The 57,671-nt window shown below is 29.9% G+C and carries 57 protein-coding genes and 4 pseudogenes (2 of these 61 cut by a window edge); 27 read left to right on the top strand and 34 right to left on the bottom strand.

Annotated features, from left to right (window positions below):
• The 10 genes from pglX to CLJU_RS16065 form a co-directional block, all read left to right on the top strand.
• Positions 1–2,538: the 3' portion of a BREX-1 system adenine-specific DNA-methyltransferase PglX gene (gene pglX, locus CLJU_RS16110; RefSeq protein WP_013239899.1), read on the top strand. Its footprint begins 1,005 nt before the window's first position; only the last 2,538 of its 3,543 coding nucleotides appear in the window; its start codon lies off the left edge, out of view; its stop codon occupies positions 2,536–2,538.
• Between the two features lie 64 nt (positions 2,539–2,602).
• On the top strand, positions 2,603–5,164 hold the full coding sequence (gene pglZ / locus CLJU_RS16105) for a BREX-1 system phosphatase PglZ type A (protein WP_013239898.1): 2,562 nt from the start codon (positions 2,603–2,605) through the stop codon (positions 5,162–5,164).
• Positions 5,165–5,186: 22 nt separating this feature from the next.
• Positions 5,187–5,687, top strand: a complete 501-nt coding sequence (locus CLJU_RS16100; protein WP_013239897.1) for a hypothetical protein — start codon at positions 5,187–5,189, stop codon at positions 5,685–5,687.
• 19 nt (positions 5,688–5,706) lie between these two features.
• A complete protein-coding gene (brxL, locus tag CLJU_RS16095; RefSeq protein WP_013239896.1) occupies positions 5,707–7,737 on the top strand; it encodes a protease Lon-related BREX system protein BrxL in 2,031 nt (676 codons plus the stop codon).
• 176 nt (positions 7,738–7,913) lie between these two features.
• Complete coding sequence (locus tag CLJU_RS16090) at positions 7,914–8,159, top strand: type II toxin-antitoxin system Phd/YefM family antitoxin (RefSeq protein ID WP_013239895.1); 246 nt, start codon at positions 7,914–7,916, stop codon at positions 8,157–8,159.
• On the top strand, positions 8,156–8,533 hold the full coding sequence (locus CLJU_RS16085) for a type II toxin-antitoxin system death-on-curing family toxin (protein ID WP_013239894.1): 378 nt from the start codon (positions 8,156–8,158) through the stop codon (positions 8,531–8,533). The genes CLJU_RS16090 and CLJU_RS16085 overlap by 4 nt, the downstream gene beginning before the upstream one ends.
• Before the next feature lie 1,243 nt (positions 8,534–9,776).
• Entirely contained in the window at positions 9,777–11,015 is a 1,239-nt protein-coding gene (locus CLJU_RS16080; protein ID WP_013239893.1) for a transposase, read from the top strand.
• Positions 11,016–11,129: 114 nt separating this feature from the next.
• A complete protein-coding gene (locus CLJU_RS16075; protein WP_013239892.1) occupies positions 11,130–12,671 on the top strand; it encodes a potassium channel family protein in 1,542 nt (513 codons plus the stop codon).
• 100 nt (positions 12,672–12,771) lie between these two features.
• Positions 12,772–13,746 carry a hypothetical protein gene (locus tag CLJU_RS16070; RefSeq protein WP_013239891.1) on the top strand — a complete coding sequence of 325 codons (975 nt, stop codon included), beginning with the start codon at positions 12,772–12,774 and terminating at the stop codon, positions 13,744–13,746.
• 634 nt (positions 13,747–14,380) lie between these two features.
• Positions 14,381–14,773, top strand: coding sequence for a hypothetical protein (locus CLJU_RS16065; RefSeq protein WP_013239890.1), 393 nt, complete (start codon positions 14,381–14,383; stop codon positions 14,771–14,773).
• 1,401 nt (positions 14,774–16,174) lie between these two features.
• Here the strand turns inward: CLJU_RS16065 and CLJU_RS16060 are convergent.
• The 11 genes from CLJU_RS16060 to CLJU_RS16010 all read right to left on the bottom strand — a co-directional run bounded on the left by CLJU_RS16060 (position 16,175) and on the right by CLJU_RS16010 (position 23,406).
• Positions 16,175–17,395: a hypothetical protein gene (locus CLJU_RS16060; RefSeq protein ID WP_013239889.1), complete on the bottom strand. Its 1,221-nt coding sequence runs from the start codon at positions 17,393–17,395 to the stop codon at positions 16,175–16,177.
• 394 nt (positions 17,396–17,789) lie between these two features.
• Positions 17,790–18,470 carry a peptidoglycan recognition protein family protein gene (locus tag CLJU_RS16055; protein ID WP_013239888.1) on the bottom strand — a complete coding sequence of 227 codons (681 nt, stop codon included), beginning with the start codon at positions 18,468–18,470 and terminating at the stop codon, positions 17,790–17,792.
• A gap of 52 nt (positions 18,471–18,522) precedes the next feature.
• Positions 18,523–18,762, bottom strand: a complete 240-nt coding sequence (locus CLJU_RS16050; protein ID WP_013239887.1) for a DUF2922 domain-containing protein — start codon at positions 18,760–18,762, stop codon at positions 18,523–18,525.
• A 34-nt stretch (positions 18,763–18,796) separates the two neighbouring features.
• Positions 18,797–19,021, bottom strand: coding sequence for a DUF1659 domain-containing protein (locus tag CLJU_RS16045; protein WP_013239886.1), 225 nt, complete (start codon positions 19,019–19,021; stop codon positions 18,797–18,799).
• A gap of 83 nt (positions 19,022–19,104) precedes the next feature.
• A complete protein-coding gene (locus CLJU_RS21830) occupies positions 19,105–19,269 on the bottom strand; it encodes a YvrJ family protein (RefSeq protein ID WP_023162382.1) in 165 nt (54 codons plus the stop codon).
• A gap of 40 nt (positions 19,270–19,309) precedes the next feature.
• A complete protein-coding gene (locus CLJU_RS16035; RefSeq protein ID WP_049781926.1) occupies positions 19,310–19,792 on the bottom strand; it encodes a sigma-70 family RNA polymerase sigma factor in 483 nt (160 codons plus the stop codon).
• A 147-nt stretch (positions 19,793–19,939) separates the two neighbouring features.
• On the bottom strand, positions 19,940–21,643 hold the full coding sequence (locus CLJU_RS16030) for a cell wall-binding repeat-containing protein (RefSeq protein ID WP_013239883.1): 1,704 nt from the start codon (positions 21,641–21,643) through the stop codon (positions 19,940–19,942).
• A gap of 132 nt (positions 21,644–21,775) precedes the next feature.
• Complete coding sequence (locus CLJU_RS16025) at positions 21,776–22,687, bottom strand: DnaD domain-containing protein (RefSeq protein WP_013239882.1); 912 nt, start codon at positions 22,685–22,687, stop codon at positions 21,776–21,778.
• 43 nt (positions 22,688–22,730) lie between these two features.
• Positions 22,731–22,943, bottom strand: coding sequence for a helix-turn-helix domain-containing protein (locus tag CLJU_RS16020; protein ID WP_013239881.1), 213 nt, complete (start codon positions 22,941–22,943; stop codon positions 22,731–22,733).
• Between the two features lie 30 nt (positions 22,944–22,973).
• Positions 22,974–23,168 (bottom strand): helix-turn-helix transcriptional regulator, encoded by a 195-nt coding sequence (locus CLJU_RS16015; protein WP_013239880.1) that lies wholly within the window; start codon positions 23,166–23,168, stop codon positions 22,974–22,976.
• 19 nt (positions 23,169–23,187) lie between these two features.
• The gene (locus tag CLJU_RS16010) at positions 23,188–23,406 is read right to left on the bottom strand and encodes a helix-turn-helix transcriptional regulator (protein ID WP_041705182.1); all 219 of its coding nucleotides are present in this window, start codon (positions 23,404–23,406) and stop codon (positions 23,188–23,190) included.
• Between the two features lie 375 nt (positions 23,407–23,781).
• On the opposite strand from CLJU_RS16010, the gene CLJU_RS16005 reads away from it, so the two are divergent.
• The 5 genes from CLJU_RS16005 to CLJU_RS21825 all read left to right on the top strand — a co-directional run bounded on the left by CLJU_RS16005 (position 23,782) and on the right by CLJU_RS21825 (position 28,521).
• Positions 23,782–24,342: a helix-turn-helix domain-containing protein gene (locus tag CLJU_RS16005; RefSeq protein ID WP_013239878.1), complete on the top strand. Its 561-nt coding sequence runs from the start codon at positions 23,782–23,784 to the stop codon at positions 24,340–24,342.
• 125 nt (positions 24,343–24,467) lie between these two features.
• Complete coding sequence (locus CLJU_RS16000; protein ID WP_013239877.1) at positions 24,468–25,586, top strand: site-specific integrase; 1,119 nt, start codon at positions 24,468–24,470, stop codon at positions 25,584–25,586.
• A gap of 230 nt (positions 25,587–25,816) precedes the next feature.
• Positions 25,817–26,728 (top strand): hypothetical protein, encoded by a 912-nt coding sequence (locus CLJU_RS21455; protein ID WP_013239876.1) that lies wholly within the window; start codon positions 25,817–25,819, stop codon positions 26,726–26,728.
• A complete protein-coding gene (locus tag CLJU_RS15990) occupies positions 26,725–28,356 on the top strand; it encodes a hypothetical protein (protein WP_013239875.1) in 1,632 nt (543 codons plus the stop codon). Before CLJU_RS21455 ends, CLJU_RS15990 begins: the two co-directional genes overlap by 4 nt.
• Positions 28,357–28,374: 18 nt before the next feature.
• On the top strand, positions 28,375–28,521 hold the full coding sequence (locus CLJU_RS21825) for an integrase (RefSeq protein WP_087943163.1): 147 nt from the start codon (positions 28,375–28,377) through the stop codon (positions 28,519–28,521).
• A gap of 61 nt (positions 28,522–28,582) precedes the next feature.
• Here the strand turns inward: CLJU_RS21825 and CLJU_RS15985 are convergent, their stop codons facing one another.
• Positions 28,583–29,332, bottom strand: coding sequence for an RloB family protein (locus tag CLJU_RS15985; protein WP_013239874.1), 750 nt, complete (start codon positions 29,330–29,332; stop codon positions 28,583–28,585).
• Positions 29,323–30,576 carry an AAA family ATPase gene (locus CLJU_RS15980; protein ID WP_013239873.1) on the bottom strand — a complete coding sequence of 418 codons (1,254 nt, stop codon included), beginning with the start codon at positions 30,574–30,576 and terminating at the stop codon, positions 29,323–29,325. Before CLJU_RS15980 ends, CLJU_RS15985 begins: the two co-directional genes overlap by 10 nt.
• Before the next feature lie 1,045 nt (positions 30,577–31,621).
• Here CLJU_RS15980 and CLJU_RS15975 point away from each other — a divergent pair.
• Both CLJU_RS15975 and CLJU_RS21450 read left to right on the top strand, forming a co-directional pair.
• Positions 31,622–32,380, top strand: a pseudogene (locus CLJU_RS15975) (Abi family protein); the annotation flags it as partial.
• 3 nt (positions 32,381–32,383) lie between these two features.
• A complete protein-coding gene (locus CLJU_RS21450; RefSeq protein WP_049781900.1) occupies positions 32,384–32,626 on the top strand; it encodes a hypothetical protein in 243 nt (80 codons plus the stop codon).
• A gap of 714 nt (positions 32,627–33,340) precedes the next feature.
• Here the strand turns inward: CLJU_RS21450 and CLJU_RS15970 are convergent.
• Positions 33,341–34,240, bottom strand: coding sequence for a DMT family transporter (locus CLJU_RS15970; RefSeq protein ID WP_013239870.1), 900 nt, complete (start codon positions 34,238–34,240; stop codon positions 33,341–33,343).
• 699 nt (positions 34,241–34,939) lie between these two features.
• On the opposite strand from CLJU_RS15970, the gene CLJU_RS15965 reads away from it, so the two are divergent.
• A complete protein-coding gene (locus tag CLJU_RS15965) occupies positions 34,940–35,239 on the top strand; it encodes a metalloprotease family protein (protein ID WP_023162162.1) in 300 nt (99 codons plus the stop codon).
• Between the two features lie 105 nt (positions 35,240–35,344).
• Here CLJU_RS15965 and CLJU_RS21820 read toward each other — a convergent pair whose 3' ends face one another.
• The 9 genes and pseudogenes from CLJU_RS21820 to CLJU_RS15925 form a co-directional block, all read right to left on the bottom strand.
• On the bottom strand, positions 35,345–35,512 hold the full coding sequence (locus CLJU_RS21820) for a DUF2922 domain-containing protein (RefSeq protein WP_013239868.1): 168 nt from the start codon (positions 35,510–35,512) through the stop codon (positions 35,345–35,347).
• A gap of 34 nt (positions 35,513–35,546) precedes the next feature.
• Entirely contained in the window at positions 35,547–35,771 is a 225-nt protein-coding gene (locus CLJU_RS15960; RefSeq protein WP_013239867.1) for a DUF1659 domain-containing protein, read from the bottom strand.
• A gap of 83 nt (positions 35,772–35,854) precedes the next feature.
• Positions 35,855–36,019 (bottom strand): YvrJ family protein, encoded by a 165-nt coding sequence (locus CLJU_RS21815; RefSeq protein WP_023162161.1) that lies wholly within the window; start codon positions 36,017–36,019, stop codon positions 35,855–35,857.
• Between the two features lie 217 nt (positions 36,020–36,236).
• Positions 36,237–36,458, bottom strand: a complete 222-nt coding sequence (locus CLJU_RS15950; RefSeq protein ID WP_144289727.1) for a sigma-70 family RNA polymerase sigma factor — start codon at positions 36,456–36,458, stop codon at positions 36,237–36,239.
• A gap of 602 nt (positions 36,459–37,060) precedes the next feature.
• Positions 37,061–37,831 carry a class I SAM-dependent methyltransferase gene (locus tag CLJU_RS15945; RefSeq protein WP_013239864.1) on the bottom strand — a complete coding sequence of 257 codons (771 nt, stop codon included), beginning with the start codon at positions 37,829–37,831 and terminating at the stop codon, positions 37,061–37,063.
• A 40-nt stretch (positions 37,832–37,871) separates the two neighbouring features.
• Positions 37,872–38,300, bottom strand: a complete 429-nt coding sequence (locus CLJU_RS15940) for an N-acetyltransferase (protein WP_013239863.1) — start codon at positions 38,298–38,300, stop codon at positions 37,872–37,874.
• Between the two features lie 84 nt (positions 38,301–38,384).
• Positions 38,385–38,825, bottom strand: a complete 441-nt coding sequence (locus CLJU_RS15935) for a hypothetical protein (protein ID WP_013239862.1) — start codon at positions 38,823–38,825, stop codon at positions 38,385–38,387.
• A 71-nt stretch (positions 38,826–38,896) separates the two neighbouring features.
• Positions 38,897–39,221 (bottom strand): annotated as a pseudogene (locus CLJU_RS15930) (TfoX/Sxy family protein).
• 122 nt (positions 39,222–39,343) lie between these two features.
• Entirely contained in the window at positions 39,344–39,646 is a 303-nt protein-coding gene (locus CLJU_RS15925; RefSeq protein ID WP_081442083.1) for a DnaD domain-containing protein, read from the bottom strand.
• 870 nt (positions 39,647–40,516) lie between these two features.
• On the opposite strand from CLJU_RS15925, the gene CLJU_RS15920 reads away from it, so the two are divergent.
• Entirely contained in the window at positions 40,517–40,813 is a 297-nt protein-coding gene (locus tag CLJU_RS15920; RefSeq protein ID WP_013239859.1) for a hypothetical protein, read from the top strand.
• Positions 40,782–40,913, top strand: a complete 132-nt coding sequence (locus CLJU_RS23185) for a hypothetical protein (protein WP_023162160.1) — start codon at positions 40,782–40,784, stop codon at positions 40,911–40,913. Before CLJU_RS15920 ends, CLJU_RS23185 begins: the two co-directional genes overlap by 32 nt.
• Positions 40,914–41,678: 765 nt before the next feature.
• On the opposite strand, the pseudogene CLJU_RS23315 reads toward CLJU_RS23185, so the two are convergent.
• From CLJU_RS23315 to CLJU_RS15895, 5 genes and pseudogenes are all read right to left on the bottom strand, one after another.
• Positions 41,679–41,945, bottom strand: a pseudogene (locus CLJU_RS23315) (transposase); the annotation flags it as partial.
• A gap of 120 nt (positions 41,946–42,065) precedes the next feature.
• On the bottom strand, positions 42,066–42,362 hold the full coding sequence (locus CLJU_RS15910; RefSeq protein WP_013239858.1) for a hypothetical protein: 297 nt from the start codon (positions 42,360–42,362) through the stop codon (positions 42,066–42,068).
• A gap of 133 nt (positions 42,363–42,495) precedes the next feature.
• Positions 42,496–42,736: pseudogene (locus CLJU_RS23310) on the bottom strand (CPBP family intramembrane glutamic endopeptidase).
• Positions 42,737–43,218: 482 nt separating this feature from the next.
• Complete coding sequence (locus tag CLJU_RS15900) at positions 43,219–43,635, bottom strand: pyridoxamine 5'-phosphate oxidase family protein (RefSeq protein WP_013239856.1); 417 nt, start codon at positions 43,633–43,635, stop codon at positions 43,219–43,221.
• An 88-nt stretch (positions 43,636–43,723) separates the two neighbouring features.
• Complete coding sequence (locus CLJU_RS15895) at positions 43,724–44,080, bottom strand: winged helix-turn-helix transcriptional regulator (protein ID WP_013239855.1); 357 nt, start codon at positions 44,078–44,080, stop codon at positions 43,724–43,726.
• A 382-nt stretch (positions 44,081–44,462) separates the two neighbouring features.
• Between CLJU_RS15895 and CLJU_RS15890 the strand changes: the two genes are divergently transcribed.
• Positions 44,463–45,023: a phosphatase PAP2 family protein gene (locus tag CLJU_RS15890; protein ID WP_013239854.1), complete on the top strand. Its 561-nt coding sequence runs from the start codon at positions 44,463–44,465 to the stop codon at positions 45,021–45,023.
• 45 nt (positions 45,024–45,068) lie between these two features.
• On the opposite strand, the gene CLJU_RS15885 is transcribed toward CLJU_RS15890, so the two are convergent.
• The gene (locus CLJU_RS15885; protein ID WP_023162158.1) at positions 45,069–46,289 is read right to left on the bottom strand and encodes a multidrug efflux MFS transporter; all 1,221 of its coding nucleotides are present in this window, start codon (positions 46,287–46,289) and stop codon (positions 45,069–45,071) included.
• 193 nt (positions 46,290–46,482) lie between these two features.
• Here CLJU_RS15885 and CLJU_RS15880 point away from each other — a divergent pair, with 193 nt between their 5' ends.
• Positions 46,483–47,094: a DUF975 family protein gene (locus CLJU_RS15880; RefSeq protein WP_013239852.1), complete on the top strand. Its 612-nt coding sequence runs from the start codon at positions 46,483–46,485 to the stop codon at positions 47,092–47,094.
• Positions 47,095–47,149: 55 nt separating this feature from the next.
• Here the strand turns inward: CLJU_RS15880 and CLJU_RS15875 are convergent, their stop codons facing one another.
• A complete protein-coding gene (locus tag CLJU_RS15875; RefSeq protein ID WP_013239851.1) occupies positions 47,150–47,905 on the bottom strand; it encodes a hypothetical protein in 756 nt (251 codons plus the stop codon).
• 392 nt (positions 47,906–48,297) lie between these two features.
• Between CLJU_RS15875 and CLJU_RS15870 the strand changes: the two genes are divergently transcribed.
• The gene (locus CLJU_RS15870; protein WP_013239850.1) at positions 48,298–48,525 is read left to right on the top strand and encodes a DUF3892 domain-containing protein; all 228 of its coding nucleotides are present in this window, start codon (positions 48,298–48,300) and stop codon (positions 48,523–48,525) included.
• Between the two features lie 120 nt (positions 48,526–48,645).
• On the opposite strand, the gene CLJU_RS15865 is transcribed toward CLJU_RS15870, so the two are convergent.
• Complete coding sequence (locus CLJU_RS15865; RefSeq protein WP_013239849.1) at positions 48,646–49,626, bottom strand: D-isomer specific 2-hydroxyacid dehydrogenase family protein; 981 nt, start codon at positions 49,624–49,626, stop codon at positions 48,646–48,648.
• A 170-nt stretch (positions 49,627–49,796) separates the two neighbouring features.
• On the opposite strand from CLJU_RS15865, the gene CLJU_RS15860 reads away from it, so the two are divergent.
• A complete protein-coding gene (locus tag CLJU_RS15860) occupies positions 49,797–50,369 on the top strand; it encodes a nitroreductase family protein (RefSeq protein ID WP_013239848.1) in 573 nt (190 codons plus the stop codon).
• 608 nt (positions 50,370–50,977) lie between these two features.
• Here the strand turns inward: CLJU_RS15860 and CLJU_RS15855 are convergent.
• Both CLJU_RS15855 and CLJU_RS15850 read right to left on the bottom strand, forming a co-directional pair.
• Positions 50,978–51,697: a DUF554 domain-containing protein gene (locus tag CLJU_RS15855; protein ID WP_013239847.1), complete on the bottom strand. Its 720-nt coding sequence runs from the start codon at positions 51,695–51,697 to the stop codon at positions 50,978–50,980.
• A 76-nt stretch (positions 51,698–51,773) separates the two neighbouring features.
• Positions 51,774–52,280 carry an amidase domain-containing protein gene (locus tag CLJU_RS15850; protein ID WP_013239846.1) on the bottom strand — a complete coding sequence of 169 codons (507 nt, stop codon included), beginning with the start codon at positions 52,278–52,280 and terminating at the stop codon, positions 51,774–51,776.
• Between the two features lie 150 nt (positions 52,281–52,430).
• Between CLJU_RS15850 and CLJU_RS15845 the strand changes: the two genes are divergently transcribed.
• The 3 genes from CLJU_RS15845 (at position 52,431) to CLJU_RS15835 (ending at position 56,370) form a co-directional block, all read left to right on the top strand.
• Entirely contained in the window at positions 52,431–54,908 is a 2,478-nt protein-coding gene (locus tag CLJU_RS15845) for an MBL fold metallo-hydrolase (protein ID WP_013239845.1), read from the top strand.
• 104 nt (positions 54,909–55,012) lie between these two features.
• Positions 55,013–55,285, top strand: coding sequence for a metal-sensing transcriptional repressor (locus tag CLJU_RS15840; RefSeq protein WP_013239844.1), 273 nt, complete (start codon positions 55,013–55,015; stop codon positions 55,283–55,285).
• 23 nt (positions 55,286–55,308) lie between these two features.
• Positions 55,309–56,370, top strand: coding sequence for a DMT family transporter (locus CLJU_RS15835; RefSeq protein ID WP_013239843.1), 1,062 nt, complete (start codon positions 55,309–55,311; stop codon positions 56,368–56,370).
• A 519-nt stretch (positions 56,371–56,889) separates the two neighbouring features.
• Here the strand turns inward: CLJU_RS15835 and alr are convergent.
• On the bottom strand, positions 56,890–57,671 hold the 3' portion of the coding sequence (gene alr / locus CLJU_RS15830) for an alanine racemase (RefSeq protein ID WP_013239842.1). The gene runs 385 nt beyond the window's last position; only the last 782 of its 1,167 coding nucleotides appear in the window; its start codon lies off the right edge, out of view — the gene reads right to left on this strand; the stop codon is at positions 56,890–56,892.

The following is a 57,671-nucleotide window of genomic DNA, read 5'->3' as shown; positions in this document are numbered from 1 at the left end:
GGATATTCAGAAAGAGAAATTCCTAAACTCATATTGGAGAAGAATATTTATGGTTTAGATATAGATGACAGGGCAGCGCAATTATCATATTTTGCTGTTATGATGAAGGCTAGAAGTTATAGTAGAAGAATATTTAGAAAAAAAATAGACTTAAATGTGTGCTCTATTCAAGAGAGTAATGGATTTTCTAAAGAAGCCATAGATTTTTTTGCAAGTGGTAATGAACTGTTAAAAGAAGATGTAGAGTATTTAATAAATGTATTTGATGACGCAAAAGAATATGGTTCTATATTAGAAGTTAAAGGGATTGATTTTGATGTAATTGAGAGAAGAGTTGAAGAGATAAGAAATAGCGGTACCAATGATTTATTTGAATTGCAGTATAAGAATATTATTTTGGAGAGGATACCTGATTTGATAAAACAGGGCAAAATATTAAGTCAAAAGTATGATGTTGTTTGTACTAATCCACCTTACATGGGCAAGAAAAGTATAAATGATAGATTGAGTGATTATTTAAATAAAAATTATCCAGATACAAAAAGTGATTTAGGTACAGTCTTTATGGAATTATGTATTAATCTTGCAGACAGACTAGGATATATATCAATGATAAATATACCATCTTGGATGTTTTTGACATCGTATGAGAAGTTGCGCAAGAAGATTATTAATAATCATACTATTATTAATATGTTACATAATGGTAGAGGTGTTTTTGGATCAGACTTTGGAACAACTGCATTTGTAATTAGAAATAATTTCATAGATAAGTATGTTTCTTATTATAAAAAGTTATTTCAGAAACAAGGGGAAGTTGATAGTATAACTGAAAAAGAAAAAATTTTTTTTAGTAATAAAGGTATTTACATTAATAATCAGCAAGATTTTAAAGTTGTAGATGGAAATCCTATAGCATACTGGCTAAGTAAAGATATGAAGGAAGCATTTAAAAGAGGAATAAAACTAGCCAATATTGCAGAAGTGAAGCAAGGATTGGCGACTTCAGATAATGATAGGTTTGTAAGAATGTGGATGGAAGTAAATTATAATAAAATTGGATTTAATATAAAAGATAGAAAAGAAAATAATTACAAAAGTAGTAAATGGTTTCCGTATAATAAAGGTGGACAGTTTAGAAAGTGGTATGGGAATAACATATATATTGTAAACTGGGAGAATGATGGATATGAAATTAAAAACTTTAAAAAATCAGTGGTTAGAAATGAGAATTATTATTTTAGAGAAGGCATAACTTGGACGTTAATTAGTAGCAGTCTTTTTGGTGTGAGGATAAGTCCTAATGGATATGTATTTGATGTGAATGGTATGACACTATTTATAGATAAAAGCAAAATATACTATGTGTTATCTTTTATGACTAGTAAAGTATGTTTTGAAGTGCTAAGAATTATTAATTCAACAATGGCATTTCAGGTAGGCGATATTAGTAGATTACCCATAATATTGAATGAATCATATGTTTCAATAGTTAATGTTTTATGTGAAGAAAACATTAATATATCTAAGAATGATTGGAATATGTTTGAAACATCATGGAATTTTCAATTACATCCAATCATTTCACATAGAAATGTTTCAAAGACACTAAAAGATGCATTCTACAATTGGAGTGTTTTTTCTAATGAACAATTTAATATAATAAAGTCAAATGAAGAAGAATTAAATAGAATTTTTATTGACATTTATGGACTTCAAGATGAATTAACTCCAGATGTAGAGGAGAAGAATGTAACTATTAGAAAGGCAGATAAGATTCGTGATATTAAATCCTTCATTTCATACTCGGTAGGTTGTATGTTTGGCAGGTACTCTTTAGATGAAGAAGGTTTAATCTATGCTGGTGGAGAGTTTAGTCAAGACAGATATAAAACATTTAAAGTAGATATAGATAATGTAATTCCAATTACTGATGATGAATACTTTGAAGATGATATAGTGAGTCGTTTTATAGAATTTGTTAAGATTACTTTTAGTGAGGAAACTTTAGAAGAAAACTTGGATTATATTGCTGATACTTTAGGTAAAAAAGGAAATGAAACGTCAAGGCAGACAATAAGAAGATATTTCTTAAAAGACTTTTATAAGGATCATCTTAAAACTTATCAAAAGAGACCAATTTATTGGCTTTTTGATTCAGGTAAAAATGATGGATTCAAAGCTTTAATTTACATGCATAGATATGATGTTGGCACTGTAGCAAGAGTTAGAACAGATTATTTGCATTTACTTCAAAGAAAGTATGAGGCTGAGGTAAATAGATTAGATATGATTATGGAAAACGCCAATGTTTCAACAAGGGAAAAGAATGAAGCAAGAAAGAAAAAGGAAAAGATACAAAAACAAATACTTGAATGCATTCAATATGATCAAGTTATTGCCCACGTAGCAAATCAGAAGATAAGTATAGATCTTGATGATGGTGTTAAAGTAAATTATGCTAAATTTCAGGGGGTAGAAGTACCACAAGGGGAAGGTAAGAAGCCGTTAAAGGCTAATTTATTGGCAAAAATATAGATTACTAGTTAATAGTTCAGCAGACATGGTCTGCTGAACTTGTTTAAAGGGAAGTTGATGAAATATGAATTTAAAAGAGATAAAAAATGTATTAACAGAAACGTTTAATAAGGAACTTGACTGCGGAAAAAAGAGGCATATAGTTTTCTGGTATGATGAGGAAGGCGAATTTGCTGAAGATATAGATGAATTAAGCCCTGATAATGTAAGGGTTTTAAAGCTTACTGAAAATAATAGTTATGCAATAAAATATGAAATTGAAAAAGTTGATAAGATATCACATTTTCTTATTTATGCTAATATGCAGAAACCATCACCAAGGGAAAATTATCTCTTAGATATTTTAAAATATAGTACTGAGTTTTCTACAGATAAAACTACTGCTATCATGAGAGAACTTGGGGTAAATGATGATAGCTTAAAGGGTGTTTTTAAGAGGTATCTAAAGTTCTTTAATAATAAAGAAAGATATGCAAGCTTTATGAAATATGAAATAGAAAATTATACAGAAGAAAAAATTGATATAGCAGTGCTTTCTGTATTGTGTAAATTAGATGTTTGTGACATTGAATCGGTGATAAAAGCATTGTTTGCAGAAGAATTAAAAGATAACAATAAATATTTAGAGGCTATAGAAAAGTTTGGTGATGTAAAAGCATTTTGGAGATTAGCTGAGAAATATTATGGATTTAATTTAGAGGACAAAAATTTAGAAAAATTAATATTATTTTTTATGGTTACAAATTTGAGCTATACACTAGATGAAGCTATACCAAGAACTTGGGGAAAATATGTATCTTCTAAAAAATCAGACTGTATAGTATTCATGAGCCACTTTATGAGTCATTCTGTAGATTCAAAAATATATGATGCACTTTCAAATAAATTTGAAGATAAATTAAATATACAGCTGTATATAAAAGAATGGGATATTGATAATTACATAAAATGTGATGTATTTAAGGCTTTTGATAAGGCAATTATAAGTAAACTAGTGGAACAACTGTTAGATGATATTGGTGAATATGATAAATATACTGAAATAATATCAGCGAGAAGAACAACGCACTTTTTCAATGATTTTGAACAGGAATATGAAGCTATAAATGCTGCTGTGGAATTGTTTAAAGTTAAAAAGAACATAGGTGAATTTATAAGACAATATAAAGTCCAAGAGTTTTTTGAAAAGTATACAAATGAGAATTATGTAATAGATAAGGCATATAGAAGATTTTATGCAGCCTTTGACAAATTGGAAGATAAGGAAGCATTGGTTGAATTAAGAGAGAAAGTAGAAAATACTTATGTAAATTGGTTTGTAGATGAATTATCAGTTAAATGGTCTAATGCAATTAGTGACGAATTACAAGATAATTGGAATATACCACTTATTACTGAGCAAAAGGATTTCTACAATACTTTTATAAGACAGCACGTGATTAAAGGTGAAAGAGTATTTGTAATTATATCAGATGCATTGAGATATGAGGCTGCAAAAGAGTTTAGTGATATATTAAATATTGAAAGAAAAGGCTTTACGGAAATATATGCTATGCAGGGGGTAATACCTTCTTATACCAAATTGGGTATGGCAAGTTTACTCCCTAACGATAAGATTGAAATAGATGATAAAGCAGAAATAATAGTAGACGGCATTAATTCTGCTGGAACAGATAATAGAGAAAAAGTTTTACTAAAATACTCTGAGAACAGTGTTGCTATTCAATATAAAGATTTAATAGAAATGTCAAGAAGTGAATTTAGAAAAACTTTTAATGGAAAGAAATTAATATATATATACCATAATTCTATAGACGCAGTAGGGGATCATGCAGCAACAGAAAGAGAAGTATTTAATGCTGTGGATGAAACTTTTAAGGAGTTAAAAACTTTAATAAATGACTTGATTAATAATGTTAGTGCTTCAAATATATATATTACTTCAGATCACGGATTTATATATAAGCGAGGCTTAATAACTGAAAGTGATAAGACATCTAAAAATGCAGAAGATGCAGCAGTTGAAAAGCGGAGATTTATAATCAGTGATAAAAAACAAAACATGGAAGGGACAATTTGTTTCTCTATGGATTATATACTAGGAAAAGACAGCGGTAAGTATGTTACTGTTCCTAGAGGATCAAATAGATTTAAGGTTCAAGGAGAAGGAGCAAACTTTGTTCATGGAGGAGCAACATTACAGGAAATTGTAGTTCCAGTTATAAAGTTTAAAAATGATCGAAGTAAGAATGGAAAATCAGATACAAGAAAAGTAGAAGTTAAACTTACCAATATCTCAAGAAAAATTACTAGTGTTATAACTTACTTAGAGTTTTTCCAAACTGAGAAGGTAGAGGATAAAAAGATACCAGTAAGATTAAAAATTTATTTTACTGATGAAGAAGGAAATAGAATTAGTAATGAAAATATAATTATTGCTGATAGTAAATCTACTAAACCTGAGGACAGAAGTTATAAAGAGAAGTTTATATTGAAAAGCATGACATATGATAAGAAAAAGAAATATTACTTAATAATGGAAGATGAGGAAGAAGCGGTAGAGAATATATATGAGAAGATACCATTTATTATTGATATTGCGATATCTAATGATTTTGAATTTTAAGATTTGAATAGGGGGAAGAGGTATGGAACATATTTTAATAACTTATAGTGCAGAGTGTGCAGAGGAAGGGCATGTGGATCCTAATTTTACTCAGCTTGTTTATGGCAATAGTAGAAAAAATGGAGATATAATTAAAGAACATATTATTCCAGGATCTTATATATTCTTTAATGCTAATATTGAACAAAAAAGATTTATTACAGCTTATTTTGAGGTAGAAAAGATACTTATTAAAGGACAACACGATAGTGAAATTAATGCTCTCAAATGCGATGCAAAAGTAGATGAAGTTGTGGTAATTGGTGATAGAAATCATTCAAAGATATTAACAGCACCGTTATTACTTGATAGAGCATTAATGGGTAAACTAACAACATATGGTGCAGATGATGCTTACTTCAATAGAAAACTTGCGGCAGGATGTTCTGAGTTAGAGGCAATCAAGGATAAGACTTTAAATCCAAGAGTAATTACTGAACAAGAAAAGGAATTATTAATCAACCTATGTATGAATAGAGGTTAGGCAAGTGGAGTGATAAGGGATGGATGAATTAAGTAAAAAACTTAATACCTACTTTCAAGGTAGAGTTGTTAGAAAAGATTTAACTAAAAAAATAAAAGAAGGAGCAAATGTCCCAGTTTATGTATTAGAATATTTGCTTGGAATGTACTGTGCTACATATGATGAAGATAGCATAAATGATGGTGTAGAGAGAGTTAAAAAAATACTTGCAGATAACTTTGTAAGGCCAGATGAAGCAGAAAAAATAAAGTCAAAAATAAAAGAGCTAGGTAGATATACTGTAATTGATAAAGTAAGCGTAAAGCTAAACGAAAAGAAGGATGTTTACGAAGCAGAATTTTCTAACCTTGGTTTAAAAGGTGTAGTAATATCATCACATTATGTTAGAGAATTTGAAAAACTATTATCAGGTGGAATTTGGAATATAGTTAAAATATCTTACTTTTATGATGAAACTGCTAGAGATGTAAGCCCATTCAATATTGATAGTCTAACGCCGATTCAAATGCCTAATTTGGATATTGATGAAATAATGGAAGGCAGAAAGAATTTTACTAAAGAAGAGTGGATAGACATTTTAATAAGAAGTATAGGTATGGAGCCTACACAATTAGACTATAGTGTAAAATGGCACATGCTAGAGCGAATAGTTCCACTTGTTGAAAATAATTATAATTTATGTGAACTTGGGCCGCGAGGAACAGGTAAATCTCATATTTACAAGGAAATATCTCCAAATTCAATATTGATTTCTGGAGGACAAACTACAGTTGCCAATCTTTTTTATAACATGGCTTCAAGAAAAATTGGACTTGTTGGAATGTGGGATGCTGTTGCTTTTGATGAAGTTGCAGGAATTACATTTAAAGATAATGATGGAATACAGATAATGAAAGATTATATGGCTTCAGGATCTTTTGCTAGAGGAAGAGAGGAAAAGAATGCATCTGCTTCAATGATTTTTGTAGGTAATATAAATCAAAGTGTAGAAGTGCTTTTAAAAACATCTCATCTATTTGAACCATTTCCAGAGGCTATGGCAAATGATTCTGCTTTCTTTGATAGAATGCATTATTATTTACCAGGCTGGGAAGTTCCCAAGATGCGTCCGGAATTTTTAACGGATGAGTATGGATATATAACTGATTATTTATCAGAATGGTGTAGAGAAATGAGAAAGCATTCATTTACTGATGCTTTTGATAAGTATTTTAAATTAGGAAATAATCTAAATCAAAGAGATGTAATAGCAGTAAGAAAAACAGTTTCTGGCTTGACTAAACTTATATATCCAAATGGAGAATATAATAAGGACGATATTGCTGAAATATTAAGATATGCTCTTGTAGGTAGACGCCGAGTAAAGGAACAGTTAAAAAAGATTGGTGGAATGGAGTTTTATGATGTTAATTTTTCTTATATAGATAATGAAACAATGGAAGAGGAATTTGTATCTGTTCCGGAACAGGGGGGCGGCAAGATTATTCCAGAAGGTATAGGTAAGGCAGGACATCTATATACAATTGGAAGAGGAAGATCTGGAATGATTGGAGCATATAAGATAGAAACGAAAGTTGTAAATGGTTCAGGAAAGTTTGAAAAAACTGGACTTGGCTCAGATAGAGAGGCAAAGGAAGCCATTGAAACAGCTTTTAGATTTTTTAAAGCAAATTCTAAGAATATTAGTGGCACAATAAGTACTGGAACAAAAGATTATTTGATGCATGTTCAGGATATTCATGGAGTTGGTCTTACAAGTGAACTGGCTTTAACAGCATTTATTGCCCTGTGTTCTGCTGCAATGAATAGACCGGCACAAAGTCAGATAGTTGTTTTAGGATCTATGAGTATAGGTGGAACTATAAGTAAGGTGGAAGAACTAGCAAATGTGCTGCAGGTATGCTTTGATTCTGGTGCAAAGAAAATATTGATTCCGATGTCATCAGCAGTGGATATTGGAATTGTGCCGCCAGAGTTATTTGCTAAATTTCAAATATCATTTTATCAGACTCCAGAGGATGCAGTGTTTAAGGCATTAGGAGTGGAATAATTTAAAACTTGACTGTTAAAGATGCAGTCAGGTTTATTTTATACCCATTGGTATTAAATATAAATGTTTTAAACTTTGAAAATAGCATAATATATTTATTAAAATAGGATAAATTAATCCTATTTTGTGATATAATAATAAATATAAAATAAATATATGAGGTAGGAGGAATATTAATGTTAGTAAATACCCAAAAAATAATTTCAATGTCAGAAGCTAATCAAAATTTTTCTAAAGTAGCTAAACTTGTTGATGAAAGTAAATCTGTAGTAATAATGAAAAATAATAAACCTAAATATGTTCTTTTAGATTTTGATGAATTTAGCAAAGAAGCATCTTCAGAAGAAGAAAATTTAGATAAAATTGCTGATAAAATTTTAAAAGAAAATATGTATGCATTTAAGGAGTTAGCAGATAGATGAAGTATATTTCAGTTGAATATATATTAAAATTGCATGAAAAAATGATAAATACTACAGGAGGATCACATGGGATTAGGGATATAAATCTTTTAAAATCTGCAATAGAAAACTCAAAGGCAACATTTGATGGCCAAGATTTATATCCTGAAATTCAAGATAAATGTGCTAATATATGTTTTAACATAATAAATAATCATCCTTTTGTAGATTGCAATAAAAGAACAGGATTATATGTAATGTTAATACTTCTTGAATATAACAAAATAAAAATAAAATTTACTCAAGGAGAACTCATTGATATGGGATTAGATATAGCAAAAGGAGAACTTAAACAAGAAGGCATTGTACTATGGATAAAATCCCATGTGGTGTAATGGTAAGTTTTATGAAGCTATGGCCAAGCTTTAAATCTTCCCACACTCAGAATTAAAGCATGTCCACAGCAATTAATTTTAATGGGATGCTCCACCCCAAAACCCAGGAAGTAATTCTTCGAAGTTCTATAATAGGCTTCTTTCAGTCGCATGGAAGCTTTGGACTAGCTATTATTTTTCACTATGTTCAAAAAAATAGCTAGCCCAAAGGCAAACATAATATTCTATTCAGTAAACCTCATCATAAAAAAATAGATTCCGCTCTTGTAATAACATATGTAATATCAATTTTATAAATCATAAGTATGATGGGTAAAAATAAGTTTCAATTTATTAAAATGACTTAAATTAGATATAATCCATAACTACATATAGTCATTAATTATAAAAGTAAAATAAATTAAACTGTAACATAAGTATAATTGGTATAGTATATAGTTCATATCCTATATATTCGAGCACTTTAACTGCCACCAAAAAAAGAACAGGTTCCTATCTAGTTCTTTGTTTGGGTACCCGGCAGAGTGCAGGGGACAGACGTGCTCCCTGCAGAAACCTTTCATGTACAAGCATTAAAAAGACATGTCCATATAAGGTTTCGCAGCAAGACAGGTCCACCCCTTTCTGGTATTCCTCTGGGGTCTTTCGCTTGTGCTACTTCGCTAAACAAAGGGAGATTTAACGAAAGTACAAGCTTGTAGCAGAGCCTTGGGTAAATTCTTTAGGTCACAAGCTTGATACAGTCGTCAAATCTATTGTTTAGCGAAATAAACAAGCGTTCAGGGGAGTATTCAGAGGTCTTTATATGCATTAAGCTTTAAATAGCTCTTTTTAGATATTCATGAATAACTTGTAGTATACAGGCGAAAGGATGGACATGCTTCTAACACCCGGCATAGATATGGTTATAGTAGATATTGCTTATATGGCCGGCGTTACAAGGCAAGTCCACCCTATATAAATCGTATTTTGTATCTATATATGATAATGATTATTTTGTAAGTATAGGGAATAATATGGATTTACGTGATATAATTAGGACATGCCATCTTGTTATATAGATGTGTAGTAGGTATAGTGGATTATGTCTATAACAGTACTTACGCAGGATGATTTAATCATAGGAAAATCAATGGTTTAAACATTAAACTATTATATAAAAGGTTGTTGCTATGGGAATTACCATAAATTAATCATATAGTTGAAGATCCTATTTGTAGTATATTTTAGACAGGGATGTATTTTGGAAAATAACAATAATTTCTTTAATAATATTTCTGTTAACAAATATGAAATTCATGATTTAATTATGGATTTAGTATACAAATTTAATTTTGATAAATCTTTATTTCCACAAAATAGCACTATTATATTTGTAACTTTTTGTATGGGAATAATTCTTTTCAATAATCCTGCTGCTACACATATTGCACAAAAACTTGTATGGGTATCTCATGATTCATTAACGATATTATTACCGTTAGTTTCTATAAATAATAACAATATCATTATTTTATTTATCCAGTGTATACAGTCACAAACGGCTAAACTGGGTTATTTAATCATTGACGATGTTATTATCAGGAAACCTTTCGGTAAAAATATTTTTCCAACTACTTCCGTTTATGATCATACAAATAATAGATATGTATGGGGAATGCATATAGTTGTTTTGTTGTGGTCAAATGGATGGTTTAAAGTACCTGTTTGCTTTCGAATATGGATTCCAAAGCAAAAATGCGAAGATTATCACACCAAGCTTGAATTGGCAATAAATATGATAACCTTCGCTCACAAATTTGGATTACAGGTCGAATATGTCACATTCGATACCTGGTATTCCTCAAAAGCATTATTAACTTTACTAAAAAAATGTAACTACCACTACGTGTGTATGCTTAAAAATAACCGTAAGGTAACTTACAAAAATAGCTTTAACCTTAATGTAAAAACTGTAAGTATGCTTTTCAATAAAAGGCAGTACAGATTTTATACAGCTGCAGGTTTTTATATCAAAGCTATAATAGTTGATTTATATGGTATTGGAACCGTTAGGTTAGCACTTGTCAAAAACGGCTATGGTGCTGCTGTTAAAAATACCAGATTTATCATAACTGATATGCTTGATGCGCCTGCACAGGATATTGTAAAGAAATACTTATGCCGTTGGGACATAGAAGTATTTTTTAGAGACATTAAGCAATTTCTAAATTTTGAAAAAGTTCAAGTAAGAAGTCTTAAAAAGTTAGAGGGATACTTTTCTTTAGTATTTATATCCTTCATTTTTGTGAAGATACTACAATTAAAAAATAATCTTAACACAATTGGTGAAACTATCTCCTTATTACAAGAATTTGTTCAAGTAAAAGTTAATAATGTTCTTTATATTATTAATTTAGCATCAAAAGATTGTAAAAGTAAACAGGTAAATGATGTTACAAATCCCATAGCAACAACCATTTGGGATAAGTTAAGTGCTTAAAGCTATTGATTTTTCAATGTTCTTTTTGTGTTGCGTAAGTACTGTCTATAATTAGAAGTTTTAGAATTTGTTAAAGAAGAAGATTGAATGCCAATATATGGATGGAGGGTGCTGATGATTACAATACCATTTAAAGATCCTAGCAGTTTGTGGCAAATGGATGATTTCACATTTAATCAATGGAGAAGAGAAAATGATTTACCAATTTTATTTCAGTATTTTTCTGATAATCTTCCATATTTTGATGAGTGGGTAGAAGTTAATAATTTTAATAACCAATTATTATTAGAAGTTGTACCAACTGGTAGTTTATTTAAAGGGGATTCTGAAAAAAATTTTGTAAGATATGTAAGATATAATGATGAGAACCATAGGTACTGTAGAATAATTGATGATAAAATGTTGAATATATTAAAAAATAATAGTAATAATGTTATACAAGAAGAACGAAAAATTATTCCTTACATATTATGGGGACAAAGAAAGCTTAAAAAGAGGAATTTTATTGATTTTCAATTACCCAACGAAGGTAAAACAGATACTTTTATATTTAATTGTAAAAGAACAGAGACATTATCTAATGGTGTAAATATTACAAGAGCAGTTCTTTATAACAAATTTCAAGTTTTGAAATTAGGTGGAGTAAGATTATCTCCTTTATTAGTTATCAGAAATAGAAATTTAGATTTTACTGATATGGACGGTATTAAATTAATTGATAATTTTGTTGCTGAAGGACCTAATATATCATATTCTAGTTGTAGTGATATGATTTTTATAAATTCTAAAGTTTATTTTTTGTATTTTTTTCAATGTGTTATGGATAATTTCTACTGTAATAATAGTTCTATACAAGATATACATTATCATAAATGCCAGTTCCATACACAAGATAGATATGGCTTTATGATTGAGAATTCTAATGTTTACAATTTAGAATTGGATAAGTGTGATATTTACAAAATTGGAATTAATAATTGTGAAATAAATGGTTTTAAGTATACAATAAGCACTAAATGTGATGTTTTTTTTGAATATGATAATTTACGAAGAATAAGAACAGCTTTTCAAAGCAATGGAAATAGGAGTGAAGCTTCTAAATACTACATTTTAGAAAGAAAATATGAAGCAAAGACGTTACTTTTTTCTCATATTCCTTGGGAGAAAAAATATCCTAGGCTATCAAATCGTTACCCAATTACAAGTTTAATAGTTCAGTTTTGGAATAAGGAAATTGAACTAAAAGGTTTACTTAAATATTTTTTTGAAAGAATTTTATACTATATAGAGCTATTCTTCTTTCCTAAATACGTTTTTTCTGTTGAGATATTTAAGAGAAAAATAAAATATATATCATCTTTTTTAGAAAATATTTTTTGGGGATATGGCGAAAAACCTAGTCGTACATTGCTAATATCATTTTTAGCTATATTATTCTATTCGTGTATTTACTTCTCTAATAAATGTAGCTTAAATACAGTTAAAAATTATAGTGATTCACTGTATTTTTCTGTTATTACATTTTCCACGTTAGGTTATGGCGATATTTTACCACAGACTAGTAGGTTAAGACTAATTTGTGGATCAGAAGCTTTATTAGGGATAATGTGTACGGGAATGTTTGTTGCTGGATTTGCAAATAAATCAAAGTATTAGTTAGTATGTGTACAATAATATAAAATTAATTTTTCATTATCCATATTACCCAGTCCAATATAGGTAAATATATCTTTGTTTACAAGAGAAAGGAGTACATATGAAAAGTAAATTAAGAGCTGAAATAGAAGTTAGAGATAATTATAGAATACCTGCTTGGGAAAACGTTGGACAGCCCAATTGGTTAGTTGAAGATCTAAATAATATGAATATTGAAATACCTTTTACAGATCAAACAGATTTAATTCCTTTTAAGATAAAAAGTACATTAGGGCATATTACAGTTGAAGGCGAAGTATTTTTAGGAGAAATTAAACATTCCGATGAAGATTTACAATCTTATAGATCTGAAAAAGATATTGCAGGGCAGAAAAAACAAATACTACTACAGGAGTTTGAGGTTAGGATTAATGATTTATTTTTAGCTTTACAGATATCTCAGCCAGCAAGAATTGATTTCTTAAAAATAATGTTGTTTTTAGATGATATAGAGTCAAAACCTCTTTATTATGAAAAACTATTATCGCCCTCTCTTGCCTATATATCATTAGACTACGGTAATTTTAATAGGGATATTATTGATATGATTGACTTTTTCAAAGTATGGAAATGGCTTTTAGAACAAAATGATTTTTGGAATGAGGTACCAGAAAGTACTATTGGGATATTCTTAAATTATTTTAGATATTTTCATTATGATTCTAGTCCATTATCTTTAATGTGGATTGCTATGGCATTAGAATCAATTTTAGTTTCAAACGATAGGTTCTCACAGTCACAAATAAAAGGAAAACTTAAATTACTTTTAAAAGAATGTTATGATGAATCAAAAATTAATAAATTTGTAGATGGTTTTTATCAGTTGAGGTCTAAAATTGCACATGGAAAACAAAAATTATTCAGGCCAACTCTTATACATGATGCATTAGATTCTGTTGAGAAACTAGATAAACTTTTTTGGAAAAATGGTGTCTTTGGCTACTCTGCTGTAATATATTGCATTCAATTAATGATAAAGACAAATCGAAGAAAACTAGAATTCCAAGAAGATATAATATACACTTTATTGGATTAATTTTAATTTTTAAGACTTTCAAATTTAAGATGTTTGTGAACGTAAGCATTGACTTTATATAACAAAATGTTGCTGTTTATTTTGGATGGCAAATCATTTTAAGAGAATTTTGAAACCATCACTAAGGTATATTTTAAAACCTAACGTAACAACTATCTAAGGTCTTTGAATGCCAGCAACACGGAACGCTAAGATTCAATTTTCTTAAATTATAAGATAACTCATATATAAGTAATGGCACTAAGAAAGCTTAATATAACTTCTTATTATTTATATTATATCTATAAGGTATTATTGAAGTTTGGGGAAAGTATAGATAATATGTATTGATAAATCATTGCTTAATAGAATATATGATCAGAAATTTGGAGGAACTACTATGAATCAATATATTATAGCTTTAATAGGAACTATTACTGCCATTATAACTGTATCATAATTTAGTTATCAATCATATAAAGGGTGATAAAGAACGCGATTATTCAAAGCAACATGATAGATTGTTATCTCGTTGTTTTAAAGAAATGAGGGCTGATTTATATGGTGATAAGAATAAAATCAATAAAAATTATCCGGCTAATAATTTACAGTTTATAGAACTACTATTAATTAACTATGTAGGGAGGAGATTATTGTGTGTTTAAATTTAGTAAAAAATAAAAATGAAATTTTAACTAATGGTACGTTATTGGATACTTATATAAGCAAGGGAAGTGAACAAGAAAAAGAGTTTGCTTTAGCATTAATAAAAAAAGGTACATGTTTTATTGCTATAAAGAAAGGTAGTTCTTACAAATTTTATCCAAGCAGGTTTATTGGATATGCAGATAACAATATGGATGCACATTTAAATAATAAGAATAAGGATGGAAGAGAAACAAATCCAGCTATTTCAGATATTTTAGATTGTAAGCCAGCTTTTAATTTAGAATTGGAGAAAGAATATGAGAGATATTGTAAACAATTGGGTTTTAGTGCAAATGAAAAAGGTTCATTTGGAGTAGAAAGGAAGTATTGGCTACTATAGAAATCAAATTAATCGTATATATAAGTTATTTCAACTTCCCATTATTCATATAATTAGTAATTAAAGTTAACATTTTGAATTGTTATATACCCAAGCCGTCCTTATGCCTGCCCTGCAAAGGGCATGTATAAGGTGGACTAGCCCTGGGCTTGTCAAAGGCGCCAACCGTGCGTGAAAAATCCAATTTAATTAAATACTTTATGCGTAGCAGGATGACCCCAGAGGAATACATCGGCAGTACAGTTAAAATAGGAACTTCTTACGATTTATTAAGGAAGCACTTTATCCGCAGGAAGCCTTCCTTTTATTTTTGTCTAGAGACTTAACTGTTATAAGGCTGACGAGGACTAAAAAAGTGCTGGTGCTCAAAGAAAATATACAGCGATTTATTATTTAAAAGTATATAGGTGAGAAGAAGATATATATTATATATAAAGTAGTATTTATATATAATAATTTATATAAATTTTTATCAGTGACAATAATAAAAGAGTAGAATAATATAGATTACCTGTGTAGTTTAAAAACTAATATAATGATATATAAATAAAACATATCAATGCAGTAAAATAGCAGAAATAATAATATGTTCATATTTGAATTACGCTGCTTAGCCCATAGATATAGGCTAATTTTATTTTGTAAAAAGTATAAAAGTTAGTTTTATAAAGTTGCAGAAAACATATTTATTTGAATCATTATGTGAGGGAATTTACATAATTTTTGCCTTTGGACAAGCTTTTGCTTTGAACGCTGCAGGGGAGAGACTGCAATTTAGAGAGTATATATTTTGATGATTATTGAGGTATAAAATAAGTGAAAAAGAAAGTGCTTGTCCAAAGCTTCCATGCGAGGGAATCCGAGTCTAGTATAAGACCGAGGAGCATTACTTCCTGGGTTTGGGGAGGAGCATCCCATTAAAATCAAAGCCACTGGCCAAGCTTTTTGTCTGAGTGCGGGAAGAGTTAAAGCTTGGCCAGTGCTACATAAAATATTTGTAATACGACTTAACCATTCAATAACTATATTGATTATGAAATATTTATGTGGTATAATTTTATAATTGTGTACTGTACTCAACTCCTGACTGAGAATGCCGGTGCACTCGATTTCTGTGATAAACTGATTACCTTTGACAAATTGATAATTTCACTTTCATTCTATACACTGCTCTTTATCATTGCTTGTTTTATGGGAGGAGTTGGTAACATGACAGCTTGTTTGTTAGTTAACTTAATAACTAATTTTATTGCAGGATTCAGAGGTCGGGTAGAGTACATATCGTTTTGTTATGATTTCCACTCACTTTCATCCCTCAATAGTTGGCATACGGCATAAAAGCACCGTAAAATTCTTTTGAATAATACGGTGTTTTAAAAATTTATAATTTTTATTTTAAGATTATTTCTTACTATAAAAAACTTGTTTTAATGATATTTCTTCTATTTGCTTTGCATAATCCTCATACTCTATTCTCATCTTTTTTAATCCAGTAAGTAATAAATCACTTGGATTGCATATTCTCTTTGATTCTTCATTAAAAATATATCTTGCTCCTGCAGAAACTGCTCCAGCTGCAACTGACAAACTCAAGGCATTAATATCAGGTTGTTGCACAATTGAAAGGAAACCACCTATTACTGTACTATCCAATAAAAAGCTAGCCAACAACTCCTTAATATCTTTTAAAGGTTTTTCAGTTAAACTACTTAAAGGTTGTAAAATACTTTTTTTTAGCATACTCCTTAATTTTTCTTGTTTTAAATAAGTATTGCTTGTATTCGTTAATAGTATTTCCATAGCAATTACTCTACACTGTTGCTTAAGCCTTTCTATTTCGTCTTGTTTCTTAATTACAATTTTTTTAATTAAAGAAGCTTTATCCCGTGTGTCGCATCTTCCAAAGATAGGCATGAGTATTCCTTCAAAAAGCTTGTAACACATATGATCTATCATAAAACTATCAGAGTCATCATTCCTATTTTTGCATACTTCCATACCACTTTCTCTAATTTCCATATATGTATCTATCAAAGGAACCCAACTATGATCATATAATAACAAATCTATTGAATCCCCCTCAAATAACTTTAGTCTATTGATTATAGTAGCTGCAATTAGTAGAATAAAATCATCTTCTGTTCTAAAATTTTCACGAATGTATTGAACTACACCTCTATATCCTTCTTCAATAAATATCTCAAATAATATATGTGATAGTACTTCTCTAGAAATGAAGCATAAGTCAATAGATGTTCTTTCAAAACATTCTAACAATCTAGGATTATCTTTAATAAACTTCTTAGTTTCATCTATTGTAGCACGATTCCTTGGGTATGATGTTTGTATTAAAGTAATAAAATCATTATGAAGTGGTTTTAAAATGTCACTTGCTTCTAATGCTTGTCGCGTATTTTCAAAATATAAGTCACACATTTTCCATACTAGACTAGGCAGGGCTATTGAATTAAGTTTGCAGTAATTAGGAAACTCCAGTACTGAATTTATTTCTGTTGGATGAAAACCTGTAGGAAGAAGATAACCTATCTTTTTATGATAAAATATATCTGAGGCAAATGGTAATGTCTTAGAATTTAAATAGTTAGGACCAACTAAAATCATATTCTTATACCCCCAAGGATAACTAAATTATTTCAGCTTCAATAATTAACAAAATATTTTTATCCAATTTTAAATAACATACCATAACCTATCGCTTTCGAATAAATTATAATTTATAGCTATTATAACATATATTACAAACTGCTTCGCCGTTAAATTTTTAGGAACTCCGTATTAATATCACTAACTTGTTTATGTCTTCCTGCATGGCTTGAAGAAATACTTTTTATAATAAACTTACTGGGAAGTGCAGGGGATATATACATGTCACTGTATCTCCTTAGATATGATAAAAATGCAAAAATTATAGATAAACCCTACGGTTTTGATGTGATAGTATAAAGAATGTTGGCATCATTTTTATGATACCAACATTCTTTATACTGGTATTTATTTATCCAAACAGCTTATTCCATGTATTAACTCCAACAATGCCATCAACTGCAAGCCCATTGTCTCTCTGAAAACTCTTCACAGCCTCCAGGGTACCCCATCCAAAGAATCCATCAGCACCGCATCTTCCAACGCTGTAACCTCTACTCATAAGCTTTTCTTGAACAGCTTTTACATTGCTGTCCTCCAAACCAGGATTCATTCTTATAGGATATCCTGGATAAACTAACCTACCGCTGCTTCCTGCAGCCTCATTTCTTATCCTGTCTAGTGGAAAATTCTCTCCAGGACAGTCAGTAGAATAAAGCTCCCTGTGTCCGTATACTTTACTTATTTCATACTTACTTAACATGGAGCGGGTTAATTCTAATAATGCACTGTACTGTGTTTGTCTCATAACTTCAATATTGAAGTCACCCTCAGAACATATCCCTATAGATCTGGAATTATATCCTGGACAGTGGGCGCCTACAGCCTTTTCATTTCTTCCCGTATATACAGTACCGTCTTTCCTCACAAGATAGTGATAACCACAGCCGCACCACCCATTTTCAAGATGCCACCTGTGGATATCCTCTATGCTGCACATCTTTGCCCCTGCATGGTGGAGCACGACTGCTTCTGGATTATTGCCCCAGCTCAAATTGCTCCTAAAGCTTAAATTAGAATTTATTATATTCAAAATACCACCCCCTAAATTTAAAGGCCCTGCACATCTGCAGGACCTTTATGATCTATTTCATTTCAAATTCTTTTGATTCTGTTGTTACAACCTTAGCATCTTTCTTGCCAACCAATGCACCATTTTTAGTAACAAATATTTTCTTTGCAATTATAAGATCCATGAGAGATGCGACCTGTTCCTGGGTAACTGAAGGCTGTCCATTTGCATCTTCTTTTACGTTGTCCACACTCAGGGAAAAATATTTGCCTTCTTCCTCGGTAGTAAACCTCATATTAAGTCTGTTTGCCATTTAAACTCCTCCTTTCCTGATTTTTGCCTACTAACTAGGCGTTAGTAATTACAGTGCTGTCCACTTTCTGAATCTCATTTACAGGATAAGTCAGTATGTCACCTACAGCTTTTACTACATCATATACATCCTGATCTGCTGCATCCATTGCAATCTTGCCAAGTGTAACTTTCTTAAGTATCTCTTTACCCTGTTTGTTAAGCCCTGTCTTTTCTACAATAGAAAGCGTACTTGAAAGCTTTGTTGACTTTGCTGCCATAGCAATTCGCCCCTTTCTTTAACTTTTACTTATATATATGCCTTTCTTAAAATTAGTGCAGAAAAAAAGAAATAGGCTTTTACCTATTTCTTCTCCTGGTTTTTTATAACGGCTGATATATCTTCTCTTAAGTCTTCAATAGATTTGACTAAAAGGTCAATCTTATTTTCAAATCTTATGAGCAGGTATATACTAACTGCTATTGGGAACCCTACGGTACTGATTAAACTAACCAGCTGGTCATACATAAATATCACCTTCCCTTTTGCCATTATAAAAATATATATGCTATTTGAGATATTTTTTCAGTTTATTTAGGGCAGATTTTTTTATTTCTATGGCATGTCTGTATTTTATGTTAAGCATTTCAGCAGTTTCCTTAAGTGTCCTGCCTTCCATGTACACAGATTTAATTACTTTTATCTCTATATCCTGAAGTTTGCAAAGTGCAAGTTTTATTTTTTCTGCCTGATCAAATGCAATAACTTCATCTTCAAGTGTAAAGTCATAGGGCTGAATTGACAGCACCCCTTCATCCTGTACTTCTCTAAAGTGTTTTATCTGGCCTTTTAAAAGGGCATTGAAGTTATTTACTATGGAATTTGTACAGTAGGTTGTAAAAGAGCCTTTTCCAATTTTGTAGAGTTTTACTGCTTTTATTACAGATAGGTACCCATGCTGCACTAGATCATCAAAGTCATAGGAAGGAATATTGTATTTGTATGCTTTTTTTATTATGAAGCAGGTGAATTTTGCAATGATAGAATCCATGGAGTTTTTGTCACCGGATTTGGCTTTTCTAACAAGCTCTTCTATGGTAACCACCGCCTTTTTATTTGATTATACAGGTAAAAGGGCAGTGATTGACCATTTTTTGACATAATGGAAAACATCAATTATACAGTAAAAAACCACTATTTAATTGACCTTATCTTGGTAATCAAAATAATTATCTTTATTCATAGATCTAGAGCTTAGATATATAAAATTTCCACTATCTAAATCAAACTTCCATGAATGTATATAAAACATCCATGTGCCGCTCATATCATAAGAAGATGTTTCAAATGTATTATCTTCTGTCTGATTAAAGAAGAGACTTTTAGAATTAAATGTTACAATATCATCATTATCAGAATCATAGTCATTTGAACCTATAAATTTTGCTAGATTAAGTTTCCCATCTTTTATATAATATACTCTTACAAAAGATCCATTACTTGATGCAGGTAACCCTATTAGAAGAAAATCTGGATTTCCAGTCTGGGAATTTTGGTGAACTCTTACTAATTTTCTACTTGAGTTCAGTACAATTTTATTATCTTCTGAATAAAAAGGATTATTTATATTATTACTAATAATATTATCATATATATCAGGTGTATCTTCACCTTGCTTTGCTACTGCTATTTTAAAATGGCCTTTAACTAATGTATCTCCGTCTGATGCACCAGCCCATACACTATTCCAATCAGCGTCTGGATCAAACGATGCAGTTTTTGTCTGTATATCATCACTATATATAAATACAGAATAATTTTCCTCGTTATTGTCTTTCATATTAAGTTCATAAACACTTTTGCTTTTTATTATATCTAACTCACTTATGGTGCCTTTTAATATGCCTTCACACATGGTATTTATTGCTCCAGTACCGCCAAGCAAAATTAAATTTTTATATCCAGTAGTATCTAAATACTTTTTCTGGCTTGATATATCTTGTCCATCTGTAAGTATTATAGGTGCATTTTTCTGTGCAGCTATAGCACTTCCGGATAACGCATCAGGAAAGTTTTTTCCACTCGTAATCACTGCTGTATCTGAATCCATATTAAAATATTTGCTTATATCTAACGACGTATCATATCTAGTAGATCCGCCTATTCTAATTATGCTGCTGGCTCCCAATTGTGGAGAGGTGTTTTCTATTTCAGATATTATGTTATTACTTAAAGATCCTTCTCCACCTATTAAATAAACCTGAGATGGTTGAATATCCTTGATTTTTTGTTTAATTTCATCAGGTAAATTTGAGGAATTACTCATTAAAATAGGATATCCTTTTGAGGCTGCAATACTTGAAACGCTGAGGGCATCTGCAAAACCATAGCCATTAGTTATTACTACAGGTGTTGCTTTTTGGACGTTTAATGTATCAACTATTTTTTTATTGGTATCAAATCTATCCGTTCCTCCCAATCTTATAATATTTTTACAACCCAGATTTTTAATGTAATTTACATATTCTTCACTTACAGAAGCACCTTGTCCTAATATATATACATTTCCATCATAATTAAAATGATTTTTTAAGTATTCTATAGAATCCATGCTGTTTGTAAGTTCTTTATCAACTAATAGTATAGGAGCGTTTAATTTCTTAGAAAGAACACTTCCTGCAAGTGCATCTGGAAAGTTATTACCACTAGCTATAATCACATTGTCAACCTTGTCGTTATTAAATTTGTCACATATATTTATACAAGTTTCATATCTAGTATTACCGTATATTCTAGTAACATCATATTTTGTTGATGAGTCTGCTGCAAGTACATTATGAAAAGAAGATAGACATAAAAAACCTACCGCAGCTGCAACCACTTTTTTTAATTTTTTATACACATTAAGTTCCCCCTATTATATTAAGATATTGTAAATATTCTATAAATATAAATTTTTTCCTGCATTATGGCATAGAGTATATTATTTATATCCTATTGGGTAGCTTAATCACATAGACATGAAAAGTATAAATTATCCATCACCCCATCCAAGCAGCTGCCTCTCAAGCTCCTTAAAATCATACTGCCTGCACTTTCCCCCCTGATTTCGTATATTCTTATATTCTTTAACATCATTAGCAGTCTTCAAGCCTTTCTTTCTCCAGCTCTGCAGTATTCTACCAACGTAGTTTATATTTCTGGCATTATATTTTAAAGCTTCCTCAACCGCAAGGATAATCACATCACAATCTATAACACCGCTCCACATGCGCAGTTTCTCCCTCTCGGCTTCCTCTGCAGGATGTATGTTCTTCTCAAAAAATGTCAGCACAGTACTGTAGGTGTCAAAAGGTATAGGTTCACCTGCACTCTTATTACTCCTTACTTCTTGCTTATTATTTATTATTTTTTGTTTATTACTTATTACTTCTTTACTTATAGGCTCCTTGTAAGCCCCTTCCAAGGGGCTTGTAAGTGGCTCTTTTAATTCTGCAGCAGATTCATTTTCAGAATCAGCAGAATTCTCTATTTCTATTCCATCAAAAATATTTTCAACATCCAGATCTTCATTAAGACACTGTTTATAAAATAGTGAGACAAATTCTTTGTTTTTAACACTTTTAAGCTCTCTATTGACACATTTTATAGCATTTAAATTGTTAGGCTTATTATATTTAATCCAGTTTAGAATCATTATTTCTTTTGTTCCATCCAGGTAAAATATCTTTTTATACTCCTGAAATCTAAGAAGTAGTTTGTCCACTGTTTCTCTATTGTAACCCGTTTGGGTTTCTATAATTCGTTTAGGAAGCTCATAAATACCGCACTGGGTAGTGTTTGAGTTAGTCATCAAGTATATGTAAAAAAATTTTTCTTCAGGAGTTAAATCTAAAACAAATCCATCATTCCAGAAGTCAGTATGAACCTGTCTGTATTTAGCCATATAATAACCTCCTCATACTTTGCAAAACGTTTTCTCAGACTGCCTAGCCGTTGAATTCAAAATCTTTAACGTTATTTTTGATCCACTGTATTAGCTCATATTTTGGTATTCTTATTTTCTTAGGTCCAAGTCTAAGTACGGGAATTTTCTTTTGATACACCATTTCGTAAGCGGAATTCCTTCCTATCCTAAGTACGCCGGCCATTTCTTTAACTGTCAATAATACTGGAAGTTCTTTTAATTTTTCTTCTACCATAAATTGATCCCCCTCATAAGTATAGAGTTATTACTCTAAAAAAATTTTTTCTATAGTAGTGTTAAAAAAACTAGCTATTTCTCCAGCTTCTTTAATAGTAAAATTTCTAAGTCCGAGCTCTTTGCGGCTGTAACATGAGATACTCATGTGAAGCATATTTGCAAGATATTTTTGAGTTATGTTATTGCTGGTTCTAAGCAATTTCAACTTATTATTCTGTTTCATAGGCTGCCCCCAAAATTATTTATACAGGAAATATATCGTGAATTTTAACTTTAAATGCTTTAGCTATAGATTCTTGACTTCTTTTCCTGGGATAATTTTTACCATTTTCCCAGCTCCAGTAGACTTTTTGATTTGTATTGCATTTTTGGGCTGCATATTCCTGAGTCCAGTTATTAACTATTCTCAGTACTTCTAACTTTTTATTCCATGGTAAACCAGTTAATGTATCAATAGACATATACACACTTCCTTTACATATGTTAAACGTTATTTACGTTAACCATAATATAACATTATTTTTATATATATTCAATACTGGAAATTAATTAATTGGAGTCTTTTTTCAAAATTATCTGAAAAATACTTTTTATAACGTTTATTTACGTTGGATTATTGACATATTAACGTTATAAACGTATAATGTTATACAGATAAAAATATAGTGTTCATGATTTTATACAGTGTGCTGGTTAAATTTCAGAACTATTGAAAAATCTGCGTTTAGTTTTTTGTAGAAGAAAATTCATCTCTTGTGAGCGTATATTTTTAATGTTATAAATCAACTAGCACATCAGTTTAAGAAATAGGTTATTCATAGGAGGTGGATATTTTAATGTTAAGTAAGAGGGATCTAGGAAAACTTATAAAAGAGGCAAGAAAATATAAATCTGAAAAAATAAATAAACTTTATACACAGCAGATGCTTGCCAATGATATAAAAAAATCTCAAAGTTATATTGGTGACCTGGAGTCGGGGAGGACTTATCCAAGTTTTGCTTTGTTAACTGAAATAGCAGATGCCTGTGGGGTTTCAATAGGTTTTTTTCAAGATAAGAACTCTATGAACAGTGATATAGATAAATTTATAAAAATGCAGCTTAGTAATACTAAAGATTCCGAAGTATTAAAAATAAGAGAGCACTTGAAAAAGGATCCTGAGGTTAAAATTAACTATATATATGACTATATTCACAATTCAAATAAAGAGTTGGACAGCGCTCAAAAGGATTTTCTTAAAACCACAGAAGAATGTGTATGTTTTATGCTTAAACAAAATCCTATGATAAAGTTTTTGGGAATTGACATAAAAAAATTAAAGAAGGAAGATATGTATAATCTAGTAGAGGATGTTATAAATCAATTAAAGCTTGTAAGTTATAAGTATAAAAAATAATGCAATGGACTTTATTAGATTTAATTCCTAATAGAAGTATTTTAGACAAATATAATGACTTTCATGAATAAAGTCCCTCGTTAAATCAAACACTAATACTAATAAAAGGTAAGGGGTGAGATATTATGCCTGGCGGTCATATAAGAAAGCGGGGTAAAAGATATAATGTAATTGTTGAGGTAGAAAGAAATCCAGTTACCGGAAAAAGATTGCAAAAAAGTATTGGTGGGTTTAAGACAAAGAAGGAAGCTGAAAAGGCTTTAATTGAAGCGGTATCAAATATAAATAAAAATGAGTTTATATTTCCTGAAAAAACACTTGTAAAAGATTTTCTAACACTGTGGCTTGATACTTATGCTATAAATTTATCACCTACAACATACAATGGATATAAAATGATAATAAACAATCATTTAATTCCATCTATCGGAAATAAAGAGCTCCAAAAGCTTCAGCCGCTCCATATACAGAGGTATTATAACGAAAAACAGAAAACACTTAAGGGGAAAACCCTTCTGCAGCATCATAGAGTTTTAAGAAAAGCTTTAAATTATGCCTGGAAGATGCAGCTCATAAGCAGAAACCCAGCAGATATGGTAGATGCTCCAAAAGTTCAGAAATATAGGGCTGTAGTTTTGGAACCTCCTCAAGTAAAAACACTTTTAAGTGCTGTAGAAAACACCAGGTTTGAAATCCCTGTTAATTTAGCTCTGGCACTAGGCCTTAGACTTGGAGAGGTGCTGGGACTCAGGTGGTCTGATATTGATTTTGAAAATGGTATTATAAATATAGAACAAACACTGGTAAGGGCAGGGACGAAGCTTATATTTAAAGAACCTAAAACGGAAGAAAGTGCAAGGAGTATATCCGCTCCTCAGGAACTTTTAAAACTTCTAAAGCAGCATAAGAAAAATCAATTGGAACTTAAGGTGCGTTCTTATGGTGAATATGAAAACAAGCATAATTTAGTGTGCACGAGGGATAATGGCCAGCCGCTTAATACATCTTCTTTTTCTCATGCTTTTGGTGATTTTATAAAAAAGGTTGATATACCTCATATCAGGTTCCATGATTTGAGACACACTAATGCAACATTGATGCTGCTTTCTGGTACCGCTCCTAAAGTTGCATCTTCAAGGCTTGGACACAGCACTATTGGTATAACCATGGATTTATATTCTCATGTACTTAAGGATATGAATAAAGAGGCAGCGGATAAATTGAATGATGTTATATATAAATAGTAATATATAAAAAGCTCAAATCTTTATTTTCTCAATAAAGAATGAGCTTTTTATATATTTTCCCTATATTAATTTTTTAATTTTTGATTCAAAACATGTAATATTTTGTACATATGAAAATAAAATTTGGCTTTTATGCAATAGTTTTGAAGTAGAATAATTAACAGAGTATAATATATATGTAAATATAATACTTAAATTAACTAATTTTTAGGGGGCATATCCATCAAATGAGTATTTTTGAAAGAAAAGAGTGGAATGAAATAAGCAATCTAATTATAAAATGTTGGAAACATTATAATAGTGTTAAAAGTAACAATTTTATTGTAAAACCAAGTATTCCAGTATTATGGTTTGGGGACTTAGATGCATATTTTAACTCAAGCATTAAAATTATAACAGTGGGATCAAATCCTTCTGACTTAGAATTTGCCTCAGAAGATAAAAGAAAGAAAGATTCCAATGAAAATGTATTGCCTAGTACCCCATCATTCAAAAGATTTAAAGGTGCAGAAAATATTTTTAATAAGTTAAATCTTTCTGAGGAGGAAGTTAAGAAATATTCTTTAATTTTAAATAACTATTTTAAAAATAAAAATAGATATAATTGGTTTAGTTGTTTTGAGCCTATACTTAACGGATTTTTAGCAAGTTATAATGAGAAAGGAGTATATAACAAAAATGAGGAATATAGGATTAGTAAGTATGGCAATATTGCTGTACATACAGACATTTATTCTCCATTAGCTACAAGTCCTACGTGGAGTGACTTGTATAATTCAGATAAATCAATTCTTAGCCAAGGTACGGATTTATGGGTTTCACTATTGGAAGTACTGAAACCCAACGTTATACTAATGGGATATAAGCCTAGTGATTTTAAAAAAATAGTCAATAGATTAGGGCTGAAAAAATTTAATGATAACAAGGAGTTTTTTAGAGAATATACGAAATGTAAGAATGGCTCACCAAAAAAAAATACTTATTGCAGCTTATACGTATACGATAAAAATTACGTAAAATCAGTTGTTGTTTATGGAACTAAAGCTAATAGGCCTTTTGATAAAATAACAAAAGAAGACAGATACATACTTGGAAGAGATGTTAAAAATATGTTATCAATAGGGGGAGAAGTAGTATGAAGAAAAATACACCGGGGAAAATAAAGAACAATTATGAATTATATATGGCATTGGGTAATGGAAGCATTGAGATAAACGATGCAATTATCTTATTAAATAGGATAAATAAAAAAGGTATAGTAATAGGAAATTGTTGTGAATGTAAAAAGTATATTGAAGATACAATTAATAAAATAAAGCGTGATAAGAATTACATAAATAATTCTATAGAAAAACCAAAGAATGAAGAAAATACTGTGAAATATTTCGAAAATATATTACAAGGTGAGTTGAAAATTAATGAGGAAGTATTAAAAATTTCATTTAAATTAAAGGACGGTAAGAAAGAAAAAGATAATGTTGAACTTGTAAGAAAAATAGAATTACCTGATAATATGTTAAATAACAATATAAAAATGTCGGATGAATTTAAATCAGCTATTATGAATTATTTAATTAATATGAAATCCTTAAGTATTTTCGATACAGGCTTAATACAATTTTTTCATCCTGGTGGAGAACATATAGTAGACAAGCCATGTAGTAAGAAAAATGGAAAAAAAGTATCATATTCAGATGCTTTAATTAAAGGAATCGACAACGGTATAATGTTATGGAATGATGCTCCAGAACATAGGCGAAAGTATATTTGCTGCAGCGGTAAATATATAAGTCATGATAAATATGATAATGAAGTATTAAGCGAGAAAACAAAAATTCTCTTTTGGGGTGAGTGGGAACCTCAATCAAAAATTATATGTAAGCCTCAATTAAAAATTAAACATAGTTCTGGAAGTCCCCAATATATACATGAACCTTATATTTCTAGAAATATAAGACTACAAAACCCTAAAGATCTTCAAAATACAGATCCATATGTATTTGGGGAAGATGAATCACATGCAAATTTTCATTATTGCTGTTGTAAGCAAAATAGTAAAAAAGGTCCAACTGATATGCAAAAGCTAAAAATTGGGAATATTATACTCTTTGGAAGTTATAAAAAAAATAAATTTCTACTTGATACTGTATTTGTTGTAGCAGATGAAGGACAGCCATATTCTAGATTTGGCAGTGAAAAACTTGATAAAATTTCTGATGTGTATAAGTTTGCTTCAATAGATAAAGTTAGGAGAGGAAATAAATGTAGTTTAATTAAAGATAACCCTACAATTGATGATACTGAAGGTGGATGTAATAGCTCAAAAAATGAAAAATTTAAATTATATACGTCTGCATCTTATGATTCGCAGGTAAATAAATGCTTTAGCTTTTTTCCATGTAAAGTATTTAATGAAAATGATAAAGAGGATAACTTGCATCCACGGGTAAGTTTAGATTTAAATAAATTTGGATTAAGTGATGCAAATGAAGGTATGCCTAAATACACAAATGCAGGACAAAAAAATGCAGAATTTGACAACCTTTTTATTTCTCAACATTTTGTAAAAAACTATTTAAGAGGAATGTATACTATATCTCCTGAGTTTTCTAGTGATCTAGAAAGTTGTATAAGGAAATTAAAGAAAGGTGAAGTTGTTGGAGATTTTAGCAATATTATGAATAGGTGTTATTGGAACGCTTTAGCAAATGAGGTTTTAGATCAGGGTTATTATTTAGGGGTATATGCTGAGGAACCTAAATTTTAGAATTTGAGGAGATATATTATGGAAAGATATTGTACTATGCCAAGGAGGGTAACTGCAAGGCTTGGACACAGTACTATTGGTATTACTATGGATTTGTATTCTCATGTACTTAAGGATATGGATAAAGAGGCAGCGGATAAGTTGAATGATGTTATACATAAATAATTAGAAACCAGTACGCCTATGGTAAGTACTGGTTTCTAATAAAACCACTAATCTTTAGGCTTTATTCCTTATTAATATCTTCAATATATTTAACAAGTTCGCCTATTCTTGTATTTGGATTACTTTCAACTATATTTTTTATATTTAATTCAGGGGGAACTTTAGAATAATCAATTAAAGTTTTTCCTAAATCCTTATGGTGCTTGTTCAACCTAAAAGAATTTTCAATTGCTTGATTTGTATGATCTACAATAATATTGTACACACTTTTATTCTTTTCGTAATCTTTAAGTGGAGTTTCTTTCTCAAGTTTTATCTTCAAAGCATCATAACTTTTTAAATTGGCGGTAGTATAAGTATAATGAAGCAGATACCAAAGTTCAAAACATGGATTTGATAGTCCTAAATGAATAAATACTTTTTTCCCTTTTGCATACCGTTTAACTTTTATATAGGCTTTTTCTAATTCTTCTGCTCTTTTGCTTGTTGGATCTGCAGTATTATAATTTATATCTACATCAATTAAACACCATACCCTATCACCATCATCTTCGCTAATATCATACTTGTTTTCTATAAATTCTATGGCTTTATCTACAAGATGTGATGGATCAGTTTTTCTACTTTTATTTTTCCCCACAGATTTACTATCTGCAACTTTTACATCTACATTAACATACTTGAGATTAAATTCTTTAAAATAATTTACTTCAGTATCTTTACCTTCACATATTATTAGAATTGTAGGTCTAATTTTACGCTTTTTCCTCTTGTCCCTTGATAATTCTACAATTTTTCTTTTTACTGCCATTGTAAGCCACCTTTCAGATATGGAATAGCTCCATATTTTCCTTGTAAGTATCCTTTTTCAATTGCAGCATCTTTTCTAACTGGAAAATCATCTAGTGAATATAAATCTGTACTATTGTCTTCTTTCTTTTCAGTAAACCATATTTGATCTCTTCTAAAAATCTCCTGATCTAAAAGATTGGTATCGTGAGTTGAAAAAATAAGTTGAGCATTTTTTTTGTTTATTTCTTTATCATGAAATAGCTCTACTAAAAACCTTGTTAGTTTAGAGTGTAATCTTATATCAAGTTCATCTACCACAAGCGTTGCTCCTGTATCTAATACTTCAATCCACGGACCAAGAAGTCCAAAAAGTTTCTTAGTTCCATCTGATTCTTCATCCAAATCAAATTCTACTAGTTCTTCTGAGTTATTCATTTTATGAAGAGTACTAATGTTAGAAAGTTTATTTGAACTATCCAAAAGCTTGGATTTTGCATCTTTATTTAAATATTTTAATATTGGATCATCCTTTACATCCACTTCAATTTCTGTGAATTTTATGTCTTCAATATCACTAACTACGGTTTTTAATAAGGATTTAACCCTCTTATTAATAGATTCATTTGATTTCATTAAATCCATTGTTAATTCTTGTAGATCACTGTGATGAATAAGAACAATTAAATTGTCATTAAGCCATTTAAATGGTATTTGAGCTTTATCATATTCCCATAAGCTTGCAACTGCAATAAAAAGTTTATTTGGTGAATTAAATTTATCTTTTATGGCAGTTTGTTTTTCTATATCATTAGTAAACTTATAATTATTAGTATTTTCTCTTTCAAAAATTATCGTCTGCCTTCCATTTGGATAATAGTAAAGATACTCATCAATAACTTTTTCAGATGTAACTGAGAAACCATAAGCATACTTTATACCTTCTGTCTTAAATATGATATCAAACTTACTTGGACTGTCAAGGCACGGCCTATCAAGTTTAAATGGTTCAACTTCAATTTTTTTGCCTTGCTGCATTTCATGTGATTTACCTAAAAAATTAGCTAAAAAACTTATAGCCTTTAACACATTTGTTTTTCCAGATGCATTAGCTCCATATAGTACTGCTGTTTTCAAAACATTTAAATCTTTATTTGCATTTTTTATAATATTGTCTTCATGAGAGTTATCTTTTGAAGCCACCATACTGAGAGTTACTCTATCCTTTATAGAGAGGAAATTCTGAGCACTAAATTCTATTAACATATTATTTATCCTCCAATATTTTCTTTCACTTGTTTGGTATGTTATTTATATAATACTATGTATAATTATATTATATCCATAAATATGTGATAAAACCACAGAATTGAGAAATAAAACATTGAAATGCATAGATTTATTTTATAAACCTATATACAAGTTGCTGCATGGACACTATATTCATATTAAAATAAACTCTTGATTTTTAATGCTTTAAATAAATATGTTGATTATAAGTCACAATAATTTGAGTTTAATTTTAAATAATTCCTATTTTATTTTTCTCTAAAAGATATATTCTCTAAAAAAAATAAAAACCCTTTAATAAATAAAGAAATAATAGTATGGAGTATAGTACGATGACAAAAACAGTTATTTTGACATTTAGTGAATTTATTAAAGATAAGGTTAATTTATATTAAGACAGGAAATAGGGGAGAGTGGACAAGTAGATAGAATTTACGAATTTTCATGAATATGAAGATAGCTAAGGTGGATATTATCTCTTTCCTGTGTTCACTTTTACTTGTAAACAAATTAAGGATAACAACCAATCAATTATATTTTTAATAGATTGATCTTTTAAATTATTTGATTATTTTATGTCCTCCTAATGTCCTCCAACATATAAAAACATAGAAATACTTAGTGGTAAATAAAGACAGATCATTTTTTATAAGATGTTGATATAGCTTACTTTGAGGGTACATGTTAAAACATACCAATACATATTAAAACACTGCATGTACAATTCAAAATCCGTCGTTGGTGACAACATGCGGGTTCGACTCCCGCCTCCGGCACCATGAATATCAACGTTTAAGAGCATTTTGGAATTTATTCCAAAATGCTCTTTTTGGGTTTATGTCCTCCAAAAAAATATCACAAATTAAAACAGATTAAAACAAGATAACAAAAAAATGATCTTGCGTTAGAACTTAAAAAATTTAAAAGATGAAATTAGAGGAGTAATTGAGAGGAGTGCTAAAAGATAAAAAAAGATATATCGAGATATATGAATATAATTTAACGTAATTGAAATATTTAAATGAAAAATAAGTATACGAATTTGCAAAATTGTTATGCTTCAATAGTAACAGAACTCGTCAAGTCTCTTAACAATGCGAAACTGGCGGAGCTTTTTACATATAGGAGAATTTCTATGAAAAATGAAGTGAATTTAAAACCACCAAGAACGTTTGACGAACAGATTGAAATTCTTAGAAGTAGAAACATAATTATAAATGATAAAGAGAAAGCTAGAAAAATATTGAGTACGGTTAATTATTATAGACTTACGGGGTATGCTTTACATATAAAATGTGGTGAGCATTATATGAAAGGATATACTATAGAATCAATATTTGGCATATATAGTTTTGATAAAAGAATGAGGAATATTTTAATGGATGCACTTGAAACTGTAGAAATTTCTATGAGGACAAGTATAGCATATGTTGTAGGTCATAAATATGGACCTGATGGATATATGTATGCGGATAATTTTAAAATGGTTGACAAAAATAGAAAATATCATAAGAAGTTTTTACAAGAGTTAGAAAGAGAAAAGAAAAGTAATAAAAGAGAATTATTTATAGAACACTATATAAATAATTATCATGGGAGTTTACCTATATGGGTTGCAACGGAAATAATGACTTTTGGTATGTTATCAAGACTATATGCTAATTTAAAAACTTAGGATAGAAGTAAGATAGCTAATGATTTTATTGGTGTTAATCATAAAATTGTGGTCAGCTGGTTAAGATCATCATCAATTCTAAGAAATATATGCGCACATTATGGTAGATTGTATAATAGAAAGTTTAATCTAGTTCCTGCTATTCATGAGGATTTATCAAATTATAAGATAGAAAAAAATAAATTGTTTGCCAACGTTGTGGCTATTAAATATTTACTTCCATATAAAGATGAGTTGGACAGGCTTATAAATGATTTAGATAAGGCAATACAAAAATGGGCGAGATTTATAGATTTAAGCAAGAAGCCTTCCTTTTATTTTTTTAACTGTTCTAAGGATGACGAGGACTAAAAAAGTGCTGGTGCTTGAAGAAAACATACAGCTATTTATTATTTAAAAGTATATAGGGGAGAAGAAGATATATATTATATATAAAGTAGAATTTATACAATAATTTATATAAATTCTTATCAGTGGCAAAAAAGAGTAGAATAATATAAAGTATCTGCTTAGTTTAAAAGCTGATATAATGCTATATAAAAAACAAATCAATGCTGTAAAATAGCATGTATAATAATATATCCATATTTGAACTACGTTGTTTATCTTATAAATATATGCTAATTTTATTTTGTGAAAGGTATAAAAGCTAGTTTTATAAAGCTGCAGAAGAGAGACTACAATTTAGAGATTATTGAGGTATAAAATAAGTGAAAAAGAAAGTGTTTGTCCAAAGCTTCCATGCGAGGAAATCCGAGCCTAGTATAAGACCGAGGAGCATTACTTCCTGGATTTGGTCCGGAGCATCCCATTAAAATCAAAGCTACTGGCCAAGCTTTTTGTCTGAGTGCGAGAAAAGTTAAAGCTTGGCCAGTGCTACATAAAATCTTTATACTATAAATTTATCTATTCATCCTTATATACAAATATCAAAATATAATTAAAAAAAAGTAACTAAGAACACTCCAAAATTCAAAATTGAATAATGCAGTGTTCCAGTAAATTGTTTAATTTTTATAATTGAGTTATAAAATAAGAATTTCTCGACACTTGCTTATTTTCAGATCACTCAATATAACCTTTATTTTTTTTAGAAGAACAATCATAGTTTTTACTTATTTCACTTATAAATGTTGAGCCTAAAAGCAGTACAGCACCTATAATCTGAAACACTGTCATATTCTCACCGAAAATAATAAATGAAGTAAATAATGATGTTATTGGATCTATATAGCTCAAGGCTGCAATACTTTGTCCCCTTAACCCTTTCATTCCATAAAAGAATAGATAAAATCCAAGTCCTGTATGAATTATTCCCAATATGATAATACATGCAACTGAAAGCCCCGTTATTTGAAATAGGTTAACCCTCTCCGTTACAAAAACATAAGGTATAAGCATTACAGTTGCTAATGACAACTGTAACAGTGTTATTTCCAAACCATTCATATTTTTAATGAACTTGTTAGTCAACATCAATGTTGCATAAAATACCGCTGCAGTGATTCCATAGCAGATACCCAATAAATGATTATATTCTGTACCGCCATTTCCTCTATTTTGTACAATTAAAAACATTCCAAATACCGAAATGCTTATACATGCAGCTTTTTTAAGTGAAATTTTTTCTTTCAGTACAATAGGCGACATAACAATGACGAAAACCGGAGCAAAGTAATAACTTGAAGAAGCATTTGCAATAGTTGTATGTTTATATGCCTGAAAAAGAAAGATCCAATTAAATCCCAATGCAAAACTCGATAATAACAATACAGGAATATTATTCTTAATATTTGTCCAAGATATTTTTTGCTTGTTAACTATAGTAATAGTTAACAGAAATAAGCTTCCTATAAAACCTCTGAGAAGAGCTATTTCGCTTGAAGCTAAGTCAATGTATCTGACAAAGATTCCAATTGTACCAAAGATCATCATTGATAATATAAAATATATTTTTAATTTCATTTTAAGTTCCCACTTTCTACTAATATGATATTTTATATAATAGAATATAAAACTTCCCATACAGTAGAATCTATTGTTTATTAGAGAACTTTTTACAAATACCTAACAGTAATGATAGATTCTACTGTCTTGGTATTCGTGGTGGGGAAAGCTTTTTTATTATAATATTATACACTCTGTATTCCTCCTATTAAAAATTTCTATAAAGCATTAATTTTATTCAATAGTGTTATTGCAGCTTCGAGTAAAGCAAAACTAGGCAAAATATCAAATTTATTCAGACTTCTTGTCCATCATATATGCTATGTATAATATTTCTCACGATAAATTATGATTTTTATTCAATCATTGTACAAATTATAACACCTTTTTTGCAGTATTTCACTAATTTTTGTATTAACCCAAAATACATTCATAGTTTTAATACCTCATTATTTACTTACCAAAGAACAGCGTTCGCAATTTTAATGGTTAGTACGTATTTATTTCATTTTACGAATAGTAAAAAAATTGAAGTCAATAATCTATGATGATGTGAAAAGCTATATGTCTTTTAAGTTAACATATAAAAAACACGTAATATGTTTTATTATACAAATATTGATCCCTATATGTTTATACAAGTTAATAGCATCTATGTGCTTTAATTTAATGGATTAAGAGTTTATTCTGTTTCCAACGGGTATCTTACTATTGAATATGTCAGAATTTATAATTATTCTCTCAATCATAAATTCTGTAATTCATGAAATACTGCATGGATTAGCATATAAATTATTTGGTGTAAAAATAAGATTTGAATTTAAACTACCATATGCTTATACAATGGAAACTTCAGGATTACCAATAGATATTTTTAAATTTACTATAATACTTTTATTACCTTTATTACTAATATCACTAACGTGTTTATTCCTTCCTACATGGCTTGGAGAAATATTTTTTATAATAAACTTACTTGGAAGTGCAGGATATATACATGTCACTGTATCTTCTTAAATATGATAGGAATGCAAAAATTATAGATAAACCCTATGGTTTTGATGTTATAGTATAAAGAAGATTGGCATCACTTTTATGATACCAACCTTTTTTATACTAGTATTAATGTAACAAATATTTTTTTGCAATTATAAGGTTCATGAGAGATGCAACCTGTTCCTTGGTAACTGAAGGCTGTCCATTTTCATCTTCTTTTACATTGTCCACACTCAAGGAAAAATATTTGCCTTCTTCCTCTGTAGTAAACCTCATATTAAGTCTGTTTGCCATTTAAACTCCTCCTTTCCTGATTTTTGCCTACTCACTAGGCGTTAGTAATTACGGTGTTGTCCACTTTTTGAATCTCATTTACAGGATAAGTCAGTATGTCACCTACAGTTTTTACTACATCATATACATCCTGATCTGCTGCATCCATAGCAATTTTGCCCAGTGTAACTTTCTTAAGTATCTCTTTACCCTGTTTATTGAGTCCTGTCTTTTCTACAATAGAAAGCGTACTTGAAAGCTTTATTGACTTTGCTGCCATAACAATTCTCCCCTTTCTTTAACTTTTACTTATATATATGCCTTTCTTAAAATTAGTGCAGAAAAAAAGAAATAGGCTTTTACCTATTTCTTCTCCTGGTTTTTTATAACGGCTGATATATCTTCTCTTAGGTCTTCAATAGATTTGACTAAAAGGTCAATCTTATTTTCAAACCTTATGAGCAAGTATATGCTAACTGCTATTGGGAACCCTATGGTGCTGATTAAACTAACCAGCTGGTCATACATAAATATCACCCTCCCTCTTGCCATTATAAACAAATTTCTTAATTCAGATGAAGTTCGTGTATTCAATTTATAGTGTGATTTTTTTTAACTTCACCTGAATCTTAGAAATTGTTATCTAGGGACGCGCAGTTCTTTACTCCTGCAATATAATAAGCATAAAAATAAATGTAACCAAAGGAGTATTAGGACTGCTAGTCATCAGATAAAAATATATATGCTATTTCAGATATTTTTTCAGTTTATTTAGGGCAGATTTTTTTATTTCTATAGCATGTCTATATTTTATGTTAAGTATTTCAGCGGTTTCCTTAAGTGTCCTGCCTTCCATTTTATTTAAATAATTACTTCTAAGACCTACATCATTTCTATTCAATAATTTTACCAATTCACTTAATTTTATAGGTTTAACTTCACATAATTCTAATATAATATCCTCCATAAGACTTAAATTTACTCTTTTTACATTTTTCACTATGTCAACTAATTTTTTTTGTATATCTTCACTGTTATTTATGGAGTTCTCATTTAAATAACTGCTGTGATTAAACATATTAGATAATAAATATATTGTGCCTCTTCGCTGCCCTTCCGTTTTTAATAATTTTTTATCTATTAATGAGCTTAATATTTTATTTACCTCAATAGAGTTTTTATTTATTAATATCTGAAGTCTAGTATTAGTTATTTGACCTTCTTCAAGTGCTGCAACAAGAGCTACTATTTCATCTTTAGATAAACTTTTTAAATTTTCTCCTAATGTATTTTCAAAACTAAAATGCTTTGATCTAGTAATAAAGAAATAGTTCTAAGTATCATTATAGTTCTATTCGGTGTTTCTCTCGGTCTTGAATTTGGTTTATTATCAGGATATCCAAATGATACAGCTCCAACCAGTTCTTGCAGCATCCAATATTTTATTAAGAATGTCTATTGGTATTTCTTTAGACTTATACTTTTGTGTACTCCTTCTATTGTAAATTGCTTCTATGCTTATTTATTTCACCTCATTAAGTTGGAATTTGGCAAACACAGATTAGGAAGTTACTTCTTTTTTGCTAAGTATAAATCTATAGTATCATATATATTTATTTTACCGCCAATTTCATCGATTGCATTTTTCATATCCATTTCAAAATTATTTTTTACTTCTACTGGTAGTACCCTATGGTCTGAATATGTATTTAATAAATGAATATATCCATTGGACGTAAGAGTTCTTTTTCGATGATATAATCTATAAATAATATCTTTAAACCCAAATCGTTCTAATTCATTAATACGTCGTTGGCAATCACTTTCATTAAATTCTCTCACTTCTTTGTCAGAGGGACGATATTTATTATATATTTTTCTATTTACAATATTACTTATATCATCTTGTCTATTTGGAAATGGATGATTCCAAAATAGTGCTATAGTTCCATCATCTTTTAATATATTTCTTACTTTTACATATCCTTGTTCTAATGGAATCCAATGAAATGCTGTTGCACAATACACTAAGTTGAAAGCTTCAGTTTTAATCGTATATTCAATAAAATCGGCATTAATAACATTGAAATTCATATAATTTTTGAATTTGTTTTTAACATATCTTGTAAGATTATTTCCTAATTCTATTGCAGTTACTCTGCACCCAGATTGTAGAATTGGTAAAGTTGCTTGTCCTGTACCAATGCCAATTTCTAAGGCTTCATACCCACTTGATATGCGAGAATAATTAATAATGTCTGAAAACAATTCTTCTGGATATGTCGGCCTATATTTATCATAGTTATATTCATCTTCATTAAATTTTAATCTTAAATCCATATAATTTCACCCTTACAAATTGAAATTTATGATTTCCTCATTATACTGAATTTTTCCATCTCATGACAAACTCTATTTCACCAGTATTTTCATCTACTTGCTCTGCAGAAGCTGTAAAACCTTCTTTTAAATAGAATCGTAGGGCACGATCATTCTTTTTATAAACACATAAAGATAATTCATTATGCTTACCTTTTGAATAATCAAGCAATAATTTTCCAATTCCTTTTGATTGAAAATCACTTGAAACAAATATTCCTGCTATAAAACTTTTCATTAAACCAATAAATGCTTGTATCTCACCATTCTGTTCATATACATAAATTGATGCTTTTGGCATCATTTCCTTAACTGACTCAAAATTATTTTGCCAATATTCGCTGTCAATAAAATTATGTGCCAAAATATTTGTGCTAAGCCATAAATGCATTACTCTATCAATATCCGTTGTTCTAAAATCTCTAATCATAGTTAGTCTCCTTATTATACAAATTATTATTCATAATACTTAGTTTTAAGTTGGAATTAATAATGAACTTAAAATTGGAATTTGTCATTTGATTTTCTTTAGTGAAGATGAAATATCTTTATATATCAATGTTTGCATACTATCACCATATATAGTCACATCTACTTTCAATAAAGCTTCTCGTATACATTCAACTAAATCTGATTTGTATTTTGCAATACTTGGCAATGACTTAATACATTGTCTTGCTGTAATTGGCTTTTCATCTAAAATATGTTTTAAATAATCATCTATAATTTCGTCAACTTTGTTTTCCGTATCCCATTTAGCATTAACAGATATTAAGACAATGCCTCTGGTTCGTATATATGAATTGCTATTTTCAATCATTTCAGCAAACCTATCAAAAAACTTATAAACAGCATTAGATTTTTCACTTTCACTTTCTAATATCTGTAATGCTTGGTATGCAGCTTTATTATCTTTAGAGTATAATCTTTCAATCAATTCTGAGACACTCTCCACAATTTCACCTTCTTAGACAAATATTCAAATTTGCAAATTACTATTTATAGGACTCATCCTTAAATTGGAATTTATCTCTTTCTCTTTTTTACTTTTGGAGTAGGAAGTTCTTCATACATCTTCGTTAATCATTTGATATAGGAACTCTTTATTATCAACATCATCAACCAAAAGCATTGGTTTTCCACCATCATAAGGCAACTCCTCAATTGCCTCTAACATCAACTGTCTACTCGCCTTGGTTATCTTAACCAAAAGGCGGTTATCATATATTCCCCGAAAAATCTTTCCTCGAAAATATAAAATATATTCTCCCATCATTTTTCTAGAAGAAACATTGTCTAGTGTATCTAATTTCCCAATAATAAAATCTAAATATTCTCGACTAGAAGCCATATTCTATCCTCTCTCCAAATTACTATTTCTATTAAGATTCTTATATACTAAATCAGCGTTTAACACCATAATAGCACCATTTAATACAAAAATGCATCAAAAGTATAAATCTATCCATCATCCTATCCAAAAAGCTTCCTCTCAAGCTCCTTAAAATCATACTGCCTATACTTTTCCCTATGTTCAGTATTTCTGGACTCCCATATGCTCTTATACCTCTTAACATCATTGGCAGTCTTTAAGCCCTTCTTACTCCAGCTCTGCAGTATTCTATCAACGTAGTTTATATTCCTGACATTGTACTTTAAAGCTTCCTCTACTGCCAGAATAATCACATCACAATCTATAACACCGCTCCACATGCGGATTTTCTCCCTAACAGCTTCTCCTACAGGGTATATATTTTCCTCAAAAAATGCCAGCACAGTACTGTAGGTGTCAAAAGGTACAGGTTCATCTGCACTCTTATTACTCCTTACTTCTTACTTATTATTTATTATTTATTATTTTTTGCTTATTACTTCCTTACTTATAGGCTCCTTGTAAGCCCCTCCCAAGGGGCTTGTAAGGGGCTCTTTTTAGATATTTGCTAACATAAGAAATAAAACAGATTAAATCTTTTTAAAAATACTCTTTAATTACACATTATGCAATATTTGTTTTTCAGACACGCCCCGATTAAAGTTTGGTCAGCATTGTATAAGGAATCGAAAAGATATATATGAAACAGGAAAATATGATGTAAGATATAATAGTCACGGTAATAATGATTTTAGATGTACCTTTGCGTGTGCAGGCTAAGGTGAGTCAGCTCTCAAGTTAGCAGGTGAAGGAGGATCAAATTTAAATTCATTTTTATACTATGCATATCCATGCTAAGTATATCTTCTGTTTCTATTGGATGTTTAAAGCTTTTTTAGTAGGTCAGAAGATATATTTTTTTGTCTCTTTTTTATATCATTTGCTTTCAGGTAATACCACTCATACAGTTGTTTTATCATATCTGATATTTGTGTCATAAGATAATTGTTATTCATAGCCTGTTCGTTTCAACTACATGCATGGAGGATATCCCCTTGCTAGTTCTTCTGACGTTTAAATTATTTATTCTCTATCTTCCAGCGTTTTCTTAAAATTATAGAAATTTTTTTAATTATTATATTATATTTTTATAATTGAAATTAATTGTAAACATTTACAGTTTATATACATTATTGTAAAAACATGAATTTTTTGTTATAATTATGATGAAAAACAAATGAAGATGTAAAAAAGCAAAATACAGGAGGACGTAAATGAGTAAATTAACAAATTGTAAAGCATGTGGTAAAGAAATAGAAAAGGGAAGTGTATGCTCTAATTGTGGCAAAGATCATAGAATTTTTTTCGCAAGGCATAAGATATTGACAGGGCTAGCAGTATTAATTATAGCAATCATTGGTTTTGTTACAAATGCTTATGTAGCAGGACAGGCAACTGCGGTGGCTATATTTATTATAGCAATCATTGGTCATAGTCTTGATAAGTCAAGACTCAAGAAATTTAGAGGGTCAGATAAACTTGCTTCAACTACTAATTCAGATAGTAAATAAAGAGTTAAAAAAGGCACTTGATATATATAAAGATGATTTGAAAGAAATTGAGAAATATGAAGGTGAGTTTTTAAAAGAAGGACTATGGGAAGCAATGTAGATTGAAAATAAAATTAATATTAAGAAATATGGAATAGGAATTATATAAATTTATGTTAAATAAAGCGTAAGCATTTTTTATATTAATATAACTACGTAATATTAGCAATATAGCGAGAAAATGAAATGAATCAGCTGAAATTTAAGTAGACTGGTTCATTTTTTGTAGTAGATAACATATGAAGGCAGTATTAGGAGATGCAATAGGAGGTCTTAACGTAAGCGTCAAAGAATTGACGCATAGCAATAAAAATTATTTAATGCTAAAATAAAACCTGTAGTAGAGAAAATCTTACTATTAACAGGGTTTAAAAATTTAATACTTAATTTATAGGAAAATCATTCTATTTATTCTTTTCAATCCTCACAAAAGCCGAAAGGTTGCTTGACCAAGGCATAATCTATCCTAATAACTCCGCATCTATAATTTCTGAATTAGCAATTCTATTAAATAAATAGACAAGATATTTTTCTATTATAAGTCCATTAGCTTTTGAAGATTCAATTATACTATAAATAACTGCACTAGCATTTTCACCTTAAAATATAATGTGATAAAAAGTAAATTGAAATTTATTAACAGTACTTACACAGAATGATTTAATCATAGGGAAATCAATAGCTTAAACATTAAACTATTATATAAAAGGTTGTTGCTATGGGAATTACCATAAATTAATCATATAGTTGAAGTACCTATTTGCAGTATATTTTAGACAGGGATGTATTTTGGAAAATAACAATAATTTCTTTAATAATATTTCTGTTAATAAATATGGAATTTTGGTCTTCCTCCACGTTGATATGCGTCATTTAATGCGTTGATTACTAATTCTTTTGTTAATCTTCTTAATTTCTCATCTTCAGGTTTAAGATGTCCACTGCCAGGAAAAGGTGTATCAGGTGATTCTCTATACTTATTTACACATACATGCATTGTTTTTGGTCTTACTCTTAATTCTGTTGCTATCTTATTTAATGATTCTTCAGATTTCTCTAATCTTTTTATTACTTCAATTTTAAATTCTGCACTATATTGTTTTTTTCATAAACCTACCATTCTTTTAACTTTTAATATAACACGAGTTCCTCGTGTCTATCAAAGTGGGTAAAGGTCAGTAAATTATTCACTTTTTAATTGTTACGTTAAATTTTAAAACAATGAACTTATTATTGACAATATAATTATTAAAAGAATAAATATTATAGATACTATTTTCCCTGATTTGGCTAAGTAATCATTCTTGTATTTATGTCCAATAAGTATTGATGCACAAAATAGAGCCAAAGAAATTATTCCTATTGGAAAAGATACTCCAAGTCCATTTAAAATATGCTCTCCTATATATTTTCCATTAATAAAAGTGAATGAGAACATGATAGAGAATATAGCAATTATTAGTGATAAACTTCCTATTCCCCACTTTTTAGAATTAGTCATTTCCACCATAATTATCCTCCTGCAAATTTATTAATATATCATAAAAAATTACTATTTTGTATTAAATTATATTAATTATATTATACACTGTACTATTCAATTTTCAACGATTCATAATTTGGTTCACAGCTACCAATGAAAATTATCTTTTTATATAAGGCATAATCATCATGGCAAATAAAATTAGATTATAGCCACTGTGTGCAAGTATACAGCTCAAAATTGAATCTGTTTTAATAAAAAGAATCCCGAGTATAATTCCGCAAATAAAAGCGGAAATTGTCTGAACCATGTTAAAATGAAGAACTGCAAATAAAACTGCTGATATTAATAATGCTATTTCCATAAGAATCTTTTAATCCACCTAATACAAATCCTCTCATAAGTATTTCTTCAATAACAGGTGCAATAATACACACTTGCAGCAAACTCGTAATTGGCGTTTTTAATAACGATTGTATTGTATTTTGATATGCCTGCTCACTGGCAGGATAAAGGCTTTCAAATATTTGGTCAAAGCACTTATCTAAAAGAAAATAAAATAACACAGAACAACCAACTGCTAAGAAAATATTTATAATTGTTACATTCTTAAAAATTCTAACTTTATATCCTGTTCTATTACAAAGTAGAATTATAAATGTAATAACACATGCTATAATAAAAACAATATTTAAACAATTTGAATACTTTATTGTAATTTTTCGCCATATAGCAATATCAAAAAAAGTATATATAAGCATAACTATGAAGTATATGGCCACCCATAAAAATGCTGTGGTTATTTTTAATCCTATTTTATTCATACATTCATTTTCCCGTCAAATTACTAACTTATAATGCTTAACTTGAAATTGGAATTTGTTCAGATATCAAAATCTTCAGATTTGAAATTACTATAATAGCGTCCTTTCTTTGCCGTAAATTTTAACACACAATAATCAGGGTCAGTTGCACCTTGTTTATAGTAAATTGTATCACCATCCTGCCATAATCTTTCCTTTGCTTCTAGTGTTTCAAGGACTTCTACTATTCCAACAAGGCTTACTCCTCGAAAAAATCGCTTATTAACAAAGTATACACTTGCTTTAGGATTTTTCCGAAAATATCTGACTTTATTTGATGATGTGTTTGTTGAAAACCAAAATGTTTTAATTCCTTCACGCTCTCGCGGGGATAACATTGCCTTACTAATAGGGAATCCCCCATTATCTATATAACTAATAATTGTCACATTACTTTTATCAATCAAATTACCGATTGTTTTCTCTGGATTTTTCATTGTTAAAAATACCTCCTGCTTATATTTTCTTTTATTTTAACAGGAACATATTCGGTTGTACATTACACACTTTTTTGTATGCATAGATTCAAATTAATCCCTTTTCTTTCAAAAAAGCTTCTTTGCCATCTTCTTTCATAAGCTCAATTCCGATTTTTTGCATAGTAACTACAACATCTAACATTCGTTTTCCCTTTTCAGTCAACGAATACTCTACTTTCAATGGATAGCCACTAAATTGCTTCTTCTGAACCATACCAAAATCCTGTAATTCACTCAAATGTTGAAGTAACATTTTTTGTCCAATTCCTTTTATATCTTCTTGTAAATATGCTAAAGAAGAAGCTCCTTTTCCGAGTTGCCATAATATAATCGGTTTCCATTTTCCACGAATAATATCATGGGTTAATTCTAAAGGACAAGTATATTCATTTCTTAATTTCATTATCATCCATCCTAACTGCAAATTACTGTTTATAGTATTTAATCTTAAATTGAAATTTTTATATCAAAATATGGGAAAATAAAGTTTTTTTACAACTAATTTTTCCAATGTTGTTTTTCCAGAGCCAGATGAACCAAAAATAATAATTCATCTTGCCATTTCTTTTAACCTCCTTGTAAGCCACTTTTCAGATATGGAATAGATTCGTATTTACTTGCTGTATATATTTATATTATATCTATAAATATGTGGGAGACACAAACTTTAAAAATAAAACCCTATATATTTGATATTTAGTTCCATACGCTAGTGGATTTTAAATTTGAAATGTAGTATTATTAGTAAGTTGTACATATTAAATAGAAACAGCAGGGAGATAGAGATGGTTACATTAATATACAAATTTGATGAATACATTCTTTCGTATATAGCAAATAATATGCATAATCAGATTTTAGACAAGGTTATGATTGCATTTACTTCACTTGGTAATAAGGGGCTTATATGGATTGCAATTTCCATAGTACTTATAGCAAGTAAGAAATATAGAAAAGTTGGAATTATGGTTTTAACAGCTATTATAATAGGATCAATACTTGGTGAAGGATTGATAAAACATATAGTTAAACGTACAAGGCCTTTTTATTTTGACCCAACTATAAAGCTTTTAGTTGCAAAGCCAGCTTCCTATTCATTTCCATCAGGACATACTACGGCATCTTTTGCAGCAGCAAGCATATTATCCAGGTATTTCAAAAAATATGCACCAGTAATTTTTACTGTAGCAATTTTAATAGCTTTTTCAAGAATATATTTATATGTGCATTATCCTACAGATGTGCTTGCTGGAATAGTATTAGGACTTGTATCTAGCAAAATAACAATATATTTATTTAAAAGAATTAAATCATATTTATTAAAAAAGCTTAAGTCTAGCATATAGGCTTGAGCTTTTTTTTATAGTTTTTAATAAACTCAAAACTGATTTTTAAACCATATGCTCTTTTAATGGAGCAGCAGCATTTGAATCTAGTTTTTTACAGATTTTTTCATAAACCAATAAACCATTTAAAAGAAGTAGTGCGCTAGTAATGAAAAATACATATTTCATACCAAAATATGAGGCTATTTGTCCACCAAGTAAAGAACCGGAAAAGGTACCTAAATAAAATGCGCTCATGTTAAAACCAAACATTCTTCCAGTAAGGGCTTCTGGTGTTATTTTCTTTACCAGTGTATTAATTGATGGTGCTAGTCCTGCTGTTACAAAACCCAATGAAAATCTTAATATGATAAGCTGCCAAGAATTTTTTACAAAAGCTTGAGGTATAAATATTAAACCAGCTATAATAAGAGACGCAAGCATAACCTTTTGAGGTCCAATTTTATCTGACAGTTTTCCAAGCCTTGGAGCTGCAATAATGCTAGCAAGGCCAGAAGCAGAAAATGCCATTCCAGAAATTAAGGCAATATGGGCTGAGCTGCGAGATAATTGAGATATATATACTGTTATTATGGGTTCTATAGAATAAAAGGCAAGCTGTAAAATAAAAGAAGTAGCAAATAAAACAATAGTTAAGTGACAATCAGGAAGTTGTTTCCAAACTTCTTTTGTACTGAGTACTTTTTTATTGGATTTTATAAAGTTTTCTTTTACAAATATTAAAGTTAGAATAAAAACAATTAGCATAAGGATGCCAGTAAAGAAAAAAGTAAATTGCAGTCCCAAAATTTCATCAAGATATCCTCCAATAAGTGGCCCAAGTAGTGAACCAGAAATAGAAGCTGTGGACAGCACACCTAATGCCCAACCAGAATGTTCTTTTTCGGTTTGAGTTGCAATTAATGTCATACAAGCTGTACTGTAACCTGCTACAACTCCTTGGAGCATTCTTAAACCAATAAGTTGATATATATTTTGTGCAAGTCCCATAGTTGAAATTACAATAGACATTCCAATACTTGCACGTAAGAGCATTGGTTTTCTACCAATTTTATCAGCTGCATATCCCCAAATTGGTGAAAATATTGCTAAAACTACAAAAGTAACTCCAAAGGCAACTCCAGATATTTGTTCAATAGTAGAGATGTCATGAATACCAAGTTGTTTGATGTAAAGGGGCATTATTGGGGCTATTTGGCTTAGTCCCAAGGCAGTTACAAATGCTCCTAACCAACATACAATTAGGTTTCTTTTCCAAATTTTCAATGATGTCAAGCCTTCTTTCAAAATTACCAACGTTAGTTATATGATATATCATACTGCTCAATTTTGAAAGAATAAATTTGAATTACATTTAAATAAATTAACAGTTTTATTTGATAGATCATAAGTTAATATAGCTGTAACTTTTTGCAGTAATATGTAGAGCAAAATATATGTATTTGAAAGGGGATTAAAAATGAGTAATGCTTCTGTTCGTACTAGCTATCAGCTGAGGAAAGTATCTAGAGATCAGTTAAAGGGTAACTGGGGTAAGTGTGTTTTGGTGTGCCTTGTGTATTCACTAATTATTATTGGTATAAATTTTATACCACATGCAGGTATCATTATTTCTTTTTTGATTGTTGGACCACTTACACTTGGTGTTGTAGGATGCTTTATAAAACTTGTAAAATCCGAGAAGTTTCAAGTGGAGGATTTGTTCGATGGGTTTAAAAATCTAGGTTCTGCAATAATACTATATATTATTATGAGCATATTTATTTTTTTATGGTCACTGCTGCTTATTATACCGGGATTAATAGCATCATTGAGGTACTCTATGGCTATGTATGTTCTTAGTGAAAACCCAGATATTCCTGTACTTGAGGCACTTGATGAAAGCAAGAAAATGATGTATGGACACAAATGGGAGTTATTTTGCTTATTGATCAGCTTTTTAGGATGGATAATACTTTCAGTTGTTACTTTTGGCATAGGGTTTATTTTTGTATGTCCTTATATGCAAGCGGCTACTGCAAACTTCTATCAGGATGTAAAGCTTGTACCAATATTGAATAACCAAGAATAGTAAATTATTTAATTTATTGACCAGGACTAGTACTTATGCTAGTCCTGATCAGCTATTATTTACTATTTTCTTTTTCAATGGTGTTATAAGACTTATAAAAATCATTACCATTATTAACATCATCAATTAACTGTGATAGACCTTTTTGGCCTACAATAGATAACCATCTATGTACTTCATGCTTTGCCAAAGTGTAATTTAACACTCTTGTATCTAAATCAGCTGCATAAAATTGGGTATATGAATTTAAAGTTTTCATATCAGGTATTTTTGTACCATTTTGAGTTTCCTTTATCCATTGTCCCTCAGAGTATTTAGGTCTATTATCTACTTGCATTGCCATTCCCTCATCAAACCACACAGGTATTTTTGTACTTTTACTTTTATGAATCCTGTAGGCTAACTCGCTGTGAGTGAGTTCGTGAGAAATTACATTAGTATTTAATCCCTCTGGTCCCAGAACTATGTAGCTACCTAGTATAGTTTTTTGTGTAGCTCCTGTTTTATTTTCAACACCAAATTTTTTTAAGGCTGTTGAATCTTTGCTAATTATAAAGACAGGTTTAGCATTGAAACTTCCATATAAATTGGCCACAATGTTTTTAGATTTGGAAATGGTACTCAATATATTATTTATATCTTTATCAGAAGTATTTGGCTGTACATAAATGTTTTGGGATACCTCTTTAAAATTTGACAAGCTTACTGTATAGCAATTTAATGCATGAACAGTTGATTTATCTGATGCTATAAAAAATAAAGCAAAAATCACCATAAATACTATGGAACTTTTAATAATATTTTTTTTCATAAAATTCCTCCAAAGTGATATATTTGCAAATCATGTTATAAACAGAGTTCTTAGTATCAGATGGAGGTTTAACTCCACCTGATGCTTATTAACAGGATTCTTAGTGCTTCAGCACTTAGAAGGCGTTATCCTTTAGGAAAAATCGTTATCCAGGGACGTATCCGCTCTTTACTCCCACTTGGAAAAGAGGGAAAGTATTAGAGCGGGTAGTCATCGGATAAATATATGACTTGCATTTTGTACTGTCAATAACAAGATTTGGTTCAATTATAACTTTAATTGCAACCACAAAAGTTATAATTGTGTAAATATAATGTAAAAATATTTTGTATAAGTAGTTGAGTTTTCTCTCAAAATATATATTAATGATATATCTAATCAGGAGGTATATAATGAAAAATTCAAAAATAATTAAAGTAAGGAAAGATCATGAGGGTAAGATTACAGATGTATTACTTGAAAATGGTGAGGTGCTTCCTTTAAATCATGCTATAATGATGGCAAGGGAGCACATAATTGAAGGAGTTGGCGTATTTAAAGGTAAAGATGGAGGAGAATATTTAGTAGCTGACCCTGATGTTATGGATGTTGAAAATTTAAAGGATTTACCAAGATTTTAACTTGATTATGGTTTAAGTCTAGTTGCTAAGATTTCTATATTCTATAAATAAGATAAAAAAACATTAAAATCAATGCACTCTTCTTTTATCAAAAAAAGAAGAGTGCATAAGAACTTTTGTTTATTCAATTTGCCATGGATTTTCTTTGCCTTCCATGAATAAAACACAACTTAAAATAGAATGTTCTACCATATCACTTACAGCTTGATCTGTATAAAAAGCTGTGTGAGGTGTTACAATTACATTTGGAAAAGATTTTAAAATTGCCATTTCCCTTTTATCTAGTATCTCACATTTTAAATCGTTATAGCAAAGTCCGAATTCATTTTCAATAACGTCTATAGCTGCACCACCAATTTTTTTATTTTCAATGGCATCTATAAGATCTTCAGTATTGATAAGTGAGCCTCGGGCTATATTGATAATAAATGTACCATCTTTCATAAGTGCTATGGAATCCTTATTTATCATGTGATAATTGTCATCTGTTGCAGGTGCATGCATTGTAATAATGTCACTGTTTTTAAAGAGATCTTCTAGTGTAACATATGTAACATACTTCTTTATTTCTTCATTCTCATATAAATCATAAGCTAATATTTTGCAGCCAAATCCACTTAAGCGACTTATAACTGCACGGCCAATTCTTCCTGTACCAATAACACCTACAGTTAAATTGTGAAGCTCTTTACCTTGAACACCTTTTAAAGAATAATCCTGTACATTACTTCGTTCTATAATAGCTTTCGTTTTTCTTATAGCCATAAGAATCATCATAATTGTATAATCGGCTACACTATTTGGTGAATAGTTTACATTGCCTATATGGACACCTAGCTCTTTTGCCTTTTTTATGTCTATATGGTCATATCCTATTGTTCTTGTAGATATAAATTTTACTCCAATTTCATGAAATTTTTCTACTAATTTATCTGAAATTTTAGTTGTGATAATGCTGATGCAGTCAAATCCCTTGGCCAAGTCTGCATTTTCCATAGTTGGTGGATCATCACACAATACAACCTCCACGTCGTATTTTTTACTGAATTTTTTGAAATATTCAGTTTCATCTTGTCTATGACTATATGCCAAAACTTTCATTGTATTCTAGCTCCCCCTTTTTATGAATAATATTTACTATATATAATTTTATAGTAACATTATATATAATTCAATATTACCTTTATATTTACTATATTTGATTGATATTCAATTTGTTTAGAGATATGATAATTGTAATGATATTAAGTTATTAGCTTGGAGGGATGAATATGATAAAAGAACTAGTTTTAAAAAATAGATCCTGTAGAAGATTCTATCAGAATGAAAAAATAACTGTGGAAACTTTAAAATATTTGGTGAACCTTGCCAGATTATCAGCATCAGGTTCAAATTTGCAGCCACTAAAATATGTTATATCAAATACAGAAGATAATAATGAAAAAATATTTAAGACTTTGGGTTGGGCAGGATATTTAAAGGACTGGGATGGACCTGAAGAAGGTGAAAAACCAAGTGGTTATGTTGTTATACTTAATGACACATCTATTAGTAAAAGCCCATCATTTGATCCTGGAATAGCAGCTCAAACTATTTTACTAGGAGCTGTAGAAAAAGGATTTGGCGGATGTATGCTGGGAAATGTGAATAAAAAAGAATTAAAATCAAATCTTAATTTGGATGAAAAATATGAAATTATATTGGTAGTAGCTCTTGGAAAGCCAAAGGAACAAGTGGTTATAGAAGCTATGGATTCAAATAATGATGTGAAGTACTGGAGAGACGAGAATAAAGTCCATCATGTACCAAAAAGAAGTTTAGAAGATATAATTTTAGACATTTAGATATTTCTAGGTTGAAAGTTCACTTATACAATATCATATAATGACAAATTTCATCACTATAAAAACTTTTAATAAGTCTAAAGCTTGGTATTTTGAAAACCTAAAGGAACTTAGATCAACTCGTACCTCAAACATATCTAAGTTCCTAAGGTTTTCTAAAATACCAAGCTAAGACTTATTTAAAAAAGTTTTTAAATGTGATTTCAATTTTGTCATTATATTTCATGTATAAGTTCAAATTTCAAGCTAGAATACCACGTACAGTGTTGCTCTTAAAACTCAATTTATACTCCGGATATCTTTTACAACCTTCAGTTCATTAAATATTTTGATAAGTCTAAGTAAAAAATTCTAAAAAAGCTAAGAACTTTTGAAAACTCGTACCTCAGACAATTCAAAAGTTCTAAGTTTTTACGAATTTTTTTCTAAGACTTATATACAAAATATTTAAAAAAATTTCATTATTGTAAATATATTCCTGCATATAAGTTGAGTTTTAAGTTAGAAAATATGCAGTAAAGTATATATCTTCATATATATTTATTTTTAAAAGTAACATCGTACGAAACTTTTTAGTTCAAATTTGCTAGTATACGTGAAATTTTTATTTACAATGTTAAAAATGGAATATAGGATAAAAAACGATGAAAGTTAGTATAAATTATGTATGCAAAAATTGGCATAAAAACTGAAGGTAGCAAATTTGCTATTTTTATTTTAGTTATGTTGAGCATATTTAGGGCAAGTCCAATAATGAGAAGACTTCCTATTCCAGTCATATCAGCAATAACTGAGCTCGTCAGAACACTTTTTAAAAACACTGCTCCAAGGGTTATAGCACCCTGATATACAAGTACACTTACGGATGAAATCATTACACCAATACCTAAAGAAGAAGAAAAAATAATTGCGGAAACTCCATCTATTACTGATTTTGCAAAAAGTGTTTTGTAATTTCCGTCAAGACCTGCTTCTAGAGATCCGACTATTGCCATGGCTCCAACACAAAATAAAAGGCTTGATGTTACGAACCCTTCTGATATCTTTCCACCTTTAGTTTTAAATTTACTTTCTATTAAGTTTCCTAGACTTGTTATATGTTTGTCTATATCTATTAGTTCTCCTAAAATTGTACCTATTACTATGGATATTATTAGAGTAAGTACGTTATTTGTCTTTAAAGAACCTGAAATTCCAATGTATAGAACACATAAAGCAAGTCCACTAAAAACACTTTCTTTAACTTTTTTTGGTATACCATTTTTTAAAAATATTCCGATTATACTTCCTATTATTATGGAAATAAAGTTTACTATAACTGCTATCATGTTTATCAAACCACCTATTTTTCTTATCTACATAGGGATATTATATACTTTTATAATAGGCATTGTAAACAAAATCTTATAACCATATTTTCATAAAGTGCATTTTAGATGCCCAATCTTTTACGTAAGTTATGTTTAATGCATTAAAAGTATGCTGAGATATGAGTGGGTGGCCGTTACGGAAAGAAGTAATGATGGCAGAATGGGCTATTGTACCTTTACTATTTCGATAAAATATCAGGTCGCCTATCTCAAGAGAAGAAATAGAAGGCACTTCTCTTCCTTTTATGCCGTAGGAATTTTTTTCAGCGTTAATTTTTAAATACCAGTAAAGAGAACCTGCTACAGTCCAGGAAACTGACCATTTATTAGTTCTAATGTTATACCACCAGGTGTTTTTACCTGAAAAGACCATAGGCGCTCCTCCTGAATGCAAGCACTGTGAAGTGAAATTTGTGCAGTCACCGCCGATAGTTTGGTATATGGAAAAGTATTTATAGTTTGGATTGGGGGTGAGAGCGTACTTTACTGCATAATTTACAGCTGAAATTCTAGAGTAGGATGAAATATCTCTATAACTCATGATTTCTCCTATAAAATTAATTACAATATATTTTATGTATAAATCTTATGCAAGTGCGTAAAATAACAAATCTAATTTTTACTTTACAATTCTATAGGATATAATAATTATAGAGTTGTAAAGGATAAAAAGGAGAGGTGATAGGCCAACATGAACATTTCATTTTTAGGAGGAGCTAGAGAAGTAGGTGGAAGTTGTATCCTTTTGAACATATATAATAAAAATATACTTCTTGATTGCGGCATAAGACAGAGTTCCTCTAAAGATACCCTGCCTGATTTTAAATCAATTCAAGATCAGGGAGGAGTAGATGTTATAATTGTAAGTCATGCCCATATGGATCACATAGGTTCTCTGCCTATAATAAGTAAGGAATATCCAGGGGCTAGAATATATACAACTAGAATGACAAAGGATTTAATGAAAGTACTTTTGTATGATAGTTTGAAAATAATGAAGAATAGAGAAGGAGAAATTCCACTTTATGCTGAAGGAGACGTTATAAGCATGTTAAACCGGGTGTTTCCTATAAATTACATGGTGGAATTTTCTATATTTGAAAATATAAAACTCACTTTTTATACAGCAGGTCATATAGCAGGAGCCGCTTGTATTTATATTACGACTCCAGAGGGATCATTATTTTATTCTGGGGATTTCTCAATATTTTCACAAAAAACTGTGGAAGGGTTGAAAGTTCCAAAACTAAGACCAGATGCAGCAATCTTTGAATCCACTTATGGAGATAGACTTCATTCAAATAGAGAAGTGGAAGAGGAAAAACTTATTGATACAATAAATGACTGCATAGAGAAAAAAGGAAAAATGCTTATTCCTGCTTTTGCTCTTGGAAGGGCTCAGGAAGTGCTTCTTATTATAAAAAAAGCAGTAAATAAAAATATATTAAAAGATACTAAAGTTTATGTGGATGGTATGATAAAGGATATAAACAGGACCTACAAATTAAATCCACTGTACCTTAAAAATTCTTTAGGAAAAAAGATACTCAGAGGAATTGAACCTTTTTATGATGACAATATAATTGCAGTAGATAATAATAAACTTAGAGAAGAGGTACTAAAAGATGACGAGCCTTGTGTAATAGTGTCAAGTTCAGGAATGCTTACAGGAGGATACAGTCAATATTATGCAGAAAAAATAGCCCCTATGGAAAATGGGTACATAGTTATAACGGGATATCAGGATGAGGAATCCCCTGGAAGAAAGCTATTAAATCTTTTGGATGAGGAAAAGGACAAAAAACTTTATATAAATGAAAAAACTGTTCCTGTAAATTGCAAGGTAGAAAAAGTAGGACTTTCTGCCCACAGTGACAAATATGAAATAAAATCTCTTATAGATTTTTTAACACCTAAAAATATATTTCTAGTTCATGGAAATGAAGAGGTAGTGGAAAATTTATCAAAAGAGCTTTCCAAAGATGTAAGAGGAAGAGTATATGCACCTAGGTGTAGTGAAGTTTATGAAATAAATATAAAAAACCCAAGAAAACAGTGGAAAAAAAATATTGATAAAGTTATGAACTCTTGTGAAGAAATGGATGAAAATAATGTGAAAAGGTTATGGGAGTTTGTGCGTTATAATTACGGTGAAAGACTTTTTACATTAGAAGAACTTATATTTATATGGAAGGGAAATAACAAGGGCAAAAATGCTTTAGAAGATTTTCAAAGAATTATAGTAGAATGTCCTTATTTCGAAAGTGACACAAGGAGATTGTTTTTATTTAAAATCAATTCTGAGGATAAGGTCTCTCAGAGTTTAAAAAATAATGAGATTAAATTAAATGAATTAAAAGAAGCTGCAGACAAATATTTTAATAAATTTAATACAAAGAAAATTAGTTTTATATGTGATCAGAAAAAGGTGATTTTAAATTTTGATTTTCCAGGTGTAGTGGATAAGAGTATATACGGGAAAATAAAAAAATTTGAGGAAGAGGTTAAGTGGAAGGTAGAAATAAATAATTCTGTAAATATAAATGCAGTTTCCGAAGTCGTAAGGATAAATTTACAGAATATATCTATTAAAAAAATATCTTATAGATTAGGAGAAAACCAGGTTGTAGTTATGTTGAATTCTAAATGTAATGTGGAAAAAGAAAAATTAGCTGAAATTGAGAACATTACAGGACTTCAAGTATTAATACAATCTCCAGGAATAGATCTAAAAGATAGTATGCTTATTAAAGCTGAAGATGAGTGCGAAATGATGGAACAAAATAAAGCTTTAAATATAATAGATGAAACTTTTGAAAGAGAACAGTTTAGGCCTTACAAAAAAAGTATAAAGTCAAATTCTAAAGGAAGATACATAGAACTTACATTTATAAGTCCTATAATTGGTAAGAAATATGAAAAAAACATAGAGGAATTAGTTCATCTTACAGGGTGGAATATGAAAGTATCAAATAGTGCAAATCAGAATGAAATATTGCAAATTGCATCTATACTTTGTAAAAGTAAAGGTATAGATTTGAAAAAAAATCCGTCTTTTAATAGCAGTAATTTAAGTGTGGAGTTAAAATTAGAAGATGATAATGTAGAAAATATGGAGGATGTAAAGAAAGAATTTGAGTATAAAACTGGATGCATGTTAAAATGGTAGAGATCAGACCCCACAAGGGGCTTGTTTTTTTAACACTATTTACAATAAAAGTATGATGTATTATAATTTAAATAACCCCTATAGGGGGATAAGGAGATGTTTATATGGAAAAACACAATCATCCAAATAATAAAGCAGTTGTAAATAGATTATCCAGGATAATTGGACATCTGGAGGCTGTAAAGCGTATGGTAGAAGAAGGAAGAGACTGTAGTGAAGTTATTATTCAAATATCTGCAGTAAGATCTGCACTTAATAATACAGGAAAAGTAATATTGAAAGATCATATCAATCATTGTGTGAAGGATGCAGTTGAAAAAAATGATACAGAGGTCTTAGATAATTTGAATAATGCCATTGATAAATTTTGGGAATAATTTTTAAATTGGGAGTGTTATAAATGAGGAATACCAAATTATATCCAATATTTCAAGCTTTTTTTTCTGCACTACTTTTTGGAGCCAGTGCACCTATTTCAAAGATCCTTCTTGGACGAATAGATCCAGTTCTTTTGGCTGCTCTCTTGTATATTGGAAGTGGTGTAGGACTTTTAATATTTCAGATATTAGAAAAAATTTTATACAAAAAAGATATAGAGGAAGCAGGATTAACTAAAAGAGACTTTCCATGGCTTTTAGGGGCTGTTATTTTTGGGGGGATTTTAGGGCCTATAATTCAAATGATAAGCTTAAAAGTAACGCCAGCATCTACTGCATCACTTCTTTTGAATTTTGAAGGTGTAGCTACCACAATTATTGCAGCACTATTTTTTAAAGAGAACATCGGCAAGAGAATTGGTGCGGCTATAATATGTATACTCTCTGCTAGTGTAATTTTATCCTGGAATTTTACTGGCCAGTGGGGAATATCTTTAGGGGCTTTGGGAATAATATTGGCCTGCGTATGTTGGGGGATAGATAATAATTTTACAAGAAACATATCTGCTAAAAATCCTTATACTATAGTTATGGTTAAAGGATTGGGAGCAGGAACATTTTCACTAATTTTGTCAATTATTTTAGGAAATCATTTGCCGGACTTTAAAATAATTTTTATGGCATTGCTGCTTGGATTTTTAAGCTATGGATTTAGTACAGTTTTGTTTGTGTTTGCAATGAGAAATTTAGGCAGTGCTAGAACTAGTGCTTTTTTCAGTGCAGCACCTTTTATAAGTACTATATTGTCTTTTATTTTACTAGGAGAAGTTCCAGGTGTTACTTTTGCACTTGCACTTCCTCTTATGATTGCAGGAACGGTTCTTATTATAAGGGAAAATCACAGCCATATGCACGTTCATTTGTATATGGCCCATGAACACAGGCATTGTCATACAGATGGACATCACAATCATCATCATCCTGGTATACCTGATAGCGTGTATCATACGCACTATCACGTTCATGAGAGAATGGAACATTGTCATCCACATACTCCAGACTTGCATCATAGACATGCTCACTAAAAAATAGAGTTTCTAGATTGAAAGTTAACTTATACAGGCCATGTAATGACAAATTTCAACACCATAAAAACTTTTGACAAGTCTAAAGCTCAGCATTTAGAAAATCTAAGAACCTTAGCTAAACTCGTACCTCAAACATATCTAAGCTCCTAAGATTTTCTAAAATGCCTCGCTAAGACTTATGGAAAAGTTTTTAAAGGTGCTTTCAATTTTGTCATTACATTTTATGTATAAGTTTAAATTTCAATTGAAAACTTACAGGCGTTCTAACTAAAAAATCAACTTATACGTAGGCATATTTTTACAATAATGAAGCTCTTTTAAATATTTTGCATATAAGACTTAGAAAAAAATTTCTTGAAAAATCTAGAACTTTTGAATTGTTTGAGGTACGAGTTTTCAAAAGTTCTCAGTATTTTTCAAAATTTTTTACTTAGCCTTATCAAAATATTTAATGAGCTGAAGGTTGTAAAAAATATCCCGTAGCATAAGTTGATTTTTCGTTTAGAAACTCTATATTTATTTCAGGTAATTTCTAATTTTGATTATTTTTCCGTCTTTTATATATACCCTTGGAACTCTTCTACTTATGGAGCAGAGTATTTCATAACTTATAGTTCCAATTGTTTTAGCTATATCTTCCGCATCAAATTTCAATCCGTTTTTTTCACCCATGAGTATTACTTCATCGCCTACATTTACTTCACCTGCATCTGTAACATCTATCATGCACTGATCCATACAGATGTTACCAACTACTGGTGCAAATTTACCATTGACTATTACTTTTGCCTTTCCTGAAAGCATTCTAGTATAGCCATCTGCATATCCTATTGGAAGTGTAGCTATTACACTTTTTCTTTCAGATTTGAACTTCCTTCCATAGCCAACGTATTTTCCAGCTTCTAATGTCTTTACATAAGCTACTTTAGCTTTTAAACTCATTACAGGTTTTATGCTTAGATCATTTCTATCTACGTCATCTGAAGGGTAATATCCATAAATTATTATTCCTGGTCTAACTGCATCACAATAAGTGTCTTGTAATTCCATTATAGCTGCACTATTTGCAATATCTCTCATGCTTATTTTTATCTTTCTATTTATGAGCTCATTGTAAAATGTTTTGTACTTTTCAAATTGTTCCTGTGAATATGTTTTGTCTTTTTCATCTGAAGTGGAAAAATGAGAAAATAAGCTTTGTATTTCTATATTTGGAAGTTTGCTTATGTTGTATATTTCTTCTATGCTATTTTCATTTGGCTGGAATCCTATTCTTCCCATTCCAGTATCTACTGCAA

Origin of the sequence: Clostridium ljungdahlii DSM 13528 (genome assembly GCF_000143685.1) — a bacterium.
GTDB lineage: Bacteria > Bacillota > Clostridia > Clostridiales > Clostridiaceae > Clostridium_B > Clostridium_B ljungdahlii.
Note: the sequence above shows the minus strand (reverse complement) of the source record. Positions and strands in the feature narration are given on the sequence as shown.

Coding starts and splice junctions, on each gene's coding strand:
- CLJU_RS16035 (WP_049781926.1), bottom strand. CDS start 19,792: ATGGATTCTATCATTGCAAAATTCACCTGCTTCATAATAAAAAAAGCA.
- CLJU_RS15880 (WP_013239852.1), top strand. CDS start 46,483: ATGAGTAATGCTTCTGTTCGTACTAGCTATCAGCTGAGGAAAGTATCT.
- CLJU_RS15940 (WP_013239863.1), bottom strand. CDS start 38,300: ATGATTAGAGATTTTAGAACAACGGATATTGATAGAGTAATGCATTTA.
- CLJU_RS16060 (WP_013239889.1), bottom strand. CDS start 17,395: ATGATTTTAGTTGGTCCTAACTATTTAAATTCTAAGACATTACCATTT.
- CLJU_RS15875 (WP_013239851.1), bottom strand. CDS start 47,905: ATGAAAAAAAATATTATTAAAAGTTCCATAGTATTTATGGTGATTTTT.
- CLJU_RS15960 (WP_013239867.1), bottom strand. CDS start 35,771: ATGGCAGCAAAGTCAATAAAGCTTTCAAGTACGCTTTCTATTGTAGAA.
- CLJU_RS21825 (WP_087943163.1), top strand. CDS start 28,375: ATGGAAAGATATTGTACTATGCCAAGGAGGGTAACTGCAAGGCTTGGA.
- CLJU_RS21820 (WP_013239868.1), bottom strand. CDS start 35,512: ATGGCAAACAGACTTAATATGAGGTTTACTACAGAGGAAGAAGGCAAA.
- CLJU_RS16045 (WP_013239886.1), bottom strand. CDS start 19,021: ATGGCAGCAAAGTCAACAAAGCTTTCAAGTACGCTTTCTATTGTAGAA.
- CLJU_RS21815 (WP_023162161.1), bottom strand. CDS start 36,019: ATGTATGACCAGCTGGTTAGTTTAATCAGCACCATAGGGTTCCCAATA.
- CLJU_RS15985 (WP_013239874.1), bottom strand. CDS start 29,332: ATGGCAGTAAAAAGAAAAATTGTAGAATTATCAAGGGACAAGAGGAAA.
- CLJU_RS16075 (WP_013239892.1), top strand. CDS start 11,130: ATGATTACAATACCATTTAAAGATCCTAGCAGTTTGTGGCAAATGGAT.
- CLJU_RS15895 (WP_013239855.1), bottom strand. CDS start 44,080: ATGAAATTAAGAAATGAATATACTTGTCCTTTAGAATTAACCCATGAT.
- CLJU_RS15845 (WP_013239845.1), top strand. CDS start 52,431: ATGAACATTTCATTTTTAGGAGGAGCTAGAGAAGTAGGTGGAAGTTGT.
- CLJU_RS16000 (WP_013239877.1), top strand. CDS start 24,468: ATGCCTGGCGGTCATATAAGAAAGCGGGGTAAAAGATATAATGTAATT.
- CLJU_RS16090 (WP_013239895.1), top strand. CDS start 7,914: ATGTTAGTAAATACCCAAAAAATAATTTCAATGTCAGAAGCTAATCAA.
- CLJU_RS15950 (WP_144289727.1), bottom strand. CDS start 36,458: ATGGAGGATATTATATTAGAATTATGTGAAGTTAAACCTATAAAATTA.
- CLJU_RS15970 (WP_013239870.1), bottom strand. CDS start 34,240: ATGAAATTAAAAATATATTTTATATTATCAATGATGATCTTTGGTACA.
- CLJU_RS21455 (WP_013239876.1), top strand. CDS start 25,817: ATGAGTATTTTTGAAAGAAAAGAGTGGAATGAAATAAGCAATCTAATT.
- CLJU_RS15840 (WP_013239844.1), top strand. CDS start 55,013: ATGGAAAAACACAATCATCCAAATAATAAAGCAGTTGTAAATAGATTA.
- CLJU_RS15890 (WP_013239854.1), top strand. CDS start 44,463: ATGGTTACATTAATATACAAATTTGATGAATACATTCTTTCGTATATA.
- CLJU_RS16010 (WP_041705182.1), bottom strand. CDS start 23,406: ATGTCTATTGATACATTAACTGGTTTACCATGGAATAAAAAGTTAGAA.
- CLJU_RS16020 (WP_013239881.1), bottom strand. CDS start 22,943: ATGGTAGAAGAAAAATTAAAAGAACTTCCAGTATTATTGACAGTTAAA.
- CLJU_RS16100 (WP_013239897.1), top strand. CDS start 5,187: ATGGAACATATTTTAATAACTTATAGTGCAGAGTGTGCAGAGGAAGGG.
- CLJU_RS15965 (WP_023162162.1), top strand. CDS start 34,940: ATGTCAGAATTTATAATTATTCTCTCAATCATAAATTCTGTAATTCAT.
- CLJU_RS21830 (WP_023162382.1), bottom strand. CDS start 19,269: ATGTATGACCAGCTGGTTAGTTTAATCAGTACCGTAGGGTTCCCAATA.
- CLJU_RS15870 (WP_013239850.1), top strand. CDS start 48,298: ATGAAAAATTCAAAAATAATTAAAGTAAGGAAAGATCATGAGGGTAAG.
- pglZ (WP_013239898.1), top strand. CDS start 2,603: ATGAATTTAAAAGAGATAAAAAATGTATTAACAGAAACGTTTAATAAG.
- CLJU_RS15850 (WP_013239846.1), bottom strand. CDS start 52,280: ATGAGTTATAGAGATATTTCATCCTACTCTAGAATTTCAGCTGTAAAT.
- CLJU_RS15945 (WP_013239864.1), bottom strand. CDS start 37,831: ATGGATTTAAGATTAAAATTTAATGAAGATGAATATAACTATGATAAA.
- CLJU_RS16050 (WP_013239887.1), bottom strand. CDS start 18,762: ATGGCAAACAGACTTAATATGAGGTTTACTACCGAGGAAGAAGGCAAA.
- CLJU_RS15860 (WP_013239848.1), top strand. CDS start 49,797: ATGATAAAAGAACTAGTTTTAAAAAATAGATCCTGTAGAAGATTCTAT.
- CLJU_RS15900 (WP_013239856.1), bottom strand. CDS start 43,635: ATGAAAAATCCAGAGAAAACAATCGGTAATTTGATTGATAAAAGTAAT.
- CLJU_RS16070 (WP_013239891.1), top strand. CDS start 12,772: ATGAAAAGTAAATTAAGAGCTGAAATAGAAGTTAGAGATAATTATAGA.
- CLJU_RS16005 (WP_013239878.1), top strand. CDS start 23,782: ATGTTAAGTAAGAGGGATCTAGGAAAACTTATAAAAGAGGCAAGAAAA.
- CLJU_RS16085 (WP_013239894.1), top strand. CDS start 8,156: ATGAAGTATATTTCAGTTGAATATATATTAAAATTGCATGAAAAAATG.
- CLJU_RS16025 (WP_013239882.1), bottom strand. CDS start 22,687: ATGGCTAAATACAGACAGGTTCATACTGACTTCTGGAATGATGGATTT.
- CLJU_RS15865 (WP_013239849.1), bottom strand. CDS start 49,626: ATGAAAGTTTTGGCATATAGTCATAGACAAGATGAAACTGAATATTTC.
- CLJU_RS15920 (WP_013239859.1), top strand. CDS start 40,517: ATGAGTAAATTAACAAATTGTAAAGCATGTGGTAAAGAAATAGAAAAG.
- CLJU_RS15855 (WP_013239847.1), bottom strand. CDS start 51,697: ATGATAGCAGTTATAGTAAACTTTATTTCCATAATAATAGGAAGTATA.
- CLJU_RS15980 (WP_013239873.1), bottom strand. CDS start 30,576: ATGTTAATAGAATTTAGTGCTCAGAATTTCCTCTCTATAAAGGATAGA.
- CLJU_RS15990 (WP_013239875.1), top strand. CDS start 26,725: ATGAAGAAAAATACACCGGGGAAAATAAAGAACAATTATGAATTATAT.
- CLJU_RS16015 (WP_013239880.1), bottom strand. CDS start 23,168: ATGAAACAGAATAATAAGTTGAAATTGCTTAGAACCAGCAATAACATA.
- brxL (WP_013239896.1), top strand. CDS start 5,707: ATGGATGAATTAAGTAAAAAACTTAATACCTACTTTCAAGGTAGAGTT.
- CLJU_RS15910 (WP_013239858.1), bottom strand. CDS start 42,362: ATGGTGGAAATGACTAATTCTAAAAAGTGGGGAATAGGAAGTTTATCA.
- CLJU_RS15835 (WP_013239843.1), top strand. CDS start 55,309: ATGAGGAATACCAAATTATATCCAATATTTCAAGCTTTTTTTTCTGCA.